A 57,671-nucleotide genomic window follows, 5' to 3' on the forward strand; every position below is an offset into this window, starting at 1 on the left:
TGAAAAAGGGAATTGATTGGGTTTAGTGCATTTCGTCATTGCGAGGTACGAAACAATCTTAAGCTGATTGTCGAGTGGGAATTTAAAGCAATTGCTTGGCACCTCGCAATGACGGCAACATTTATCTTTTGAAAAGGGAATTGATTGGGTTTAATCCATTTCGTCATTGCGAGGTACGAAGCAATCTTAAGCCAATTGTCGAGTGGGAATTTAAAGCAATTGCTTCGTACCTCGCAATGACGGCAACATTTATCTTTTGAAAAAGGGAATTGACTGGGTTTAGTCCATTTCGTCATTGCGAGGTACGAAGCAATCTTAAGCTGATTGTCGAGTGGGAATTTAAAGCGGTTGCTTCGCACCTCGCAATGAAGGCAACATTTATCTTTTGAAAAGGGAATTGATTGGGTTTAGTGCATTTCGTCATTGCGAGGTACGAAGCAATCTTAAGCTGATTGTCGAGTGGAAATTTAAAGCGGTTGCTTGGCACCTCGCAATGACGGCAACATTTATATTCTGAAAAAGGGAATTGATTGGGTTTAGTGCATTTCGTCATTGCGAGGTACGAAACAATCTTAAGCTGATTGTCGAGTGGGAATTTAAAGCAATTGCTTGGCACCTCGCAATGACGGCAACATTTATCTTTTGAAAAGGGAATTGATTGGGTTTAATCCATTTCGTCATTGCGAGGTACGAAGCAATCTTAAGCCAATTGTCGAGTGGGAATTTAAAGCAATTGCTTCGTACCTCGCAATGACGGCAACATTTATCTTTTGAAAAAGGGAATTGACTGGGTTTAGTCCATTTCGTCATTGCGAGGTACGAAGCAATCTTAAGCTGATTGTCGAGTGGGAATTTAAAGCGGTTGCTTCGCACCTCGCAATGAAGGCAACATTTATCTTTTGAAAAGGGAATTGATTGGGTTTAGTGCATTTCGTCATTGCGAGGTACGAAGCAGTCTTAAGCTGATTGTCGAGTGGAAATTTAAAGAGATTGCTTCGTACCTCGCAATGACGGCAACATTTATAAAAACAAAGAAGCCCGAGAATTAATCTAGGGCTTCTTTGTTTTGAACACTTAACGTGATCCGTTCCTTTTAAATACTGGGTCGTCATGCTGAATTTATTTCAGCATCAGCTTAACACTCCACTATTTTATTTACCTCCCGGAGGGCAATTTTCTTTAAGGAATTTGGTAAAAGTTAGCGCCAAATGTTCGCTGGTGCCTTCGCCTTCGCTAATGCTGTGTGTACGATTAGGATAGCTCATCATTTGGAAGTTTTTACGGTATTTTACCAATTCATTGATCAGCATTTCCGCATTCTGATAGTGTACATTGTCATCGCCGGTGCCATGTATCAACAGCAAATTGCCTTTCAAATTTTTGGCATGCGTAACCGGTGAGCCGGCCACATAGGCATCGGTAGTTGGAAAAGGAGTGCCCATGTATCGCTCCTGGTAAATGTTATCGTAAGTAAGCTGGTTGGCCACTGGAGCGATCGAAATTCCCGTTTTATAAATCTCCGGATATTGGAACAACAAATTAAGGGTAGAAGACCCACCGCCGCTCCATCCCCAAACAGCTACCCTATCTTGATCCATAAACGAATTGGTGGCTAATAACTTTTTAGCTGCCATGGCTTGGTCACGGATGTTGATTTGGCCAATGTTTTTGTAAATGGCTTTTCTCCAAGCCTTACCTTTAGGAACTGGCGCTCCTCGGTTGTCCATCGAAACATAGATATAGCCATCTTTGGCCATATCGCCTACATAAAGTCTGTTGCTTCCCGCACTGTAAACGTCTAGGGCTGTTGCCGAAGCAGGCTCTCCATATACATAAAACACTACCGGGTACTTTTTGGTTCTATCAAAGTTGTCAGGTTTCTTCATCCAACCATCAAGCTCCACGCCATCTTCGGTGGTAATTTTAAAAAACTCTACTTTGTTTTTAGCGGTTTGCTGGCTACCCACTTGGCTGGTGATGCTACCCTGCATCGTTAATGGATTGTTGGTTTTAAAGTTCATCCACTCAGATACAGGGCGTACGGTAGAGCTTTGGTAGCTATGGAGCGCAAAAGCACCAGTAGGAGAAATGCTATAGTTATGAGTTCCGGGTAAAACCGATGGCGTAACCATTTCTAATTTTCCCTTGCCATCAAGTTTGGTTTTGTAAAGATATTTTTGAGTGGCGTTGCTTGGCGAAGCGCTGAAATAAACTACACCGTTTGCTTCATCAATCAAATTCACCGCAATCACATCATAATTGCCATTGGTAATAAGTGTTGCTTTTTTATTCTCAATGTTGATTCGGTAAAGGTGTGCCCAGCCATCTTTCTCCGTTTTCAGCACAAATTCCTTGTTATTGTTGATCCAGTCAAAGTTGTCCACGGCATCTATCCAAGCCTTGTCAGATTCTTTGTAAATCTCGGTTAGCTTTTGCGTAGCTGCATTTGCCAGGAAAATGGTGCTCACATTTTGCTCACGGTTAAGTTGCTGCAAAATGATATTGTTTGAGTTAGGTACCCAATCCATTCTAGGGATATAGTGCTGTATTTCGCTACCTGGAACAGGCAGCCACTTGGTTTGCGCCGTTGCAATGTCTACTACGCCAACTTTGCAGGCCGAAGGGTCTTGTCCAACCTTTGGATATTCCACAGGTACATTGTAGGAGTAGATGGAATCAGTATTGTTGATCATCAGGAAATTGCGGATTTTTCGGGCATCTATTTGCCAGTAGGCGATAGATTTTCCATCAGGGCTCCAACGGAAACCGTCTCTACAGTCAAATTCTTCTTCGTAGGCCCAATCAAAAGTGCCATTGATTAATCTGGTAGTTCCATCGGTGGTTAATGCCTTGTTGGTACCGGTAGCAAGGTCTTCTACATAAATATTATGCCCGCTTACGTAAGCCACTTTACTGCCATCAGGCGAAAACTTGGCAAACATAAGTGACGAGGCAGGTTTGTCTTTCCCAATTTGCGTGAGCTTGTTGTTGGTCATATCTGCAACCCAATAATCGCCACGGGTATCATAGCGCCAAACCTTTTTACTATTGGTGTAAATTAAGGCTTTGGTGCCATCGTTACTCAGCTGAAAGCTTCTGATTCTGATAGCCGGTTTACCATTGGTTTGGGAAAGTAAATCGCTGCTGATAACTACCTTGCGTTCGTTTTTAGGAAGGGTAATGCTTACAATTTCTCCGCTAACGTTTTGATAATAACTATTGCCATCCTTGGCCCAGTTTATGTTTTGGGCATTGGTATTGGCCGAAAAGCCAAGCACAATGGCTATCGCCCAAATTACTTTTTTGGTGTTCATATTTGTTTATAGGTTTATAAATTGTTGGTAAACAGTTTGAAGATAGGCCTTTCCATTCTGCAACAGTTTGTTGGTTTGTTGGGCATCTTCTGGTTTGCTATTGTAAAGTACGCTTTTCCCTACGTTGTCAAAGGTTAAGGCATGGCCATTTTCAATAAAGCCGAAGCCGTTATCCCAACTGAAATAGGCAAAATTTCGGCGGTAAGGATTTAAAAGGTTTTTGCTCCATTTAAAATCTGCGGCGTTTATTTTAAGCTGCGCCAGTAAGGTTGCAGCAAGGTCCTGCTGGCTTCCCGTTTTATCAAAGTTTTTGCCCCTAAATTCATCCTTGATGACATCACCATAAAAAATAAGGGGAATATGGTAGCGTTGCGGTTCATAAACTTCATGGGTGGCCTTGGGAAGCGGATGACCATGATCGGCAATGAAAACAAACAGCGTGTTCTTATACCAAGCCTGCTTTTTGGCCTCGCTTAAATAACTGCCAATACACGAATCGGTGTAAAATGCAGTGCTTTTAAATTTCTGGATATTGTCTGTACTACCAAATTTGTACTTTACCGGCAGCTCAAAAGGCTCGTGGTTGGTTAAAGACAATAGGGTAGAAAAGAAGGGCTGTTTGGCAGTATTGGCATCCGTTAACTGTTTGTTGAAAACCAATCCGTCGTAAGCGCCCCATTTCGAATTCATATCTTTTTTGTCGAAACTATTCTTATCAATTAACTTTTTATACTGGTGCCCCAGGATAAAGGCCTTGTAGTTGTCGAATTCAGACTCTCCACCGTAATAAAACGAAGTTTGATATCCTTGTTGGTAGAGTTTTTGACTAATTGCGGGGATTTTCTGCATCTTTTCGGGCCATTTAACAATACTGCCCGTTCCCAACGTTGGAAACCCCGTTAACGAACCAATAAGGCCTTTGTCGGTACGGTTGCCCGTTGCATATATTTGGCTAAAGAAAATGCCTTTTTTAGCTAATGAATCTAAGTTGGGGGTAATGCCGTCTTCATTTCCTAGTACCTTAGTGAGGTCAGCCGTAAAGCTTTCCAAGATAAAGATCACTACATTTGGCCTGGCTGTTTTTAGGACAGATAGGGTAGTGTCTTTAGCTACTTTGTACAGGTTCTCTACTTCAAGCTCGGCTTGTTTTTGATCTTCGTAGATATAAGGGTTTTTCTTTACCTTGCTATTTGCCAAAACACTCGACATTAAGTTCCACTCGGTATTTAACGAAGCATGGTTAAGTATCTGATGATTGGAGAAAAATGCCATGCTCTGCGAATTGGGAGCAGTGCCCGTACCTCCTCTAATCAAGAGGAAATTTACTCCCAGAGTTAAAATGGCAACAATTATCTTGGCCCAAATAGGTGCTTTGGCGAAAGCAATTTCTCGTCTTACGAGCACAAAATTGAGATATAGTCCAATGCCTAGTAAAATGAGCAGTACCGATAAGGTCAAAAATATAGGTGAAGAGGCGCTCGAAGCCAATGATTCATTTGGCGTACGGATGGCAAATTCAATGGCCCTTGAGTTGACTTTGCTTCCCCATTCGCGGTAAATATTAAAATTGATGACAGATATGATACTGAAAAGCACAACCAATACCATATTGTACTTTTTGATCCAGCCAACATTAACATTCTTTCTGTTGGAAAGAAACCAGAAAGTGTAAACCAATAAGGGAATGATGGCAATATAGGCCACCATCGACAAGTCTAGCCTTAAGGCGTGGTAATAGGTAGCAAGCTTTTCTGAAAAAGGTATATTTCTTAATTTAACATGAAAGATAAACATAAAAATAAACCTGTCTATTGCGAAATAGAGCAGCCAGAACAGAAAATATCTGGCAAAAAAAATCAGACTTTTAAACATGGGCCGCTAAATTACTAAAAAACCCATAATTAAAAGTCTGATTTATATCAAGGTGCAAAAACAGAACTATTGTCCACCGCCTTGCATAGCCATAATTTCCTGCATGGTTTTAAGTTCGTAACCTTTAGGCACTTCTAAAGAAAAAGGGCCTACTTTATCTTCAAGGATATTTTTAATGGTTAAGGTTACTTTTAAGCCATTTTGAAAGGTAGTGTATTTTAACAGCGCACCTTTGATGCCTTTGAATTGATCACCGGAAAAACCTGCTGGAAGTTCTATATCATTGCTGGCCCATAACTCGTATGCACCACCTTTATCATCTTTGTAGGTGTATTTTTCGGCATTGTAGTTTCCTATTGTTTGTTTCTCGCCGGTAGCCTTAAAATCACTTAATTTAGGTGCTGCAGCTTCCGATTTTTCGATGTCCTCTTTGCTCATTTTAACTGCATATTGCATTTGCGCCATTGGAACGTCAATCAGCATTAAGCCTTTCTTATCTACAAAATCTTGTAAAATGCCTATAGTAGCTGGGCCTTGCTCCATATCTATGCGAAGCACATTGCCGTTAAATTTCACTTTTTGTTCCTTTGGCAATTGAGCAGCCATAGCTGCTTGCTCCGCTGGTAAAGAATACTCTACACCATAAATTACCGTACCTTGAGAAATTTTCTTTTGAGCGTTAGCAATGATTGCAGAGCCCACCAACAGCGCCGCTAAAAGGCCTGTTTTTACCGATTTGAACATCATATTATTTTTTTAAGTTTAGTTACCAGTTAATTTTTTCCTTTGCCAGAAAAGCCGAAATACCTTTTTTAAAGTCACCACTCTCCCTAGTTTTGGCATTTGTTTTTACCGCTTCGTTCAAGCAACTATCAAGCCAAGTATTGCTGGTATAATTAATAAGTTGCTTGGTAAGCATCAACGAATTCCCTGAAGCGTTATTGCACAAATTTAAGGTAAAATTATTTACCGTTAGAGCAATTTCTTCGGCTTTTGTTACATAGGTAATCAAATTATAGTGGAGCGCTTCTTGTGCACCAAATAACTCGCCGCTGAGCAGCAATTTTTTAGCAATGGTTTCACCAACTTTTTGTACCAAATAACAGCTCACAATAGCCGGTACAAAACCCAGCTTAACTTCTGTATAGCCAAATTTAGCTTCTGGCACTGCAAAAACAATGTCACAAATGGTTGCTAAGCCACAGCCGCCAGCAATGGCATGGCCTTCCACTTGTGCAACAACTACTTTTGGAAGCGTTCTGATCATTTCGAAAAGCTCTTTGAGTGCTGTAGAATCCCGGATGTTTTCCTCATACGAAAAATGTTGCAGCTGTTGCATATAAGCCAGATCGGCGCCTGCACTAAAAACCTCTCCACGAGCTTTAAGTACAACAACTTTGGCATTTTCATCTTCTTGTGCCTTTTTAAAAGCGGTTTTTAGTGCTTCAACCAAATCAGGGTTTAGCGCATTTCTTTTTTCAGGCCTGTTGATGGTGATTTCAGCTACCCTGTTGTTAACTTGGTATAATACCAATGAATTTTCCATAAGATTTATTTTTGGTTCAGCACTATTGCTGTATGTTTTTTAAGGACATGGATGGGCAAATTTAATAGATTAGCTTGATGCTCAAACGTCGAAATCACATAATCTTTGTTGCTGGCATCAACAATTAATGTCTTAAAGTTAATTTCCTTCTGTAAGGTTTCTATTTTTTGTTTGGTATTTTGATGAATCCAAATGAAATCAAAACGGGGTGTTTTCATTATTTTTCGATGGTTAAATGACTTGTCCAAAAGTAAAATACGTATCTGTTTGCTGATGATTTGATGATCTTGTTTGATGAAATTTGGTGCCGTAAAATCTTCATCCCATTTCACAAACTTAATGGCTTGGATATGTTTTTGGTCTAAGGCAGGTTTTACGAAAAACTCAAAATTTCTATCCGCTTTGGTCAAATCGGTAACCAATATGCAATGGTTGCTCGTGATAAAAGCTGCTGCGTAATTTTTCCTTAAACTGAAAAAAATGATTTCCGACTGTTTGGTTGCGTTTATTTTTTGAAAGCTTAACGAACTTTGCAGAACCAGCCAAATGGAAAATCCAAGAAATAAGTAGTTCTTTTTATAAGTAGAAAAACCCAAGCTCAAAAACGCAATTAACATAAATAGCAGGATGAGTTGCCATCGGTTGAGCCAAATTCCGGTAATTCCCGCAAAAGGTAGTTCCGAAATCCATTTTAGGCCACTATTGGTAAAGTTAATGAGCCATTCGAAAGCTGGAGCAATAAAGTAAATCCGTAACAGCAATAAGGCAATGCCGCTATACATTAGCAAAGTGATGGGAACAAGGATGAAAAGGTTACTAATGATAAAATATATTGGAAACTGGTGGAAATAATAGATGCTTAAGGGGAGGGTAGCCAGCTGCGCTGCCAAACTCATAGCCGTGGCTGACCATAAGCTATCGGCCCATTTGGGCTTAAAGTAAAACCAGTTGTAAATTTTGGGCTGGAAATAGATTAAACCAAATACCGCCAAAAATGATAATTGAAACCCAACGTCCCAAACCAAAAATGGATTGAATGCCAAAAGCGCAAACGCCGTAAAAGCCAACACATTGTAGCTGTTATTTCCTCTCTTTAGTTGTTTAGTAAGGATAAAAATGGTGATCATCATGGCCGAACGTAATATCGACGGAGAAAACCCTGTAAGTAGGGAGTAATACCAAATCAACCCGATGATAACCAGGTTTTTAAATATTTGACCCAGCTTTCTACTGTTTAAAAAAGATAGGCACCAGTTGAGCATCAGGTAAATGAGGCCAACGTGCATGCCTGAAACGGAAAGTGCATGTACGGTACCTGTTTTACTGTAGGCGGCCAAGGTTTCTTTGCTCAAATCAGCACGGTAGCCCAAAATTAAAGTTGCTGCCACAGCGAAAGCCTCATCATTGTGGATCAATTTTCGGTAAACATTTACCAGTTTTTTCCTGAGTGTTAGGGCATATTTATGAATGCTATTCCCTTGGTCCTGATTAAGTTTTATAAGCTGCTCCTGATTAATAAAACTTTGATGGTAAATGTTTTTGGCTGCTAGCCATTGCCTAAAATCAAACTCAGCAGGATTGTACGCCGGTTCAACGGGAAGTTGGTTGGCAGGCAACATCAACTCGTGGCCATAACCTAGCTGGATAGGATTTAAACTATCTAATTTGAGTGCAACAAGCAATTTTCCGGTACAATGTGAGGCTTTTTTGTTCAGGTACCCTTCAGTAACCGATAGCTCGAACCTTAAAATTTGATTGTTTTGCTGAGGCTCGTTGCTGATCCAGCCTTTTAAATGGGTATGTTGCTTATTGCCAAAATAACCTGGATCTAAAAAATCGGTGTGGGCTAACGTGAGGTAAAAACCTAGGCAAAAAAATAATAAATAATAAAGGCTGGCAATTGTTTTTTTAAATTGCCAGCCTTTAATTTTCTGATAATAAATGTTAGCGGATATCGAAAAGAAAATGAAAGCTATGAGCACGTAAAAGAGTACTCTAAATAAGAATGGATCTTGGAAGTGGTAGCCTAGTATCATTCCCAGGCTAAAAGGAAATAATAGTTTAACAAATACTATTTCCGATTTAAATATCAACGCATCTTAAAATTGATAACGCAACTGTATTCTCATTTCCGATTTCATTTTGCCATTTATTTCGTCCAATCCAGAGCCAACGGTTTCTACATTGTCGTAGTTGTAAAGGGCGTATCTTCCCCATAGGTCAACACGTTTGGCTAGCCTGTATTTTAAGTTGGCGTAACCCCTTAAACCTTTTCCGTTGTACAAGCCAAAAGTAAAGTTGTAAAGCACATCGTCCTCATAAGCATAAATTCTACTGTCGTAGGAGGCTGTGTTGAAATAAGCTACCCTAATGTTTCCAGATAGCCTGGATGAAAGCGGGGCGTAGCTCACATCCTGATAAGCCAAATAGCCAAATTCAGCTTTGGCGTCACCTTTTTTAAACTGTACCACTTCTACACGGTTTTGAAAACCAAATGATTTGCCTGCGGCCCATTTTACTTCAGCACGGTAGTTTTCTCTTTTAACCTCGTCCAAATAGTTGAAAGGTACGGTTAAGCTCGTATTTTGTTGTTTTACTTCGGTTTTGTACCGCAAAATAGCCCTAAATGTTTTGGTAGGCGAGTAGGTTACCTGACCTAAAAACTCGTAACCATCAGAAGGGGCATCAACCCTGAAACGCAGCCAGGGGAATTTAAAATAATCGCCATAAACCTGGATGCTCCAAATTTTGGATGGGTTGATGTTCAGGCCCGCATAAAAGCCCTTTTCATTGAAAGCTTCGCTGGCCTCGGCCGTAGCCTGATTGAAAAAGTTATGGTAGTTTTTTTGATAGTTTCTGTGCAAAACTACTGCCGAAACCGTTGAGGACAAACTTACTAAAGCGCCATTTACGTAAGCCAATCCTGCATCTAGTGATTTGCCAAATTCACCAAAAAAATAAAAGTTCTTGTAAGTATAGCTATAGTGGGCTCCCAAATTGGTCAATTCTTTTCCAGTAAAATTATGGATGCGATAAAGGCCACTTCCGGGTATAAAAGCTCTGTTGAAAGATGTGTGATAGGCTACTGCTCCAACATTTAAGGCGCTGGTTCTATATTGCAGTACACCGCCATAAACGGTTTGCTCTAAATTGTTTTTGTTGTCGATTTCAGATTGCGTACGGTGTAAGCCTGTTTCATTGATGGTGGATACGACATTTTGGCCATTTACAACAGACATAGAAGCATCTAGTTTGCGGTGCGATACAAACGGCGAAAAATCGATGTTCTTGGCAATATTTACCGTTATTGCGGCACCACGTAGAAAGGCAAACTCATTGGCCGAAGTATAAGGTCGTAAACCTACATCGCGTTTGGCCACCCCTGTGATATCTGGTGATTTGCCAAATGCAAAACCCGACCATAAGGTAAGCGCCTGGCCAAATTGCATGGTATAATCGCCCAATACAATCTTTTTGAACCTGCCCGTGTTAAGGAAGGCAATATGTCCAGACAGAAAATCAAATGGTTTTTGCTTGGGTCCGTTAAAGAAATATTCTCCAGCATCCTTTTCAAATACCAACGAAGCCGAAACTCTGTTGGAATAGGTATAACGATATCTGAATAAATACCGATCTGGCGTGCCCAAATACCTGCTGCCGGGTAGGTCGGTATAACCTTTCGATTTTTCAATAACCCGGCCATACCTCAAAATCAGATCGTTGTTCCCGTACATGAGCAGGTTTTTGCCCGTAATTTTATCTGTCGTGGCCGACTGTTCTAAGGTTACAAAAGGCAACAAGCGCTGAATAGTTTGTATGTCAAACTCAGGGATGCTTTGCAGTTCGAGCAAATCAATAAGCTTTCCGTTTTTTCTGATGTGCTCAAATAAGTTGCTGATTTGTAGCGGAGACAGGAAAACCAGCGTTTTCAGTTCTTCAGCATTAGTGTTGTTAAGGTTTATAGGGTGCTTGCGGAAATAGGTAAGACGGTCCTGCAATTCCGAGAGGTCATAATCCTCTGGAAGGTTTTCGGCAATGCTTTCAATCAAATCCTTGATCAGTTGGTCTTCCTGGGTTTGTGCCTTTGCCGCAAAACCAATCAGTAAAAAGGTAAATAATACCAATAGTTTAAAACGCATACGACAAGCCAATTTGAGGGGTGTAACCAATTTGAGGATGGCTTTGAACCGCCACATCCAATATTAATTTTTGGTAATTTAATCCAATGCCAACATATTGTTTAAACGGTTTGGCACTAATGCCACCACGTAGGCTCAATATTTCATGAAATCGATAGTCTGCGCCCACACTAACATCAAATTTTTGGTCAAAATCCTTAGACACGGTTGTGGCCACAATTACTTTGTTAGAAGGCGTATAGGTAGCCCCAAAATGTAGCGCTGTAGGGATGTGGGCGGCAATATTGCTTGATTTGTAGGTTTGCGACGAGGGGTTGCTTGCATATAGCCCCAACCCAATTTGTTTGCTCAGTACGTAATTTACGCCGGCATCAACCGAGAAAGTAGTGGCATCGCCATAATTGGTAATTTTAAGTTGGTGCAGGTTAACTTTAATCCCTATAGAAAGTTGTTCCCCAAATTTCTTGGCCAGGCCCAAGCCTGCTTTAATCTCATTATACTCGCTAATGCCGTATCGGTTAACGCTCAGTCCAGCAAAATTGCCGTTAAATGGCAGTACAAAAGCAAAATTTTGTTCGCTCAGTTCATCTCCAAATAAATAACGGGCATAATTTGCCGCTGCCGTAGGCGATTGTAGCCCGGTAATACCCGCCGGATTGGCGTTTAAGCTCCAGATATCATACAAGGCAGCACTGGCATTGCCCATGGCCGTTAAACGAGCGCCTTGGTTGTATTGCGACCAAGATTTATTAACGCTCAGAAAAATAATAATAAATAGTAAAAATTTGCGCATAGGCTGTTTGGTGTAGCCAATTTATGGTAAAATATAATATCTACAAAACAAATTGTAACGTTACTTCCTAATTTCTATGGGTGTATCCTGAAACACGAGGTTTCTAAAATTGGCCATGTCTTTATTAGAAAGTGCGATACAGCCGTTTGTCCAGTCTTTTTTCCTTTTTAAGCCTTTAGATGTGCCATGCACCATAATGTTGCTGCCCACTTGCAAGCCTTTGGCTTTGGCCCTTGCCGAGTCAACTTTATTGGGATAAGAGATATGAAAAGAATGGAAAGTGGTACCGTTCCATCTCTGCCAATCAAGAGTGTAATTGCCCTCCGGAGTTTTGCCGTCACCTTCACGTTGTTTCTGCCCGATGGGATTTGGCCCCAACGCAATCGGATAGGTTTTAACAATATTGGAATCTTTAAGCAGGTACATTTTTCGCTCGCTTTTTATCACCAATACCTTGTTTACCATATTTCTTTGGATAAACCTGGCTTCGGCATCAGCAATGACGCTTTCGTAGGTGACAGGCTTTTTATTGAGTCCCCATTTACTGCGAAGCCTAAGCATGGCTGATTTTAAAATCCAAATATAGTCTTTGGTTTTGCCGGTGGTGTCAATAATGTTTCGATAAGTTAAATACTGATCCAAGTCACTTTGCATGACCGAGTACTTTAACACGGTATCCCTAAAAAGCACTTTGTCGTTTTGTGCGTTTGATTGACAGGCGTTAAGAAAAAAGATAGATAGGATAACAAATGACCAAAAATTAGATTTCTTCATTAAGTTTAAGCAAGAAACTTTTCAAACGTTCCAGCGAATCTATAATCTTCTGGTTTTCTTTTACTTCGCCACTGTTACTTTTCATGTGTTCTTTAGCACCTTTAAGCGTAAAGCCCTTATCGTCTACCAAATGGAAAATGACCTTTAGGTTATCGATATCTTCAGGTGTAAATAGCCGGTTTCCCTTTTTGTTTTTTTTAGGTTTAAGTACGTCAAACTCTTTTTCGTAAAACCTAATCTGCGAAGCATTTACGCCAAACATTTCTGTTACTTCGCCCATTGTATAATACATTTTATTGATTTCTCTTTCCTTGTAAGGCATATTTGATGCTGATTATTAAATGATTGTAGCTTTTACTTAAAGTGTTCAAATGTAAACGGATTTTAGCAGAAAACCACAATAAAATTATAATTTTGTGCGCAAGTGGTTTGCGGGATAAGGGTTGAGGTTTAAGGTTGGATATCTTATGGCTCAAGCCTTATGCCTTGCGCCTTTTAAACCTATAAATAAAAATGACAGCGAAAGAAATAAGACAGACTTTTTTAGAGTTTTTTAAAAGCAAAGGACATCATATCGTACCCTCGGCACCTATTGTGGTGAAAAACGATCCTACCTTGATGTTTACTAATGCCGGAATGAACCAATTTAAAGATTTGTTTTTGGGAGAAGCCGCGGTAAAATATCCCCGTGTGGTGGATACCCAACGCTGTTTACGGGTTTCGGGCAAGCATAACGACTTGGAAGAAGTGGGAATTGACACCTATCACCACACCATGTTTGAAATGTTGGGCAACTGGAGTTTTGGCGACTACTTTAAAAAGGAAGCCATTGAATGGAGCTGGGAGTTGCTGACCGAAGTTTATAAAATCCCGAAAGACCAACTGTATGTTTCGGTGTTTGAAGGTGACGAAAAAGAAGGCTTGCCAAAAGATACCGAAGCTTACGAGATTTGGAAACAGTTTGTGCCCGAAGACCGAATTGTATTGGGCAATAAGAAAGATAATTTTTGGGAGATGGGAGATACCGGTCCCTGTGGCCCTTGCTCCGAAATCCATGTGGATTGCCGCAGTGCCGAAGAACGTAAAGACGGTAAAGGCAAATCGTTGGTAAATGCAGATCATCCGCAGGTAATTGAGATTTGGAACAACGTATTTATGCAGTTCAACCGTTTGAAAGACGGCTCGTTAAAACCACTTCCAAACAAACACGTTGATACAGGAATGGGATTTGAGCGTTTGGTACGTGTATTACAGGGCAAAAGCTCCAACTATGATACCGATGTTTTCCAAACCCTGATCAAACATATCTCCGAAAAATCCGGATTTGAGTATGTAGCTGGTGCAGCGCCTGGGCAGCAGGGATGGAACGAAGCAGTTGCCATGCGTGTAATGGCTGATCATATCCGTGCAATTTCTTTTGTGATTGCCGATGGACAGTTGCCTTCAAATAACAAGGCAGGCTACGTCATCCGTCGTATTTTACGTAGGGCTGTTCGTTATGCCTATACTTTTTTAAACTTTAAGGAGCCTTTCCTAAATCAATTGGTGCCAATACTAGCGGATCAGTTTAAAGGTGTTTTTGACGAGTTATACCAGCAAAAGGATTTTGTGCAAAAAGTTGTTTTAGAGGAGGAAGTTTCTTTCCTAAGAACTTTGGCTACAGGGATTCAACGCTTTGAGAAATATGAAGGAGGTAAAATAATCAATGGTGATTTCGCCTTTGAACTGTACGATACTTTTGGCTTTCCAATAGACTTGACCGACTTGATGGCCAGGGAAAAGGGACTTTCTGTGGATATGCAGGGCTTTAACAAAGCCTTGGAGGCACAGAAAAACCGGTCTCGTGCAGCAACTGCCATTGATACCGGTGACTGGATCATGGTTAATGAAGACCGGGAAACCGAATTTGTAGGTTACGATCTTACCGAGAAAGAAACCGAGATCATCAAATACCGTAAAGTAAAGGCTAAAGGCAAAGAACAATACCAGATTGTATTGGCACAAACACCTTTCTATGCCGAAAGTGGTGGTCAGGTAGGCGATACAGGAAGATTGGAAGACCATAGCCGCCAATTTTGGGTGGAAATTACCGATACCAAAAAGGAAAATGGCGTGATTGTTCATTTTGCGGATACTTTACCCGCCGACCTAGAAGGTAAATTCTGGGCGGTAATTGATGAAGATAAACGCAAGGAAACCGAAAATAATCACTCGGCTACACACCTGTTGCATGCCGCATTGAAGCAGGTTTTAGGGCATCATGTCAACCAAAAAGGTAGTTTGGTAAATTCGGATTACTTACGTTTCGACTTTTCTCATTTTGCAAAGGTAACCGATGAGGAATTGAATCAAATTGAAGATATCGTTAATGCGAAGATTCGTGAGAACATTCCTTTGAAGGAGCAAAGAAACGTACCTTATCAAGAAGCCATTGACAGTGGGGTAACCGCTTTATTTGGGGAGAAATATGGCGATTTTGTTCGTGTAATTACCTTTGACGACCATTTCTCTAAAGAACTTTGTGGCGGTACCCACGTAAAAGCTACCGGGCAAATCGGTTTCTTTAAACTTACAGCCGAATCTGCTGTGGCAGCGGGCGTGCGTAGGATAGAAGCCATCACTGGACAACGTTCGGCTTCGGTTATCCGGGAACATTTCGAATTGGTGAAACATTTAGGGGCATTATTGAACAATCCCAAAGACTTTGTTTCGGCTTTGAGTAAGGTGATTGAAGATAATGGAGCACTGAAAAAAGAAATTGAAAAAACTATTTCTGAACGTGCAGTAGCCTTAAGGACCGATTTAGAAAGTCAAATGCAAAATATTGATGGCGTGAATTTTATAGCTACCGTGGTAGATCTTCCAAATGCAGACGCTGTTAAAACTTTAGCCTATGCGGTAAAAGGTGCCGTGCAAAATTTATTCTTGGTGTTAGGGGTGGTAATCGATGGAAAGCCGCAACTTACCGTAGCTATTGACGATGAACTGATCAAAGCAAAAGGTTACAATGCCGGACAAATTGTGAGAGAGCTGGCAAAAGAAATCCAAGGCGGTGGCGGTGGACAGCCGTTTTATGCTACTGCGGGAGGTAAAGATGCTGCTGGAATGACCAGGGCAATTGAAAAAGCAAAATCCTTTTTATAACTAATACACTATTTTTAAATGAAGAAAACTTTGTTGACGCTTTGTTTGGCGGCCGTAACTGCTTTTTCCTTTGCTCAGGAAAACGCTAAAGAGTCAGAAGAAAAAGTAACTGGAAAAAACGAAATCAGGTTTAATCTCCTAAACACCATTATCGGGATACCGGAAATTAGCTATGAACGTATGTTTAATGATAATACGGGAGCCGGTATATCCGTTTTGGCCCGCATTTATGATGATTTGGATTATAATTTTGGCGTAATTCCATATTACAGGATCTACTTTGGAAACGCCAAACGAGCTTCGGGATTTTTTATTGAGGCTAACGCCGCCTTTATGCAGCTTGATGACGATAAATATTATATCTGGACTGACGGCAAGGGTAATTGGAGTTCGGTTCCGAGCGATAAAACCGTAAGCAGTTTTGGTATAGGTGCAGCTGCTGGTGGTAAATTTTTAACCAAAAGCGGTTTTGTAGGCGAAGCGTACTTTGGCTTAGGAAGGTTGTTTAATAAAAATGCAGGTTCCGAAGCTTATCCCCGAATTGGAATTACCATAGGCAAAAGATTTTAAAACCAAAAAGTCCCGCATCAGCGGGACTTTTTGGTTTCCGTTATTTCTACAATAGGTTAATGTCTTCCCTTTCCTCGTCCTTTATGATCTTTATCTTTATGCCATCCTTTATGTTTGCCATTATCATGTCTGTATCTCTCCACATAATGGGTTTGGTAAACATGGTGCCTTAAATAAGGGCGAGGCTCGTTAATCACAATTTTTCTGCCCCTGTGCAAGTCGTAACCCCTGTAAGCTCTAGGTAACGAAGTTCTGTGCACCCATCTGCTACCTTCGTAATACACGTACCTTCTGCTGGGTACATGGTAATAGGTACGGATATCAGGCATGTAGTAATACTCCACGTAATCATAGCCGCGAGGTCCCCAATTAGGCTGTAAGCCTATGTTGATATTTAAACTAACTTGAGCGTTGGCTGTTTGCAATGTTGTTGCTACTATAGCAACGGTTAACATCAGGATTAAACGTTTCATATCATTTAGTTTTTGCGTGTTGCCAAAACCTATACGAATACCGTGCCACAGTAGGCCGGTATTTTTTTACGTTACATATTTGATACATTTCGATGTTTTTTTAACGCTGTTCACATTGCTATCTGAATTTTCATGATTTTTTAGCTTTAATATGCGTATATGTGGCTCAAAATGGTTATTCGTATATAATAATCCCTATATTTGGCACAGCTAAAAAAGCTATATCTAGTAGTAAAACCTATTAATGAGTACAACAACTATCGTAAAACAAGCATCGGATTTTGAGCTGGTTTCGGGTTTAGAGATACATGTTCAGTTAAACACACAATCCAAAATATTTTGTGCTGATAGCGCTGCATTTGGCGCTGAAGCCAATGAACATATTTCGGCAGTTTCGTTGGGATTACCAGGTGCCCTGCCTAAGCTCAATAAAGAAGTGGTCGAAAAAGCCATGCGTATTGGTTTGGCGTTGAATTGCGAAATCAACCCGTATAATTTTTTCGATAGGAAAAATTATTTCTACGCTGATTTGCCCAAGGGATATCAGATTACGCAAGATAACAGCCCCATTTGCAAAAATGGCTATCTCAATGTACAGCTTGCAAACGGAACCGAGAAACGTATCGGAATCAATCGTATTCACCTAGAAGAGGACGCAGGCAAAAGCATGCACGATCAGGACGAAAACTATTCGTTTGTGGATTTAAATCGCGCTGGTGTTCCCTTGATAGAAATTGTTACAGAACCCGATATCCGCAGTGCCGAAGAAGCATCGGCTTTGCTTACTGAAATTAGACAATTAGTGCGCTTCCTAAACGTAAGCGATGGCAATATGGAAGAAGGTTCCCTACGTTGCGACGCCAATATTTCTATACGTGAAAGAGGCACTACTGCTTTTGGTACCCGTTGCGAAGTTAAAAACCTGAACTCTATCCGTAACGTGCGCAGAGCAATTGATTTTGAATTTGGAAGACAAGTGGAAGTGGTAAGTACGGGAGGGAAGATTATTCAAAGCACCTTGAATTTTGATGCCGATAAAGGGACTACATCGCCCATGCGCAGTAAAGAGGAAGCAAACGATTACCGTTATTTCCCAGATCCTGATTTGCCACCAGTAGTGATTTCGGACGAATGGCTGAACCGTATAAAAGAAGCTATGCCAACACTGCCCAAAGAACTTGCCAAGCAACTGGTTGCGGAGCTAGGGATTAATTTCTCTGAAGCAGCAGTATTGGCAGATGATCGGGAATTATACCAGTATTACAACGAAGCCAAAAAAGATATCAAGCAACCCAAAAGCTTGGTGAATTGGCTATTGGGAAGTATCAGGGCAATCCTTAATGAAAAGCAAATTGATATTGCCAACTATGCCGTAAAGCCTATACAGCTGGCTCAAACCATTAATTTGGTGGATGAAAAGAAAATCTCCCAGCAAAATGCCATCCAACAATTATTACCAGCTTTAGAAACCAAGGAGAGTGCTAGCGCAGAACAGCTGGCGCAACAACTTAACCTACTGATTGTGGAAGATACTGATGCCGTTTCAGCACTTGTTGACGAAGTATTGGCCCAATACCAAGCACAGGTAGCGGCATACAAAAAAGGAAAGAAAGGCGTTTTAGGTTTGTTTGTGGGCGAAGTAATGAAACTGGCCAAAGGAAAAGCTGATGCCAAAAAAGTAAACGAGTTGATTTTGGAAAAATTGAAATAAGTTTTAGAGAGTTTTGTTGATACAATACTCTCTAAATACTAATTACTAAAATCTCAATACTAGATTAAATGAAAAGAATAATATTAATTTTAGCGGTAGTAGCTACAACATTCACCGCTTGCAAAGATAAAACCAAATTTACCATTGGTGGAAAGCTAACCAACGCAGATGTGAAAAACAAGGTTTATTTATATGGGATGGCTAGCAATAGCATGGTCTTATTGGATTCAACAAACCTTTCGCAAGATGGCGAGTTTAAGTTTACCAACACTAAGCCAGAGGCTGATTTCTTTAGGGTGAACTACTTAACTAATGAATATATCGTAATCGCTAAAAACGGTGACGCAGTAAAAGTTTCTGCCGATGTAAGCGACAAAAATCAACATTATACCATTGAAGGTGCTGAAGATGCCGCAAAATTGTCGGAATTTAATGATTTGAAAATCAAGTTCCAGCAAAAGATTTTCGAGGTAAGCAAACAATTTGAAGAAAAAGTAGCCGCCGCTCCGGGCAAAAGAGAAGAGCTTTTGCAACAACTATCGCCAGTGTACAACAACGCATTGAACGAGCTTAACCAGGCCATCATTAAATTTGCCATGGACAACAACAAATCGCTAGTGAGCTTTTATGCCATTAGCTTGGTTAATCCGGTAGGGAACGAAAAGGCCATGGTTGATTATGCCGAAAAGGTAGACGCTAGTTTAAGAGGACATTCGGCCGTGAAAAACTTCATCGAAAAAGTCGCTAGGCTAAAAGCGGTACAAATTGGTCAAACTGCTCCAGATTTTACGATCCAGAGCCTGGATGGTAAAACCGTAAAATTGGCTGATTATCGTGGCAAATATGTACTCTTAGACTTTTGGGCTTCGTGGTGTGGGCCATGCAGGGCCGAAAATCCTAACGTGGTAAAAGCTTATCAAACTTATAGAAACAGAAATTTTACCGTATTGGGCATCTCTTTGGATAAAGATAAAAATGCTTGGGCACAGGCTGTTAAACAAGACAATTTAACCTGGGACCAGGTAGGGGAACTAATGGATTTTGAAGGCCCAACTGTTAGGCTTTATCAAGTTGAAGCTATCCCCAGCTCGTTTTTGCTCGACCCCCAAGGTAAAATCATTGCCCGCGACCTAAGAGGCGAAGAATTGGAAGTTTTTTTAAACAAAACCTTACCTAAACTCTAATTCAATGTTAATATATGGAGTAGTCTTAACAATTTGTTAACTTCAACTTAACTAAATATTGCAATTGTCTACTTACTTTCGTAACAAATAAAACTGCAATGAGTACAGCTAAACAGAAGATATTAATTGTTGACGATGAACCGGATATCTTGGAACTGATTGAGTATAATCTCAAAAAAGAAGGTTACCAAGTGTTTTTGGCCAGTAATGGACAAGACGGAATCAACGTTGCTAAGAAGGTTCAGCCAGACTTGATCATCTTGGATATTATGATGCCCAAAATGGACGGTATTGAAGCTTGTCGTTTAATGAGGGCTATTCCAGAGTTTAAAAATACCTTTATGGTGTTTTTAACGGCAAGAAGCGAGGAATATTCTGAGATTGCGGGATTTAACGTAGGCGCTGATGATTACATTGCCAAACCTATTAAACCCAGAGCTTTGGTAAGCCGTATCAACGCTATCTTGCGTCGTAATGCAAGTAACGATGAGGTTTCTGACAACAAATTGGAAATAGGCGACTTGGTGATCGATCGCGAATCGTATTTGGTTTATCAAAATGGTGAAAAAGTGGTTTTAGCGAAGAAAGAATTTGAACTGCTGTATCTGCTGGCTTCAAAACCTGGAAAAGTTTATACCCGCGAAGCGATTTTAAAGAACATCTGGGAAGATTCAGTAGTGGTGACCAACAGAACCATTGATGTGCACATCAGGAAACTGAGAGAGAAACTAGGCGAAAACTATGTTTCTACTGTAAAAGGAGTAGGATACAAGTTTGAATTGTCTTAACAGATAAAGTCCCGCAACTGCGGGACTTTTTTATTTTATACCTGATGCTCTATTGGGTCCCGTCAGTGCGAGTTTACGAAGCAATTTTAATATGTCTTATATAGATTTTTCGTTGCTCCCTGAATGACAGGCAAGCTGCACTTCAACCATACCATGAAACGTTCAAAGATTTTGTCGGATAGCGTCCTAGCATAATGATCGATTTGCAAGGATATTAGTCGATAAGGATCGGGATTGTCCCAATAAAAGTAATCCCAATCTCATTTTATGAATATGTATAATATACCAATTGGTATATTTTGTACGTTTGTTTTGTTAAATGATAAAAAACATGAGCAAAGCCGAGAAAACAAAGCAATTGATTATTGAAAAAACAGCCGATGTTTTCAATAGCAAGGGCTATGCGGCAACCTCTCTATCAGATATTACCAAAGTTACTGGGCTTACCAAAGGAAGTATCTACGGTAATTTTGATGACAAAGAAGAAGTGGTCATAGCAGCATTTAAATTCAATGCCAAACGCTTAAGAGATGAAATGGATCTGGCAATCGCTAAAGAAAAAACTGCCTACGAGCAATTGATGGCTATGCTCAATTTCTACAAAACTACCTGGAAAAAAGCGGCTTCACAAGGCGGTTGCCCGATGTTAAATGCGGCAACCGAAGCAGATGATCATTTGCTATTTTTGCGGGATGCTGTTAAAGAAAATTTCATCGCTTGGCAAACGAAAGTATCAAGCATTATAGCGCAAGGCAAAGCAGAAGGTAGCTTTAAAGCCAGTTTGCATGCAGAAACATACGCCTACACCTTCATCATGCTCATAGAAGGTGGCATATTGCTATCTCGTACCCTTAATCAAATCACACATTTAAATACGGCACTAGATCGTATCCAATTGATCATAGACCAAGAGTTTATCCATTAATTTTTTTTAACCAAAAATATACCGATTGGTATATTTAATTTTAAATATCATGAGAATAGAAAAAAACAAAGTTTTTATTTCGGGAGCAACCTCAGGAATAGGATTAGCCATTGCCCGTAAACTGCACGCTTTAGGCAACCAGATTTTGGTGAACGGCAGGGACGCAAACAAGCTGAATGAAACCATTAATGAACTGAAAGGCAGCATTGCCATACAAGCTGATTTAAGTTTGGAGGAAGAACGTTTAAGGGTCGCAAAACTTATCCAAAAGGAGCATCCGGATTTGAACTGGATCATCAACAATGCAGGTTTAGCCTATACGCATTCGTTACAAAGTGGCGGAAATGCTTTTGAATTGGCAAAAAATGAAATCAACCTTAACTATCTAAGCATTATACACTTTACCGAGTTGTTGTTGCCTCAACTTTTAGCTAACCAAAATAGCGCTATCGTAAATGTAACCAGTATTGCGGCGTTTAGGGGGCATGCTAGTATTCCAACCTATTCGGCCAGTAAAGCAGCTTTGCAGAATTATACCAGCGTGCTTCGCGATAGCTTGGCAGCACAGGAAAATGTTCGCGTTTTTGAGTTGATTCCACCTTTGGTGAATACCCCATTTTCTAAGGAGATAGGCGGCGAGCAGCATGGGATTTCTCCTGAGGAAGTGGCTGATGAACTTTTAAGCGCACTTAGCTTAAACCAGTATCAGGTGCCCGTGGGCTTAACTAAACAGTTTTTTCAATCGTAATTCAAAGAAATAATGGATGCATTAGCAACGATGGGGTCGTTTATTGGGAGAGAATTTGATCGTTCGCCCTCGCCATTTATGAGATGGCTGCGCCCTGTGGTGGTTTCGGTACAAAAGGGCAGCTTAGAGTTTAAGTATATCGTTAGGGCCGAGTGGTTAAATCCAATGGAAAGATTGCATGGCGGCATTACCGCTGCAATAATGGACGATGTGTTGGGCGCAACGATGTTCAGTTTAGACGAACCCTTTCATTATACCACCATTAATAACACCATCGATTACTTTTCTGTAGCCCAGGAAAACGATGAAATTACCGCAAAAACTAAAATAATTAAAAAAGGACGACAATTTATCCACGCCGAATGCGAAATTTGGGGACGGAATGGAGCACGGCTTATTGCTCGTGGGACATCTAATTTATTTAAAACACAGATAAAAAAATGAGACGAGTTGTAGTTACAGGGTTAGGGACCATTAATCCCCTAGGAGATAATGTTGCTGATTTTTGGAAGAATATCGTGGCAGGAAAAAGCGGCTGCGAACGTGTAACGCGTTTTGATGCCTCTCGTTTCCGCTCTCAAGTAGCTTGCGAAGTGAAAGGTTTTGATCCGGCGGCCCACTTGGACAGAAACGAAATTAAACGTACTGACTTATTTACGCAGTATGCTTTATATGCCGCAGACCAGGCCATGAAAGATTGTGGCATTGATTTGAGCACGATAGACCCTTTTGATTTTGGAGTGATTTGGGGAAGTGGACAGGGCGGAATGCAAACTTTTGAAACAGAAGTAGAGCATTATGTTACGGGAGATTACAACCCTCGTTTTAATCCATTCTTTATCCCTAAGCTTTTGGTCAATATGGCATCGGGCTTAATTTCGATGAAGTTTGGCTTGCAGGGAATTAACTATACCCCGGTTTCGGCGTGTGCTACGGGTAACAATGCCATTATGGATGCCTTTAACTATATCAGATTTGGAAAAGCCAAGATGTTTGTAACAGGTGGTTCGGAAGCAGGAATTACGCCAGCTTCGTTTGGTGGTTTTGCCGCGCTAAAGGCAATGTCTACCAGAAATGATGATCCACAAACGGCAAGTAGACCGTTTGATAAGGATAGAGATGGCTTTGTGATGGGTGAGGGTGCGGGAGCTTTGATTTTAGAAGAATATGAACATGCAAAAGCAAGAGGTGCGAAAATTTATGCAGAAGTGGTTGGTGCGGCAATGACCGCCGATGCTTATCATATCACGTCACCGCATCCAGAAGGTATTGGTGCGGCAAAAGCCATGGCCCTAGCGTTAGAGGAAGCAAACTTAAAAGCCGAGGAGCTTGACTATTTAAATTTACATGCTACCTCAACACCTGTTGGAGATTTGGCTGAACTGAACGCCGCAAAGCTGGTTTTCGGTTCATCTGATCAGCTTCATATCAGTTCTACAAAGTCTATGACAGGGCATTTACTGGGTGCAGCGGCGGCTATTGAGGCCATTATTGCGATTAAAAGTATTAACGATAAGGTAGTGCCACCAACCATTAACGTAACTGAGCCTGATCCAGAAATCCCGGCAGGCATGCAATTGGTGTTTAATAAAGCCCTATATAAAGAAGTGAAAACAGCCATGAGTAATGCTTTTGGTTTTGGAGGCCACAATAGTACCGTTGTTTTTAAAGAATTGGTTTAACACCTTAAGTGGGAAAAGGCCTGCGAGGTTTCAAAACCTCGCAGGCCTTTTTTTGCGTCGTCATTGCGAGTTTACGAAGCAATCCTAAAGCGAAATAGTAATTGTTTTTAGCGTGTTGTAAGATTGCTTCGTAAACTCGCAATGACGTGAATGATTAATTTGTAGATTTCAAGGAACTGGTTTAACTACGAAACTAATATTCCCCTCTTGGAGGGGGGCGGGGGTAGGAAGCTTCTATTATCTCCAGCCTGATACGAAAAAGACCTGTAAGGTTTCAAAAACCTTGCTGTCTCCTGTAAAAAAAAGACTTACGAAGTTTTTAAAACTTCGTAAGTCTTTACTAATTAACCATTAATTCCTAGCCACTAATTAATAATTCAATACCTTTATTTCGGTTCTTCTATTGGCTTGATGTTGTTCTTCTGAACAATTTACGCCGTTACCACAGCCATTTAGTAATTTGGTTTCGCCATAACCTTTAGCGGTTAACCTATCTCTGCTAATGCCATTGGCCACTAAGTAGTTTACTGCTGCTTCGGCACGTTGCTGCGATAATTTTCTATTGTAAGCATCATTACCGCGGCTATCGGTATGAGAAGATAGCTCAATTTTTAATGATGGGTTTTGTTTCATGATGGCTACCACATTATCTAAAATGATAGCGGCATCTGTACGGATATTGGATTTGTCGAAATCGTAAAGGATGTTTTTCAATACCCATTGGCTGCCAGTTGCAAGTTCACAAACCCCTAGTTTCAATGTCACATATAATGTTTTGCTCCTATCTAAACCTTTGGTGGTTACCAATTCGGTTTGCGAGTAACGTGCCTGATGGTTAGCTACTACCGTAAAATCTGATTGAGCATCTAACTGATAAATGAATTTGCCTTGTGCATCAGAAACTTGACTGATATTGCTTTTAGTGCCAGTATTGGTTAATACCGTGCTGATACCTGGCAAATTAATGCCTTTCACGCAATCAAAAGTTTCCCCAACCAAGGTAAATCTGGGATCGTCATGGTAAATTTCTTTAAATATGGTAGCTGAACTGCCTTTAAAGTCATCCTCGGTTAAGGTTAACAATGGTGTTTGGATGCCGTTTTTCTCGCCGATAACTTGATAGTTTCCGGGCGATACTTTGGTGATTTTTTGTGCTTGACCATTGGCATCGGTGATTGATTTTTCATTCACCTTGTTGCTGTTAACACTTACAGTAACTCCGCTTAAAGCTAATCCCGTTTGTTTATCTTTAACTACAATTTGTAAATCTTTGGTGGCGATTAATGGTTTTACCACGTCATCGTATTTGGTGATGGTTTCTTGTGGAAGAGCTGGTTTTTTGTTTTCGCCGAAGATGAATTTGATACCGGCACCAGCGTTAAGGCTTTTATGGAGCGTATTTTCCTGAACCCTTACTTCGTTATAGTGGTCTAAGATACCGCTTTTAATGCCAACCGCTGGATCAATAGGAGTGTGCTGTACGCTTTTCTCGATGGTAAATCTGCTGGGTTTGTTGCCAAAGGTGGTGCCGAAAGTTTGTACATAATCCACATGGGCAAAGACTGCTATTTTAGGTGCGATTTTGTAGTTTAAGCGTAGGCCACCAACGCTAGCCCAGCTGTTTGCTTTGTTGCTTGCATCGTTTACGGTGTATTGGGTGTTGTAGTTGGTAGTGCCTAATACATTGGTAAAAGTTAAAGTGGTGGTATATTCAGGAAAGTGCTGCATCATTACACCGCCGCGTAAATACAATTCGGCCTGGAAGTTGTTTTGGGTAAACTTATAACTGGGACCGAAAGTGAATAAGTAGTCCTGAAACCGGGGGCTGTTCTTGTAATCGGTAACGATATAGCCATTGGCGAAAAGTACGCTATCAGCTACTTTAATTCCATTTCTGATAAAGCGGGCATCTATACCCAGCCCCAATTTATTTCCTTTGAAATATTTATCGACGAAAATGCCAGCGTGGTAACCTAGTTTGGTATCCGCAGTTTTTTTATAAGTACTTAATGGTTGGGTAATTCCGCCTTGTAAGCCTATTTGAAAATCTCCTCTCGGTTTCTGTTGAGCGGCTGCAAAAAATGTAAATCCTAGTAACATCAGTGCAAGTGAAAATTTCTTCATGATCTTGATATTTAACATTCAACATTCTGTTCTTTAAAATTTGGCCCTCGTAAGGACTCGTTATTGGTTAATCAACCGAAGAAGAAAAATGTTACCTCATGGAGCAATTGTTCTCATATTTTTGCCGTTCCTGTCATCATACCACATCTGAGATCCATTGCTTCGCTCTGAATGACAAAATGTTTACTTCGTAGCTGCCTGCCGGTGTTTGCTATCGATTAAATTGGTATGGTTTAGGCTCTAAAGGACAGGTTTGTGAGGGGCAAGAGTGCCTTGGTTTGATGAACAGGCTTTTGTATTTTAAACCCGATTGGAACGGGCATTCCAGTGTCATCCTGAGCTTGTGGAAGGATGCTGGAATAAAGTGTAAAGCGGGACTGCCGAGAATAGTAATCCTGATTTGCTTTTCAAAAAAAACAGAGAAATCTTTTGAATTTCTCTGCAAATTGAAATGGTTTTAAACTAATTTTTTGCTTGTTGGAGAAGTTCCTTTAGCTCGGCCAAATCTCTTGCTACAATATCAGGTTTTACTGTCGATTGCTGTACGTCTACGGTAGTTGCTTCTCCGGAAAGCACCAACACACCGAGTGCTCCAGCATTTTTTGCCATTTTTACATCGGTGTAAATTCTATCGCCTACCATGGCAATTTCACTGGGTTTTAAACCGTATTGATGGAGAATGCCATCGAGCATTTGCGGATCGGGCTTGCCAATTACTGTATCAGGTTTCCTGTTGGTAGCGCCTTCAATACAGGCACAAATGGAACCACAGTCGACCAAAATATTAGGCTGATCGGTAGGGCAAACCCAATCAGGATTGGTGGCAAAATAGGGAAGTTGTTGGCTTGCCCAGTAGGCGGCTCGGCATAATCTGGAATATACCAATGAGGTGTCGAAACCTACTACCAGCGCATCTGGCTTATCTTCGGCACTATCTGCTGTAGAAATAAAGCCAGCCTCCTCGAATTCCTTAACCATACTTGGCGTACCTAAAATAAATAGCCGTTTGATGATAGGGTGATGGTTTTTAATGTAGTTGATGGTTGCCACTGCAGAGGTGTACATTTCATCTGCGGTGGCCGGAATGCCCATTTTTTCTAGATGTTTAAGGTAGTCGGCAGTGCTTTTGGACGGGTTGTTGGTTAAAAAGGAGTAACCCATGCCATTTTGTTTTAAATAGCTTAAAAATTCGTTGGTAAAGGGAAATAAGGTGCTGCCATTGTAAATGGTGCCGTCCATATCCAAGGCAAAATGCTTAATATGTTTTAATCGTTGTGTAATATCTGAAGAAAGTTTCATCTGTAATTAATCTGCTTTAGTTTCTAACTCGTCATATCCGTGTGCTTTGGCTTTCCACATTAGGGCAAAAATGAACACACAAAGTACCGCCATGCCTATCATCATCATAAATACATAGTCCCAAGCTTTTCCTGGGCTTACTTTGTTGATGGAATCTACCATAAATCCAACGCCAACACCCGATACCAAACCGCTGGCATAGCCAAATAAACCGGTAAGGCCATTGGCCGTAGCGGCAGCGCGGTTGGTTGCCTGGTTTGCCGCGGCAATACCAATGAGTGCCTGCGGGCCGTAAATGAAAAACCCGCACATAGCCAATACCAATATCATTACCCAAGAGGGGGTGCTATCTGGTAAGTAAAGGAAAATGGTCATAAATATGGCCACGCCAACCATACAATACAATGAGGTACGATGGGCTTTTCCCGCCAAATATTTATCGGTAGCCCAACCCGCGACAAGCATGCCCAAAATACCAAAGATTTCGAAAACGGCAACCGTCCAGCCGGCATTGGTTAAGGTCATACCATGGGCTTCTTTGAGAAAGGTTGGGCCCCAGTCCAATACCGCAAAACGAACCACGTACACGAAGAAATTGGCTATTCCCAATATCCAGATCCATTTGTTGCGATAAACCGATTTGCGGATAAATGCTTTAAATTCGGTAGAGGAATCTTTTCCCTTTTTGTGTGTTTTATGAAGCTCGGGTAGTCCAACGGATGATGGGGTATCTCTTAAACCGATAAATAGCCCCAGCGAACCTACCATTGCAATGGCCGCAGGAACCCAAAAACACCACCTCCAAGCACCGTAATGAGAAGCAGATTCGATAACGCTTTTCATCTTTTCGGCATCGGTTACATCTATTTTCAAATTGGCGGCAATGGAGGCAACTATCTCAGGATTATTGCTCATATTAGTGCCCATTGAACCCATAATGTAGCCTGCTAAAATGGCTACTAAAGCTGCGCCAATAGAGTGTGAAGTGTTCCAGATAGACATTTTGGTGGCCAGCTCGTTTTGAGGAATCCAGTGGGTAAGTAGCCGGGCTACCGGTGGAAAGCCGCTTCCCTGGATGAGGTTGTTGACGATCAGGATAATTCCAAAAATGAGAACCATGGTATTGGTGAACATTGGTCCGCCGGTTTGCCCTGTGAAAATGGTGCTAAGGTCTGCACCCCAACCAAAGGCGAAATTGGCAATAGCACATAGCAGCAAGCCAATGGACATGTGGTAGCGGGCATTCATCCTATCGGCTAGTACGCCATTTAGAAACCTTGATATCCCATAAACAATGGTTACCAAGGTCATGATGATTCCGAAACTTGTTTTGGTAATTCCGTATTCGGCGGTTAGCCCGGGAATGGCAAAAGAAAAGTTTTTGCGTACAAAGTAAAATACGGCATAACCTATCATGGTGACAATAATGGTACGGGTTTGCCAATATTTAAACAGTGTTTGTGTAGCTTCTTTGCTGTTTGTTTGCTCTTGGTTGATCATTTTGGTTAACTGTTAATTAATCAAATTCCTATTTTTAGTTCGTATTTATTTCCCAAATACCATTATTGCCAAAAAGCTGGTTAAGCCATTGGTTTAAATAACCTGTCCTTACGGCAAGGTCAAGAATGGTGAATCTTCTTCTGATGTATTGCGCTCTTACGAAGGTTTCTTTGAGTTTCGCTCTACTAATGCCGATATGTTCAGGCTCGGTAGGGGCGCCAACCGTAGCCAAGCGGGCCCTGGCTTCTTCAAAGGGCACAATTTGTTGCTTTAACCGAGTTTTAATGTCGCTCCAATTATCTTTCAGGGTTTGTAATTGTTTTTTTAATAATTGATGGTCGATATATTTGGCACTGGTTTCTTGCCAGCCAATTTCAGGGAAATCCGTGTTTTTGAAAATGTCTAGAGATTGTGTTTTTAATTGATCCAAAGTTGGCCATTGTTTCAAGGCTTTTGGGATGTCCAGATTTTCAAAGTCGGTTTTTAATACCAGGTCGTAAAGTGCGGTGATGGCCAAAGTGCCAATACTCACTTGGAAACCGTGCGAAACATGCTGCCCGTTGTTAAGGTGGTGTTCCATGTTCCAAAGATGGCTGAACTGATGTTCGGCACCGGAGGCTGGCCTGCTTGATTTGGCCCACTGCATGGCGAAACCTCCTAGCATTAATCCTTCGGTAAGTTGTGAAACCGCTTTGGTTTCTCCATTTTTGGTTCCCAATGGATTTGAAAGGGCTTCGTGAAGGCCGTCCTGTACCATTGACCACGCTTTTGGATCAATAGCCTCAACGCCAAGCGCATCGGCCAAAATCCAATCGGCACCTGCGGTAATTTTAGCGAATAAATCTGCATAGCCCGAGGCGGTCAGTTCAGTAGGTGCGGCACTTAAAAGATCAATGTCTGCCAGGCAAGCTTGCGGTGCGGGGCAATTGAAAGTTTGCTTGGCGCCGTTGACGGTAATAGAAGCACCAAAGGCGGTATAGCCATCCATGGAAGCTGCGGTAGCCACGCACAGGTAGGGTCTGTTGGTTAAATGTGCGGCCAGTTTGGTAAGGTCGTTAATGGTGCCTGAACCTACAGCCACAGGAATGGCCTGATGTTCTTTTAGCACATTCGTCAATTCTTCTACATAATGGTAAGCGGCATAAATCTCAGGATCGGTATATACATAGGCAGGTTCCTGGCCAATTCCATTGCTTTCAAATTGTTTCGATAATTGTTTGCCAGCCACTTCAAAGGTAATGGTGTCGGCAACGATAATGGCCTTGGCCCCTGGAAATTGCGCTTTAAATAATTGAGAAGTTTGTTTTAGCTTGTCTTGGCCTATCACTAAGGCTTTGGTTTCGCTAGCAGATTTTAATGCTGTGGCTACTTTAGACATTTAAGAAACTTAGTTTTTGGTTTTGGCTTGATTCGCTTATTTGGTTTTAGCTACTCTCAAATAAACGATTTTTAAAGAAATAAAACAAATATAAATTTTTAAATAACATTTTGAAAGTTTAATAAAAAACGAACAAAATGTTTAAGTGCAAAAAAAAGCCCCGGGTGTACGGGGCTTCAATACTTGTTATAACTTTATGTTTATTTACAGTAATTAGCTTTAAATTCTTCCGACATAATTTCGGTAATGCGGATAATTTCATCTGCTTCGTTTGAATTGTTATAGATTATTTGGTTACAGGTTTCCCTGTAAGGAAGCAGGTATTCTTTGTAGGCAGGCACAACGTGGTTATGCCACTTATATAAAACATCTTCTTCGGGATAGCCTCTTTCAATACCGTCTCGTTGTATCCTTCTTTCTAGGGCAATGTTTTCATCGGCCTCAATAAAGATTCTATAATCTATCAACGAATTGATTTCTTTGAAATGTAAGATGAACAGTCCTTCGACAATGATAATTGGCGCAGGGTGTATTTCGAGGATTTTGGTTACGGCCAAGGGATTGTTAAAGTTATATTCCTTTTTGTATACCGTTTCACCATGGATTAGTTTTTTGATGTCCATCAGGAATTGCTGGTCATCAATAGTAGTAGGCAAATCAAAGTTATAGAGTTTGTTTTCCTCTTGGGTCATTTCGCCAGCGGGAATGTAGTAATCATCCTGTGATACGAGTGTAACCTCGTCGTGCTTGAAATGGTGTAAAAAGCTGTGCAGGAAAAAAGTTTTACCAGAGCCGCTACCACCGGCAATCCCGATAATTACAGGCTTTTTAGTTTTCATTCTCTTTAGGGCCGTAAGTTAAGGTACAGAAAAAACGTTTATCTAGTGCGCCAACTGCATCGGCAACTGCCTTGGTCATTACAATAATAACATCCTTGGTGGTCTCATTTTCAGTGAATTTGCCCACTACCTTCGCAAAGGTTGAACGGTTGGTCATTGGATTTGTAATTTGGATAATAGTGCCTATGGGGGCAGTTCTGTGCAAAATTAACATTTTATTTGGATCTAAATCCGTATCGGTAATCCAAACACCCGTGCCTTTTTCCTCAATCCTGTTTAAACCATAGGTTGCGGCAGGGCGTTTTAGGTTTGGATTTTTAAGTGTACTGGGGCTTTCTGAAGGCTCATCTTCTGTATGGTCATTGCTGGTTGTTGCGGTGGCTGGTTTTTCGCCCTTGATGATCAGTTTTTGCCCTACGGTTAAATCGTTTGAGGTGAGGTTATTGTATGTTTTTAACTGATAGGTAGTAAGTTGATATTTTTGGGCGATAGAATATATCGTTTCGTTTGCCGCTACAATGTGCTCAAAAGTAGGTTCTGTTTTGCTGGGCGCCGGATTGCTGGCAACCGATACAGGTTTGCTTTCGGTAGGTTTGTTTTCAACCGGTTTACTGGCTACTATTGGTGTTTCATTTTGTACCGCCGTACCCTTGGCAGGGATTTTTAACACTTGCCCAATTCGGAGATTATTAGAAGTTAAGCCGTTTAATTCCTTGATTTCTTCTACGGTAACCTCGTACTGTTTTGCAATAACGCCCAGATATTCCTTAGGTTTTACGGTATGTTCGGTAATTGTAGTGGTAGTGTTGCCTGCTGTTTTGATTTCCGTTGCGGGGGGTGTTAATTGTGTTGCCGGAGCATTGGTAGCAGTAGCATTGGTTTTCGTGAACGGAACCTTTAAAACTTGTCCAACTTGCAGGTTGTTGCCATTTAAATTGTTCAGTTTTTTAATATCGGCTACCGTGGTGGCAAATTTTTCGGCAATTAAATTCAAATTGTCCTTGGCAACAACGGTATAGTCAAAAAAACTATTTGCCGTTATGAGGGGGCTGTTTTTTGCGTTTTTTTCGTTGAAGGGAATTTCAGTAGGTACTTTTATAATGGAGCCAATTTGTAGAGAAGCATTGTTGTTGTACGCTTGGATATCCTTTACATTGACGTTGTATCTTCTTGAAATAGAGTAGTAACTTTCTTTTGGATCTACCTTGTGGATGATCAGTTTTTTGCCGTTGTTGTTCTCTACGCCTATAGAATCTAGCGGTTTGCTGGCAAAAGCAGTGGCTGAACTCAGTAGTGCGCAGATTAAAATATATCTCTTAAACATCTATATTTTTAATTTTTGGAGGTACAATTATACGAATAATATACAGTATCGCTAACAATGTAACTAAACGGTAACATTTCATATTCTATTGTACAAAAATGTACGCTGGCTAAAACTTATTCCGTCAAGTTTTGTTAATTTGGTACTATCAAAAACAACAGATCTTATGTCAGCAAAAGAAATAAATTTAACTGAAAAACAAGTTAAGCCGGTAGTTGATATGCTCAACGACTATTTAGCCAATTACCACATCCATTACCAAAAACTAAGAGGTTGCCATTGGAATATCAAGGGGCAAAACTTTTTTACGCTCCACCTTAAATTTGAAGAATTGTACACTAACGCTCAGCTTACCATAGATGAAATTGCTGAACGTGTACTGACTTTAGGCAAAGCGCCACATAGCCGTTTTGCAGATTATATCAAGGAATCAGGTATCAAAGAAATTGACACTATTGGCTTGGCAGACACTGCTATGGTGGAGGCTATTTTAGACGATATGACCAAGCTTATTGAGCTAGAGCGTGAATTATTGGAAGCAACCGATAAGGCGGGCGATGACGGATCAAACGACATGGTGAACCGTTTTATGCAGTTTAAAGAAAAAACCATTTGGATGTTACGTTCATTTTTAGGGAAGAAATAGATTTTAATTAGCCAATTGGTTAATGTGATAATTAACTAATTGGTAATGAGCCACAGATGCACAGATAATTTTCTAAATCTGTGCATCTGTGGCTTTTTCATTATCCCATCGTCATATTACCCATTATCACATTATCATATTATCCCATTATCACATTATAATATCCTCCCATAATCAAATTTTTTATCTTTGAGCCATGGGATATAAAAGTTTGGCTGCATGTGTTGCCGATTTGGAAAAGCATGGCCATCTGATCAGAATTAAGGAAGAAGTAGATCCGTATTTAGAAATGGCTGATATACACCTTAGGGTGTATGAAAAGCAAGGTCCAGCCTTGTTATTCGAAAAAGTTAAAGGCAGCCCATTTAAGGCGGTTTCAAATCTTTTTGGCACCTTGGAACGCTCTAAATTTATGTTTAGAGATTCGCTCTCGAAAGTGCAGCAATTGGTTGAATTGCGTTCGGATCCCATGAAGGCCCTTAAAAATCCTCTTAAATATGCAGGGTCTGGCTTAACGGCTTTATCGGCTTTGCCCCTAAAACAATCCCTGTTTAAGCAAACTTTCCAAAAAACAAGCATTTCGGCCCTGCCGCAAATTGTAAACTGGCCAATGGACGGCGGGCCTTTTATTACCATGCCACAAGTGTTTACCGAAGATATTGATCAACCAGGGGTGATGAACGGCAACCTTGGCATGTATCGTATCCAATTGGCTGGTAATGATTATATCCAAGACAAAGAAATTGGCCTGCACTACCAAATCCACAGAGGGATTGGCGTGCACCAAACCAAGGCAAATGCAAAAGGACAACCGCTTAAGGTAAGTATTTTTGTGGGCGGACCACCTTCGCATCCCTTAGCAGCTGTAATGCCATTGCCCGAAGGGCTTTCGGAGATGACCTTTGCGGGGGCGTTAGGCAACAGGCGGTTCAGGTATTTTAGAGATGAGGAGGGGTTTGTGATTTCTGCTGATGCTGATTTTGTGATCACAGGAACGGTTTACCCCCACGAAAACAAGCCGGAGGGGCCATTTGGGGATCATTTGGGCTATTACAGTTTGGTACATCCATTTCCTTTGATGAAAGTGCACAACGTGTATCACAAAAAAGATGCGCTGTGGTCGTTTACCGTAGTGGGCAGGCCTCCGCAGGAAGACACCAGCTTTGGCGCATTGATCCATGAAATATCAGGGTCGGCTATTCCACAAGAAATACATGGTTTAAAAGAGGTAAACGCTGTAGATGCTGCAGGGGTGCATCCACTTTTATTTGCCATCGGAAGTGAGCGTTACACGCCCTATCTCACTGAAAGAAAGCCGCAGGAAATCTTGACCATCAGTAACCATATCCTGGGTAAAAACCAATTGAGTTTGGCTAAATACTTATTGATTGCGGCAAGAGAAGATAATGAAGCGCTAACCACGCATCACATTGATGAGTTTTTACGGCATATGCTGGAAAGGGTTGACCTGACAAGAGATCTCCATTTCCATACCAATACCACCATTGATACCTTAGACTATTCGGGTGACGGACTTAACTCGGGCTCTAAAGTGGTTTTTGCGGCAGCAGGAGAAAAGAAACGTGAGCTTTTAAGTAGTTTGCCGGCTGACTTCAACTTGGCTGAAAATCACCGTTTGGCAATTCCGGGGGTATTGGCAGTTCAATTGCCAGCTTATGTAGACCAACAGCAAGCTAAAAAGGAGATTGCTTCGCTTAAAGAGAGACTAAAAGCAAATGAGCTTTCGCAATTGCCATTGATCGTAGTATGTGATGATGCAAGCTTTACTGCCGAGAACATTAACAATTTAGTTTGGATAACTTTCACCAGAAGTAATCCAACAGCAGATATAGATGGTGTGGATGATTTTACGGAGAATAAGCACTGGGGCTGCCGAGGGCCATTGATTATAGATGCCCGCAAAAAGCCTCATCATGCGCCAGAGCTGATTAAAGATAAGGCCGTGGCAGAAAGAGTGGATAGGATGGGGGAACGGGGTGGTTCTTTGCACGGTATCATATAAAACAAAAAAAAACCGACGAGCAATTAATTCGTCGGTTTTTTTGCTTAAAGCCTTTTGAAGTTTAAAATCTTACCCCAAAAGTTAAGAACACGTTGTTTTTGTTATTTTTTGCTTGTGCAACGGGTTCATTAAAATCTTGTAATAAATAAGGACTAAAAGTGGAGTTTGTTTCTACACGTTGGTAAGCAAGGTCGATAGAATAGTTTCTATTTCTATAACCAATACCGCCAGAGTAAAACTTGCTTTGGAATTGGTTTTTACTGTCGTCTTTATAAGCGGTTCCATTAACGCCATATCCACCTCTAAGGCTTACTAAGTCGGTTACTTTTACCTCTGCACCTACACGATAGTTCACTGCGCTTTTGTAATTCGCTTTGACATCGTTATTGGCATTATTGATTTCGCCAATACCTACACCATCTACGCTTGAAAAACGCATGCTCGAGTAATCGATAAAATCAACATCAGCAGAAATTAAAGCTCTATTGGCAATCACATAACTTGCACCGAGGGAGCCTTTAAATGGCGTACGTAAATCATAGCTAAAGTCGTAAATTTCTTCATCTAGAACTGCTTTGTCTGAACTACTTCCCGCACTACGGTCATCGATATTGAACCAGGTTGGGGTTTGTAGGTTCATCCCGATTCTAAACTCGCTCACTGGTCTGAAAATAACCCCAATTCGACCATTAACCCCCGAGCCTTTAACTTCCTGGTTTTGGTAGTAATCAACCGCATAGTTCTCTACGTTTCCTTTTTCATAAATATGTGAATCATTATTCATGTTAACACTCACTAAGCCTAAATTAGCTCCAATGTAGATTTGGTTGGAGATATTAATCGCTCCAGCAATGCTAAATTCAGAAACCGAACCAGAACGTAATACATTTACTTGTTGCGTATTGCCTAAGGTGCCTGCATTTTCTTCGTAAAACATGTTATAAACAGAACTGGTATTGTTCGTTCCCGAAAAATTGGATTCTAATCCGTAATCGTTATTACGGTTGTAGCCTAAGCCAATGGAAGCGCTAATTACCCCAGTTTGGGTATCTTGTCCTTTTGCCCGATAAGTAGGCATGTGGAATATCACACCAATTTGGTTCAAATTAACCTGACTTTTATTGGTAGAAGTATTGTTGTTCAGGTAATCTGCTTTGATGGTGGTGCCGTTAAACTCAGGGGTGAGTACAAACTCAGACCGTGTAAATAAACCTAAACCTGCAGGGTTGCCTCCTAAAGAGCTGATGTCGCCACCTACGCCAATTTGCGCATTTCCCATGCCTTTAAAACGAGCTGAACTGCCATAATTTGTTTGTGAAAATCTTAGTCCATCGCCCGCATAGGTAGGCCATATGATAGGTTGCGGTGTTTGCGCATACGCATAGCCAGTGGTAGCTGCCGCTACCACTAACATTGATAATATCTTTTTCATTTGAATTGCGATAAATAATCTAGAAAATAAACCTAACCTCTACCTCCGCCACGTGTTGGGCGACTGCCACCACCGCTGCTACCACTACCACTACTTGCAGGAGGAGGGGTTGGTCTTGAAGGCGGTGTATAGTTTTCTCTTTGAGGAGGAGAGGATGGTCTGCCACTTTCGCTGGTTCTAGATGGTCTTCCGTAGCTTCCACCCGAGTTAGAAGTTCTATCTGGTCTGGATACGGTTCCATTGTTAGCAGGGTTGTAGCTTTGCGGTCTAGGTCTTGATACACCATCGCCGATATTTCCTCTGTCAGCACCTGCGTATCTTCCTGAAGGTCTTGCGTTACTGCTACCCATTCTAGATGGTCTCGGCCTATAGTTTTCATTTCTCACGATAGTGGAGCCACCCCAGCCGCCGCCCCAGTAGCCACCGCCCCAATATCCGCCACCCCAGTAGCCTCCGCCCCAGCCACCAAACCAAGGGTTGTAGTAGGAGTAAGGGCCCCAGGTATTCCAATAATATGGGCTGCCGTAATATCCCCAGTAGGCGTAAGGATTATGCCAGCGGTTAAAACCCCAACTATAATTAAATCCTAGTGACCAGTCGTAAGGATTATACCATGAGTTATAGCCATAAAAGTTATAGTAATCATCGAAATAAAACCTGTTAGGGCTGCCATAGTAAAACCGATCAATCCTTGAGGCGTAGTCCATGTCGTAGCTGGGGTCACTTGCCCTATAATCAGGATCAATACGTGAAGTATCTATTTGAGCCGTTTGTACCGGAGGCGAGTACTTGTAAACCCGAGCCTGCGCAGTAGTATTGTACACATCATCGGCACTGTTGTTTTGTGCCATTTTTGGTGTAGCGCATGACGCAACCAACAAGGCAGTTGCGGCAAGTGTACTGGTGAAAAAATGATTGACTCTCATTGTATTTAGTTTTATTTGTGTGCTAAATTAAATTGTGACTATAAATTTATAGCTTTGTAGCCATCAATACAAGATATTTAACACAAAAAACGTTCCAAATAAGTTATGAGCAAAGGTATTACGAGTAAAAGTGAAGATTATTCCCAGTGGTATAACGAAATTGTTATAAAGGCTGATCTGGCAGAACATTCGTCAGTAAAAGGCTGTATGGTAATTAAGCCATACGGTTACTCTATCTGGGAGAAAATGCAGGCAGTTTTAGACCACAAATTTAAAGAAACAGGTCACACCAATGCTTATTTTCCCTTGTTCATCCCCAAGTCTTATTTTTCTAAAGAAGCTGCCCACGTAGATGGCTTTGCTACCGAATGTGCCGTTGTGACACATTACCGTTTAAAAAACGATGGTCAGGGTAACATCATTGTTGATGAAGAAGCGAAACTGGAAGAGGAACTGATTGTTCGCCCAACTTCGGAAACCATTATCTGGAATACCTATAAAGGCTGGATCCAATCGTACCGTGATTTGCCTTTGTTGATTAACCAATGGGCCAATGTGGTGCGTTGGGAAATGAGAACCCGTTTGTTTTTGCGTACCACCGAGTTTTTGTGGCAAGAGGGACACACCGCACACGCTACTTCCGAAGAAGCGATTGAAGAAACGGAGAAAATGTTGGATGTATATGCCGATTTTGCTGAAAATTGGATGGCTGTGCCCGTAGTAAAAGGCAGGAAAACAGAAACAGAACGCTTTGCCGGTGCTCTGGATACTTACTGTATCGAAGCTTTGATGCAGGACGGAAAGGCTTTACAAGCAGGAACTTCGCACTTTTTGGGCCAAAATTTTGCCAAGGCATTTGATGTGAAATTTACCAATAAAGAAGGTAAGCAAGATTACGTTTGGGCAAGTTCATGGGGCGTTTCAACCCGTTTAATGGGTGCCTTAATCATGGCGCACAGTGATGACAGCGGTTTGGTACTTCCGCCAAAATTGGCACCAATTCAAGTGGTTATTGTACCAATCTATAAAGGCGATGAAGAACTTCAAAAAATATCCTCATTTGTAGATGAACTGCTTCCAAGGTTGAAAGGCTTCGGTATTTCGGTGAAATATGATGATAGAGATAGCCAACGACCTGGATTTAAGTTTGCTGAATACGAACTGAAAGGTGTGCCTATTCGTTTGGCAATTGGTGCTAGAGACATGGAAAATGGTACCGTTGAGCTTGCCCGCAGAGATACCAAAGAAAAATTCACAGTACCGCAAGAAGGCCTGGCCGAGTATGTTTTTCAAATGTTGGCGCAAATCCAACAAAATATCTTCGACAAAGCATTGAAATTTAGGGACGAGCATATTACCGAAGCAAATTCATACGAAGAATTTAAAGCACTGTTAGAAACGAAAACAGGCTTTATCGCGGCCCATTGGGATGGTACCGCCGAAACCGAGAAACGCATTAAAGAGGAAACTAAAGCAACCATCAGATGTATTCCTTTAAACAATAAGTTGGAAGATGGCGTTTGTATCTTAACAGGAAAACCATCTAAACAACGCGTATTGTTTGCGAAGGCTTATTAGCACGCGATTCGTCGTTGCGAGGTACGAAGCAATCTTAAAGCATTAGATTTGTTTTTCGAGATTTTTTCGTACCTCGATGACAGAAATACATCACAACCAAAAATCCACAATGGAAACTAACAATTACCAGCTGATTCTTGAAAAGCTAGAGAACAAAGCGTCTTTAAAACAGGCTATTTACAGAAATACGGTTGATGTTTTTGCCGTGGCTAAAAAGGCACTTTCTAAATTGGCCTCCAGACTACACCAGGATTATACCCTTAAAGATCCTTCGGTAGAAGTAAACTATAAGGATGCCCATCAGTTTGAGGCAGAACTCAAGTTCTCTGGTGATATGCTGTTGTTATCCATGCATAGTAACGTTTTTAATTTCGAAGAAGGGCACCGGATTTATTCTACCAGTTACGTCAAAGACAACCCAAGCTTAAGTTATTGTGGAGTTATCTACATCCATAACTTTTTGGCCGATTCGATTAAATACAATCGATTGGCTGATGAAGGTACGCTGGTTGCTCGTATCCTGATCAATAAGGAAAAGCATTTTATTGTAGAAGGCGAAGGCCAGTTGGGATTTTTATACGAAGCTTTTAGCGAGTATGAGATTACCGAGGAGGTTTTAACGCACATTTTGGAGTTGGCAATACTGGATTGTATAGAAACTGATTTGCAGTTACCGCCTTATGCTACCGTTAAAGATATTACCCTGCACCAAAAGCAAACAACTTTAGCAGCAAGTGGTTATCCAACAGGAAAACGCTTGGGATATTTGTTTAAATCTGAAGTACAACAAAATAATAATTTATAATTAAACTGAACTACATAGAAACATAGGCTTTGTGACTAGCTATGTATCTGTGTGTTATAAAAAATACCGAAATGAAATTTGCAACCAAAGCTATACACGCTGGTCAGCATCCTGACCCAACTACTGGTGCGGTAATGACCCCCATTTATCAAACTTCAACTTATTGGCAGGCATCACCGGGAGAGCACAAGGGATACGAGTACTCCAGGGGTACCAACCCAACCCGTAAGGCGCTTGAAGATTGTTTGGCAGCATTGGAAAACTGTAAGTTTGGTTTAGCCTTTAGCAGCGGAATGGGCGCTACCGATACCTTGTTAAGATTATTGAAACCTGGCGACGAAGTGATTACCGGTAACGATTTGTACGGTGGCTCTTATCGTATTTTTACCAAGGTTTATCAAAACTATGGCATTAAGTTCCATTTCTTGGATTTATCGAAACCAGAAAATATGACCCCATACATTAATGATAAAACCAAATTGGTTTGGATAGAAACGCCCACCAACCCAACCATGCGTATCATTGATATTGAAGGGGTGGCTAAAATTACCAAAGCGCACAACATCCTTTTAACCGTTGACAATACTTTTGCTTCGCCTTATTTGCAAAACCCAATTGATTTGGGTGCCGATGTGGTCATGCATTCGGTAACCAAATACATTGGCGGCCACTCTGATGTGGTAATGGGTGCCTTGTTAACCAACAACGAGCAGCTCTACAAAGATTTGTTCTTCATTTACAATGCTTGTGGTGCTACGCCAGGACCTCAGGATGCTTTCTTGGTATTAAGAGGGATTAAAACCTTGCACTTACGTATGAAAGCACATTGTGAAAACGGAGAGAAAGTAGCCCATTTCTTGAAAAACCATCCTAAAATTGATAAAATTTACTGGCCAGGTTTCGAAGAACATCCTAATCACGATATCGCCAAAAAACAAATGCGTGGTTTCGGTGGCATGGTTTCGGTAACCTTAAAAGATGCCGACTTGCAAGAAACTTTCCGCATTGCTTCACGTTTTAAAGTGTTTTCATTAGCGGAATCGTTAGGGGGCGTAGAAAGTTTGGTGAACCATCCAGTAAGTATGACCCACGGTTCAATTCCAAAAGAAGAACGTGAGAAAGTAGGAGTAACCGATAATTTATTACGTTTCAGCGTAGGTGTTGAAGATATTGATGATTTATTGGCTGATTTGGAACAAGCTTTATCAAATTAGCTTATTTGCTAATTAGCCAATTAGATGATGGAATTTCACAATCTTAAAGATTTTCTCGATGCTAAAGTAGCACAGTATAACCAACCAAATTTCATTGAGAACGATCCAATCAGTATTCCGCACCAATACACCTTAAAACAAGATATTGAAATTGCCGCTTTTTTTGCGGCAATTTTAGCTTGGGGGCAACGCAAAACCATCATCAACAAGTGTAATGAATTGTTGGCCCGAATGGATAATGCCCCTTATCAATTCATGCTCCATCATTCTGATGAAGATTTGAAAAGTCTGCTTGGTTTTAAGCACCGTACCTTTAACGATACCGATTTACTTTATTTTGTGGCTTTCTTTCAGCAGCACTACCAGCAGTCTAACTCCTTGGAAACGGCTTTTATTCCCCAATCTTTAATTTATAGAACAGATTATTTGAGTGTTGAGGAAATTGCTTCGGGGTACGAATTGACTTCTTCTACCTGTTATACTTCCGATTTGGTCATCGCCGATTTTACCATAGAGAAAGCCTTAAATCATTTTCGCTCTTATTTCTTTAGCTTGCCAGATTTCCCTCGTAGAACGATTAAGCATGTGTCTTCACCAATGCAAAAATCAACCTGTAAGCGCTTGAATATGTTTTTGCGTTGGATGGTAAGGAAAGACAATTGTGGGGTTGATTTTGGCATTTGGAATACCTTGCGTTCCGCAGATTTGATATGCCCGTGTGATGTACATGTAGACCGAGTAGCAAGATATTTTGGCTTAATTGAACGCAAGCAAACCGATTGGTTAACAGGGGTTGAACTGACTGGGCAACTAAAGAAATTTGATGCAAATGACCCTGTGAAATACGATTTTGCGTTGTTTGGATTAGGAGTAGAGGGAGAGTTTTAATAAATTTATACCACCGACAATTCAAATAAAAATATGGCTACTTCTCTTTCTTCGTGGCAAATGACCTATCCCGAAAAATTCATTGCAGCAGCAAGTACTATCCCAACGGTTTTGCACGATGATAAAAGGCAAGTTTTAATAGCCGATAGCCCCCAATTGAAAACTACTTTCCAATATGAAAAGATAGAGGAAGGCTGTTATTTGTTTGTGGTGGATATGACCGCACAAGAGAATACAGAAATTGAACTGTTTGGGGATAGAAGCATTGAATATTATTGTTTATCCTATCAATTAATTAGAGGTGGGGTAAACAAAGTACCGGCAAAAGACAATGACCCTTTGCAAGCCAAAGCCATGTCGTTGCCACGTATCTGTAGCTTTTACAATAACGAATTTGATTATAAAACGCTTTTTGAGCAAGGTGCTGGTGTAAGGGCCTTTATTTTTTGCTTCACTAAAGAATGGCTGGGCAAAGGCATTGATTTTTCAGGGGTGGATCCAGAGGCTGATTTCCTAAAAGTGATCGATAAAAAAATGGAAGGTTTAGCCTACTTCAGTGATAGTTTCTATAAAGATACCTTCGATGAATTGGACAGTTTACTTACACAAGCTCAACGATCGCCAGTATATCCATTGGTTGTTCGCAAGCTTTCTCTTACGCTCATTGCCGATTTTTTTAGCATAGTAGCTGATCCAAATTCGGTACTGAATGCCCCACCAGTAAGCCAGGAGTTTGATGGGATTGAAAAAATAAAGGCCCATCTCAATCAACATTTCAAAAATGGCTTCCCAGGACTTGCTGCGCTGGCCTATACGGGAAATATGAGTATTGCCTCTATGAGAAGGCATTTTGTAAGACAAATGGGCCATTCAGCTTTTGAATATTTTAGAGAGATACAAATGCGTTACGCTTTTGAGCAATTACAAAACGGTGCGCAAGTGAAACATGTAGCCGCCGAATTAAACTTTAAAAGTTCTGCAAATTTTGGTAGAGCATTTAAAAAAGCCTATAAAATACTACCTGCTGATGTAAAAACATTGAAAAAGCAATCCTGACCACTGCACATATATGAGTGTTTTTTGAGCATATCGACTATCCTTAACTAGGTAGTTTTGCTGAAAAACTGGTGTATGAGGCATTTCTACAATTACTTTAAAATTCATTTTTTATTTTTAATCTGGCTAGCCAACATCGGTACCGCATTTGCGCAAGGTAGGCCAGCTATTTTATGGGAAAAAACTTATGGAGCCATAAATACCGAGCGTTTGTTTGATGCCATTCCAACTGCTGATGGCGGTTTTCTTTTAGTGGGCACTAGCAACAGCCCAATTCATATGGATAAAACGGCGCAGAGCAATGGCAAAGTTGATGCTTGGATTGTTAAACTTAACGCTTCGGGAGAGAAACTTTGGGACAAAAGTATTGGCGGCGCCGATGATGACTATATCGTAGACGTTAAGGCAACGCCCGATGGCGGTTTTGTATTTGCAGGCTGGAGTAGCTCACCCATTTCTGGTAATAAAAATTCCACTAAAATGGGATTGGAGGATGCCTGGGCTTTTAAATTGGACGCCAACGGTAATCTAATATGGGATAAAACTTTTAATGGTGGTGGCCCTGATATCTCACAAACTCAAACTAGATTTAATAGTGTAGCAATCACAAATGATGGACAATTGATCTTTGCAGCAAGTTCTTCGGCAGGTATTGGCAATCAAAAAACGGAGCCATCCAGAGGTGCCGACGACATTTGGCTTGTCAGGACAGATGCCGATGGAAATGTCATTTGGGATAAAACCTTTGGTTCTACAAATGTAGAAGAAATGCCAGTAGTCATTAGCACAGCCGATGGCGGATTTTTAGTAGGCTGTACTAGCCAAGGAAATCTAGGTGGCGACAGAACAGAAGCTTCAAGAGGTGCCGCCGATTACTGGATGGTTAAAACCGATTCACAGGGAAACAAACAGTGGGACAAGTGTTTCGGAGGTACGGGGTTTGATGCCTTTTCCGACTTATTGCAAGCACCAGATGGAGGCTATGTGCTAGCGGGTTACAGTTCATCAGGCGTGAGTGGCGATAGGACCGCATTGAAAAAGAATAGTTTTGATTATTGGATCGTAAAGATTGCCGCCGATGGAAGCCAACAATGGGATAAGTCCTATGGCCCTTTTACGAATACTTTAAGTCAATTGATGAAAATAAGTGCTGCCAATGGCGGTTTTTTACTGGCCGGCAATTTAAACAGCGTGGGCATCAGTGGTGATAAGAGTGAAAAAGGTTGGAGAGCCGATGATATATGGATTGTGAAGATAGATTTTAATGGGAACAAGATTTGGGATAAAACTTTGGGCTCTTATGGGACTGATTATGCAAATGCCGTCGTTGAATTGGAAAATCAGGAAATATTGGTAGCGGGATATAGCGATTCGTCTGGAGGTGACAAAGCTGCTTATAAATCGGGGATTGATTATTGGGCGATTAAACTGATCGGAAACACTTTAGCTATCGACCAAAATTCGGTAGCAACAAATTACGAAAGAGGCAAGGCATATACCATTGCTTATCAATCCAATCAAATTTTCGACAGCAATAACGAAATCAAGGTTTACTTGTCAGATGCTGAGGGTAATTTTGCCAATGAACGTGAAATAGGCTGGATGTATACTACCCGTTCTTCAGGCGAAATTAACTTTCATTTGCCTTATCAATTGCCCGATGGTGTTCACTATAAATTGCGAGTTAAATCTTCCGCTCCGCAAGAGACAACGACCGAAATGGCCATACAAATTAGCGGAACCATAAACAACGTTACCCCAGCATCTTGTAATCCTACACTTACTGACCCTAATTTATCGCTAAATAAGGGCATCGTGAGTGTGAAATTGAATACATTATCACATTACTCAGCAATTAATAACGCCACTTCTTCAAATGCTTACATCAACTATGCAAATGATTTAGGAACTTATCTTAACTACCAAAAGACCTATAATTTAGCGGTAGAAGCTTTTATGCTGGATAAAGTGACCGTTTTTATCGATGTAAATAACAATGGCATTTTTGATGCGAACGAACTGATTTATTCTTCTAGACGGGGATTTGGAACTGACGACATATCATTGCATTCCATTAATTTTTCAATCAACCAGTCGGGAGTGGCATTTGATACACCCCTGAGGCTTCGTGTGATAGCCGACCAACCAAATGCCCCAGCCAATAGTTGCGTAATCAGAGGTGGGCAAATAAAAGACTATTATGTAGTCATCAAGCCACCATTTCATCCAAGCCCCCAAGGAATTTTGTTTGTAGATAAAAGCAAGATAGAAGCAGGCATGTCTGGCGATAACTGGGCAACGGCAATAAATGACTTAAGCTTAGCAATTAATCATGCCCAAACTGATAACCAAGTGAAGCAAATTTGGGTAGCTAAGGGAACCTATGTACCATCATTATCTGGAAATAGGACTTCCTTTTTTGCACTTCCTTCAGGGGTTAAATTGATTGGTGGATTTGCTGGTACTGAAAACGCTCCAACCGAAAGAAACTTAGCGGCCAATATAACCAAGTTATCTGGCGACCTAAATCAAAATGATCAAGAAAATTACTTCAGATATGATGATAATAGTTACCATATCCTTCAGCTGAAAGACGTTGATGCCCAAACTTTGGTAGATGGTTTTACCTTTGTTTCCGGATGTTCAAACGGCACTGGCTTTAGTGGTTTGATTGATAACAAAAAAGGGCCTGCTATTTATAACTACAACAGTTTGGCCGAGATACAGAACTGCATCTTTACCAATAATTATGCGGAGTATGATGGCGCAGGTGTTTTTAATACCGCTAACAGCCATGTAAAAATTACCAATAGTTTATTTTATAAGAACTGGGCAAATTATGGTGGTGCTATTTTAAATACCGCAAATAGTTCTTCAGATATTCTTCATTGTACGTTTGCCAATAACGTGGTGGCAGGTGTAGGTAATGGGGCAGCGATTTATAATCAAAACTCTCCTGCTGGATTTTTACGAAATAGTATTGTTTGGAACAATAGACCAAATGGACAGATTATCAATGAGAACAGCGCAAATTTTGTAGTAAGAGATAATATCATTTCCGGCGGATATGGTAGCGAGGATGAAACCGATAAGATTTATAATTTAAATCCAACCTTCATTTCGGAAACTACCGGCGATTATCGCATTGCAAACGGTAGCCCCGCACAAGGCAAGGGGGAGTTGAGTATTGTTCCTGCTTCATTGAAAACAGATTTAATCGGTAATCAAAGGGTTTTGGGACCAAAGCCAGATTTAGGCGCATACGAGTTTGAGGGCGTAAAGCCAATTTACCAATCTTATCCATTAGTTCGTAAAACTTATGGAGACCAAGATTTCCAACTGGTGAATCCTGTTAGCTCCAGTTCAGGTTCCTTTACCTTTAAAATAATTAATGATCAGGAAGTGGTTGGCCTAAGCGGCAATACGGTAAGCATAAAAAAGCCCGGTTTTGCATTTGTGATGGCCGTGCAAGCCGCTACAGAGGCTTTTAAAGCCGATAGTTTGGTTTTTAGGGTGGATGTAGATAAGCGTACGCCCCAAATAACCGGTTATGCGCATCTTCAAAAAACGTATGGAGATCTTGATTTTCAAATTAATACACCAGTTTCAACCAGTAGCGGGACATTTACTTACAGCAGTAGCAATAACGATATTGCCTCTATTTCAGGTAATAATGTAACCATTCATGCGGCAGGAGCCATTACCATCACGGCCACTCAGGCCGAAACAGACTACGATAAAGGAGCAAGTGTAAGTTTTACGTTAACCGTAGCCAAAGCGCAAGCAAATTTAGTGCTTAAAATAGATGGAACCGCTTATACTGCAAGCGATGTGGTGAATGCAAAATATGGCGATACACGTCTCTTTACCTTAGAAACCAATTCGGATATCGACTTTCAAAATATTCAATTTGATTTGTTAGACGACTATTTGGATCCTTACATTGATTTTTCGAACATCCCCTGGATCAAAGCTATTAAAGTGGGAAATACTGAACTGGAAGTGCGTATTCCAGAAACGGATAACTATTTGGCCGTATCACAGCGTCTTGCGCTTCAAATTTCAAAAGCTACCCCAACCATTAATTTTGCAACCATTCCAGCGTTAAAGGTAGGCGATGCCGATTACGCTTTGCAAGCCACTTCATCTGCAGGTTTGCCAGTTACATTCACCAGTAGCAATCCAAATATCGCCAGTGTTTATCAGGACTTAAACGGGCAATGGAAGTTGAAAGTTATGGCCATGGGATCAGTAACCATTACAGCTAATCAAAATGCGAATGTCAATTATGAGGCAGCAGTAAATACACAGCAAATTCAGATTACTGAAAATCCGCTACCCGTCAATTTGATCAGCTTTAATGCTAAGGCTACCGCTAATGGCGCTTTGTTGGAATGGAAAACTGCTACAGAACGCAACAATGCAGCTTATCATATTTATCGAGCTACCAATGGAGGTTCATTTATGAAAATTGGAGAGGTTAAAGGGAACGGGAACAGCAACAAGGTGAACGTTTATCAATATATCGACTATAAGCCAATGATTGGGGTAAACTACTATCAGCTTTATCAAATTGATGATCATGGGGATCAACACGATTTGGGCATCAGAGATTTAAATTTTTCTGTAGATGGAGCCCAAGTCATTGCTTACCCAAATCCAACCTCTGATGTGTTGACAGTTACGCTTCCGCTCAATAGTTACCAACACCTTGAGGTGATAGACATGAATGGAAAAAGACTGCAAAAACTGCCAATTAAACCCAGTGAAACGTCAATTAAGCTTAATTTAAGCGACTATCCAACGGGAATGTATTTTATCAGATTAATAGGTAATGCAATGGTAAACACCCATAAAATCATCAAAAAATAAATATTAATTTATCTGAAGTGCTCTTTAACTAAGCCTGCCATTTTTGGCAGGCTTTTTTTGTGAGGTTTAAGTTAAAAACTGCTAACCAAATGAAAATATTCAATAGCCTATATTTTACTCACTTCCAAAATCTGGAGCATTTCCGTTCCCTCAGGAAATTCCCATTGTACAATTGCACCTGTAGCGTAACCTAGCGTGGCTATGCCAATGGGCGAAAGAATAGATGTTGTAAAATGCTTTTTACGGGCTTTCTGTGGCGATACAAATTTCTGTTCTACTTCCTCGCCAGTTCTCAAATTCTTTAGTTTTACCAAAGTATTAATGGCAACTACATTTTCAGGAAGTTCTTTGCGAAGTACTTGTTTGGCATTTTTTAACTCCACAGCAAGCTTTTCAGCATTACTTTTATTAAAGGTGTGTTTTTTGATTTGCTCTTTGAGTAAGTCGTAAATGCCTGTGGTTAATATAATAGGAGTATTGGTGATTTCAATATTCATGATGAAAGAAATTAATGATTAATAAAAAGTTGGTTTTTTCCCAACGGACGGGTTTTGTATAGCTTTCGCTTATTAAATTGATTATATAGGCCTTTTAACACAGCACTAACTGCAATAAAAATTAGAATCAGTAATGGGTGTAAAAAAATAAGTGCTAATAAAATGATCAAGGCATCAACCATAATAATAAGCATGAAAGCAGCTTTTAGTAAGCGCATAACATGTTTAAATTAAGTGTAAATGATTTCCTTTTTCCGGATTTGTCCCTGTTTCGCTGTGGAGCCAGGGATTAATGTATAAAGTCTTTGGAACTTTTTAACATGACATTTCCTAAGCGGTGAAAAATAGAAAGGAAAATATGATGCATGCGAAAACTGATGCCCAATTGTTGCTTTAGGCAATTTTCAAAATTGATATGATATAGATTGTTTTGCATGTGTATTAAAAGTAGGCTTATTTATATCCAAAGGCGAATTTTAGTTGAATAATGACAGGATTATGCCAAATCAGCTAATTTTAAAAATAACTCAGATGGATAAATCAAATTTTGGGCAACATCATTTTCAAATCTGTATTTTTAGTTTTTACTTTAGATGATGGTAAATTTCAAGGCAGAAATAGAAAAATTTGACACTAATGGCGAAAAAACTGGCTGGAGCTATGTTTTTATTCCAGAGGAAATTGCACAACAGATTAAGCCCAATGACCGAAGGGCGATGCGGGTTCGTGGCCAGATAGATCATCTGCAAATTAGTGGAAAAAGTATCATCCCAATGGGTGGCGGCGACTTTATTTTGCCTTTAGATGGAAAAATCCGAAGACAACTGCGAAAAGAAGCAGGGCACCCTGTGTCGCTTTCATTAGAGCACGATGTCGATTTTAAGATTGAAATGCCCGAAGATTTGGAAGTTTGTTTAGCTCAAGAAGATGGTTTATTGGAAAATTTTCTTTCGTACACCAAAGCACATCAAAACTATTTTATCAATTGGTTAAATACCGCCAAAACAGAAGCAACCAGAACTAAACGCTTGGTGATGATTGTGGATGCCATGGCCAAAAAGCAGGATTTTGGGTTGATGCTAAGGAGTAATAGGAGAGAGAAGTGATTTGACGAGGTGATAATGAGATAATTGGATAATTAGCAAATGTAACAATGCCTAAACAATCAAATATTGTAATGCCGAAAAGTAATAAGAGGGAGAAGTAAAATGCATAAAACCAATAGCGCAATTCAAGGATTAAAAATTGGAGTGGTCTTACTTTTCCTGTCTATGTTAACGATAAGGATCTACGTTAATCTTTCTTTGGATAATCGTTTCCGGGAACATGAAATCCTATGGCCTTTATCTTTCATTTTGGTAGCGATTTATCATTCAAAGGCTTCTTGGATGTATGGAATATGCCTTTTTCTTTATGGCTTACGTTATTATTTCTTCGAATTGCCAATTACATCTAATTTAAACGATTATGACTTTACGCAACCGCTAAGCGACCTTCTTTATCTTGATGAAAAAGGCTACCATACTGGATACACTTTTCAGCGTTATATCCCTGCTTTTCCGTTTCTATTTTATATCGCTGGATTAATTGCTTTTCTAACAAAGCCGATGAGAAGGAGATATTGGGTAAGGAATATTTAGCTCACAAATGGAAAGCTAAAAAAGCTGTTGTTAATAATGCCCAACCAACCAAAAAACTAATTAACCAAAGAACCAGCTATCGATTATAATTTCTGAACCAGCTATTTACCTTCATCTGGATCACCCCTAAAAAGGCTTCGCGGAAAATACGGGTACTCATTTTCGAAGTTCCTTCGGTTCTGTCGGTGAAAATAATGGGCACTTCCACTACATTAAAGCCGTATTTAATGGCCGTAAATTTCATCTCAATTTGAAAAGCATAACCTACAAATTTAATTTTCTCCATCGGAATGGTTTCCAAAACCCTTCTTCGGTAGCATTTAAATCCTGCCGTTGCATCCTGTATCTTGATCCCGGTAATGATACGTACGTACATCGAAGCGAAGTATGACATCAATACCCTGCCCATTGGCCAGTTCACCACATTTACGCCTTTCACATATCTGGAGCCAATGGCTAAATCGGCGCCGTTTACGCAAGCTTCACGTAACCTCACCAAGTCATCAGGGTTGTGGGAGAAATCGGCGTCCATCTCGAAAATGTACTCGTAATTCCTTTCCAAAGCCCATTTAAAACCATGGATGTAGGCCGTGCCCAAGCCCAATTTTCCCTTGCGCTCTTCGATATGAAGCATTGGAAATTCTCCCTGCAAAGCCTTTACAATTTGTGCAGTGCCATCAGGAGAACCATCATCAATAATGAGGATTTCAAATTGATAGGGCAAAGAGAAAACCTTGCGAATAATCTTTTCGATATTCTCTTTTTCGTTATAAGTGGGGATAATGACTAGGCTGTCGGACACAGGTGGTTGCAATTTTAAATTTTACGAATTACGATTTGCGAAAATAACAAAATTAAGCTGATGTTTTTGCCAAGCTAATCCGTTAAATTGTGTTAAACTACCTGATGTTGCCCATCCATTTTTTCAATACTGGAACCAACAAGAAAATAAACAAACCGATACCCGCAGAATAAATGGAAATTTGAAGCAGCACGTTAGCATAATAAGGCAATGACAGCACTGGATTATTTGCTTCAATTACGTTTTTAGGGATGGCCATTAAAGCGCCAATTTTACCCGCCAAAAATTCGCCAATGGCTGTAAAAAAGAAGAAAATCCCCATCATTAAACCAACAATGTTTACCGGGGATAGCTTGGTGATCATAGATAAACCCACAGGAGAAATGCACATTTCACCACAAATGATAAAGAAATATCCACCCGCAAAAGCAAGTAACGGAATTAACCCATTACCTAAACTAGCTTGGCAGGCTAAATAGAAGGTGAAAAAGCCCAATGCTACAAAAATGAAAGAAAGTGCAAATTTAGCCGGGGTAGAGGGTTCTAATCCTCGTTTGTTTAGCCAAGGCCATAAAGCAGCAAAAATCAAACTCATGACAATTACCCATGCCGGTGGCAAAAAGTTGTTTACAGAAAGTGCGGGCAGTTCAACACCAAAAACATGCATGTCTACATTCCGCATGGCGAATAAGTTTAATGAACCTGCATTTTGCTCGTAAAAAGCCCAAAATAAAGTTGAAACCACTACTAAAGTTAAAGCAGACAACAACTTGAATTTTGCTTCTTTCTCTAATTTCGACGATAAATATAGAATGTAAGCTACAGAAACTACTGCGAGTACCAGCATGATGCTGTCCAGCGCTTCGTAGTAGTTAAAAAGCGTAACAATTAAAGGTAAGGCAAGTAAAGTAAGTAGGTAAATAGTATGCTCCACTTTAATTACACCCGCTATTTTTTTGTTTAAATCGTTAGTGATGGGCAGACCTTTTTCTTTCAGAGAAGCTTTTCCTATGATGAAAATAACCAAACCCAATACCATGAAAATACCAGCCAAACCAAAACCAAAATGCCAGTTTATTTTTTGACCAACGTAGCCACAAAGTAAACCACCTAAAGCTGCGCCAATGTTGATACCCATGTAGAACAAAGAAAATGCACTGTCTTTCTTAGGGTCGTTATTGTCGTACAACGTTCCAACCAAGCTAGAAACGTTAGGTTTAAAGAAACCATTTCCGCAAATAATGAAAGCCATGCCGTAAAAGAAGCTCCAATCCTGCGGGATGGCCAGTACAATGTGTCCAATGGCCATCATTACACCACCAAAAATTATCGCCCGCCGATAGCCCAAAAATTTGTCGGCAAGCATACCGCCAAACATAGGCATAGTATAAACCAAAGCTGAGTAGGCACCTAAAATGGCATAACCTTTTGGTTCATCAAACTTTAATTGCGTTACCATGTAGGCCAAAAGCAAAGCTTTCATGCCATAGAAAGAGAAACGCTCCCACATTTCGGTGAAAAATAGCAAATAGAGCTGTTTAGGATGTTTGGTACTTACAGTTGTACTCATGGTGGTTGGTTAGTTGTTTTGTTTTTAGTTGCTGATATGCAAACCTATTACTTAATACTTAAAACTTATAACTTATAACATCAAGGTGCTAAACGCTCAATTTTCCAGCTTCCGTTGCTAAAAGTGTACTTAATCCGATCATGTAAACGACTTGAGCGTCCTTGCCAAAATTCAATTGCGGTTGGTTTTACGAGGTAACCGCCCCAGTGTGCTGGTTTTGGAATGGTTTTTCCTTCGTACTGTTGGGTCAATTCTTCAACCCTTTGTTCTAAAACATCTCTGTTAGGAATTACTTGGCTTTGAGGCGAGGCGATAGCCCCAATTTGACTTCCCTGTGGACGGGAATTGAAATATTGCTCGGAAGTTTCCTTGTCCAACTTTTTAATTCTGCCTTCAATTCTCACTTGACGTTCCAGTTCGGCCCAAAAAAATACTAAACAAGCATAGGGATTTTTCTTTATTTCTTTACCTTTTTGGCTAAGGTAGTTGGTGTAAAAGCTAAAGCCATTTTCGTCAAAGCCCTTTAACAATACAATTCTGGCATTCGGTCGTGCACTTTTATCTACGGTAGCCAGTGTCATCACGTTAGGTTCAAAAATTTCGGCGTTCACCGCATCTTCAAACCATTTTTCAAACTGCGCTATCGGATTTTTAACCACATCTTTTTCACTTAACTCGGCAGCTTTATAGTCTTGCCTTAAGTTTTGTATCATTTCTTTACTGACCTTCATGAAGCAAAAATAGCTTTTGTTAATGATAAAGTTTTTAATATTTAAGTAGAAATATGTGACCTGTGCGCACAATCATTTTTGCATACTTGCGAATATTTTTTGTTATTTTACCAATATGTTAAGTTTGTTGGAACCATCGGTAGGAAAATTGTTGATTTCGGAACCTTTTTTGGCCGATCCCAACTTTAAGCGCTCGGTGGTTTTATTGACCGAACATAATGAAGAGGGCTCTGTAGGTTTTATTTTGAACCAACCTAGCAACCTAGTGGTAAAAGACTTAATTCCAGACTTATGGATGGCCGATTTTCAGGTGTTTATTGGCGGGCCAGTGGAGGTAGATACCGTTCATTTCATCCATCGTTGTTTTGATAAAATGGATAGCGGCGAGGAAATTATGCCAGGCTTGTACTGGGGCGGTGATTTTGAAACCCTAAAATTATTGGTGAACAATAATAGCGTACGGGAAGATGAAGTTAAGTTTTTTCTTGGCTATTCAGGTTGGAGCAACCGCCAGTTAGAAGAGGAGATAGCTACTAATACTTGGATTGTTTCAGACCAATACCATCAGGACACCATTTTTTCCAATAATGAAGAAGAACTGTGGAAAGAGGTGATCATTAACTTAGGACCCAAATATGCTCATGTGAGCAATTTTCCAGTAGATCCTAATTTGAATTAGAAAAGTCATTAGTTATCAGTCCGAAAGTTAGAAAGTTAGAAAGTCAGAAAGTCAGAAAGATTATCTTTCCAACTTACGAACTATTAACTTTCCGACTTGCGGACTATTGACTTTCCGACTTGCGAACTAACCTTCCATCTCAGCGGCAGTTTCCTCCACTTTTTGCCTCAAATCATCTTTATAGGCTTGCATTTTCTCCGCCAATGCTGGCTGTGCAGTGGACAAGATTTGTACGGCCAATAAACCAGCATTTTTTGCCGCATTTAAAGCCACGGTGGCTACAGGGATGCCATTTGGCATTTGCAGAATAGACAGAATGCTGTCCCAACCGTCGATAGAGTTGGACGATTTTACCGGAACCCCAATTACTGGAACGGTAGTAATAGAAGCCACCATGCCAGGCAAATGTGCCGCACCGCCAGCACCCGCAATAATGACCTTAATGCCGCGGCTTGCCGCTTCTTTAGCATAATTGAACATTCTATCAGGCGTTCTGTGCGCAGAAACTACCGTAATTTCAAAATCAACACCAAAGGCTTTGCAAATATCTGCTGCATCTTGCATAACTGGCAGGTCAGACTTGCTGCCCATGATAATACCAACTTTCATCTTTTTATATAGTTTTTTGCTTATTTGGCTGTTTGTGTTTAGCACCACTTGCCAAATCCTTGTTCTTTGCTCCTTGTTCCTTATTCCTTATTCCTTATTCCTTGCTCTTTGCTCTTTGCTCTTTGCTCTTTGCTCCTTGTTCCTTATTCCTTGCTCCTAAGAAATCACTTTCAACGTTTGCTGTACAAACCTTGCTTTTTCGATCGCTTTTTCGCGGTTTTGGTCAATAATAGTTAAGTGGCCCATTTTGCGGAAAGGCTTGGTGTATTTTTTGCCGTATAAATGCACGTACACACCTTCAATGGATAAAATTTTCTCCAATCCATCATACTTGGCCACACCGTCATGACCTTTTTCGCCCAAAACGTTTACCATAATCGCATTCGAAATAGAGCGGGTATCGCCCAAGGGCAAATTGAAAATAGCCCTTAAATGTTGGCCAAATTGCGAAACGTAGTTGCCCTCAATGGTTTGGTGGCCACTGTTATGCGGACGAGGAGCCAATTCATTGACTAAAATATCACCATGTTTGGTGATAAACATTTCTACCGCTAAAATACCCGTAATGTTTAGCGCTGCAGCGATATCTTTGGCAATTTTTTCGGCTCTTTCCTGTATACTTTCAGGATAGGTAGACGGCGAAATCAAGAACTCCACCAAATTAGCTTCGGGGTTAAACTCCATTTCTACCATTGGAAAGGTTTTTACATCTCCATTGGCATTTCGAGCTACAATAACAGCAATTTCCTTTTCAAAGTGTACCAGTTCTTCAATTAAAGTAGGAGCTTCAAAAGCATTCTGTACATCGGCAGCACTATTTATTCTCATTACACCCTTGCCATCATAGCCATCTTTACGAAGCTTTAAGATGTAGGGGAACTGGAACTTGCCATTGGCCAAATCCTCCTTAGCGTTTACCAGCATAAAAGGAGCAGTAGGAATATCGTTTTCCTTAAAGAACTGCTTTTGGATACCTTTATCCTGAATCAACCGGATTACACGAGGCTGAGGAAAAACCTTTTTACCTTCTTTTTCCAATTGCTCCAAAGCCTCAACATTCACCTTTTCAATTTCAATGGTAATAATATCGGCCTTTCTGCCAAAATTGTAAACCGTATCGTAGTCGGTAATGGAGCCGTTTTCGAAATAATTAGCGATGTGTTTACATGGCGCATCAGCATCAGGATCAAGCACCAAAGTGGTCAAATTGTAGTTAACTGCTTCCTGAATTAACATTCTACCTAATTGTCCGCCACCTAAAATACCCAGTTTTAACTCGCTAATCTGTTTTGCCATTATTTATCACTTGAATTTGCACAAAAATAGCAAAAATAAGTATACGCTTGGGGCAAATTGCATATTCAATCGGATTAGAAGCGCAACATTGGTGCTACTATTTCCCGAAAGTCCTGCTTTCCGTTTCAATCTTTTTGTGGCTATCCCAAAACCTCATAGGTTTACTAGCATGATGCAAATTAAACCTATGAGGTTTTCCCACAGGCAAAAAGTATTTCCACTTCAATCAGGGCTATTTTAAAATGGTGCACCATATAAAAGGATAACCCGCAAAGACAAAAATGGATCACTCTTTGCGTCCCTTTGCGAAAACTTATACAACCTTTGCGGTTAAAATCCAATAATCCCCTTTCATTTTTTACTTTTGCCTTTTAACTTGATACTTCATAAATGGCTTACGATGCAATAATTATTGGTGCCGGTGCTTGTGGATTGATGTGTGCGGTGCAAGCGGGCTTTTTGGGAAAGAAAGTAATAGTGCTCGAAAAGAACGACAAGCCAGGGGCTAAAATTCTAATTTCAGGCGGTGGCCGCTGCAATTATACCAACATTGGCGCTACCCATGAGCAATTCATCTCTGCCAATGAACATTTCGTGAAATCGGCCTTTAAGCAATGGACTGTAGAAGATTCCATCAGTTTCTTTGAAACCTACGGGATTTACGGTGCCGAGAAAACTTTGGGACAGCTCTTTCCAGAAGGCAAAAACGCCAAAGATGTAGTGAATGTGTTTGCCTCGCTTTGCGAAGAAATGGAACAACAGATTTTATGCAATACAGCCGTGATTTCTATTGACAACAATGGGGGAGCATACCAAGTTGCCTATCGTTCGAATAATAAAGAAAAAACCATAACAGCACCCAAATTAGTGATTGCTACGGGCGGTTTACCTATCCCGAAAATGGGCGCCACAGATTTCGCTTTGAAATTTGCCAGAAAGCATGCTTTAAATATTGTAGAAACGGCCCCAGCTTTGGTGCCTTTAACCATTACGGGTAAAGATGAAGCTTGGTTTGCCCAACTATCAGGGAACTCGGTATTTTGTAGGGTAAGCAATGATGAAGCCAGTTTTGAGGAAAACATCTTGTTTACACATTGGGGCTTAAGTGGTCCAGCCATCTTGCAAATTTCAAGCTATTGGCGTAGGGGACAGGAAATAAATATTGACCTGCTACCGAACCAAAATATCTTAAACATTTTAAGTGCTGAACGTCAACATCACGGACGTATCCAATTATCTACTTTGTTAAATAGGTTTTATACCAAGAAATTTACGGATGCGCTGGGCAAATTTATGCCCTTAAATAAAACCATTGCCGATTTAAGCAAGGCAGAAATGGAAGATTTGGAGCAAACCATTCATTATTTTAAGGTAAAACCTGCTGGCGATAAAGGCTACGACAAAGCGGAAGTAATGCGTGGCGGCATTGATACCAACGAACTATCCTCAAAAACCTTAGAAAGCAAAAAACTTGCTGGCTGCTATTTTGGTGGCGAATGTGTAGACGTTACGGGCTGGCTAGGTGGCTATAATTTTCAATGGGCTTGGGCTAGTGGTTATGTGATAGCGCAAAATATTTAAACTAAAAAAAGATCCCCTTTCATCATTCGTCATTGCGAGGTGCGAAGCAATCTTAAGGCAATTTGAGAGATTGCTTCGTGCCTCGCAACGACGTTTTTAGTAGCTGTTTGCGCTAGGTTTTTATTTGAGCACCTTTATCAGAATTGGAAGTGTTTTTTAATAAGTAACCTCCTTCATTAAGCAGCTACATTTAATCTTTAATAAAAGTTTTACTAGATATAGGTTTGTTATTCTTGTCGAAGGCGCGTACTACATAGCTTCCAGAAGTTAATTCTTTCAGGTCTAAGATTAAAGCTTCATTTTTTTGGAATTTTTTAGTTAATCGTTCTATGCCATTTATGGTATATACAAAAACACTAATGTCATCACTTGAGTACGTTTCAGGTAGCAGAATTTGAACCATGTTTTTAACAGGGTTAGGCGTAAGTACCATTTCATTGGTTTGGATACCTGTGTTTATTTTTATAATACTGCTGTAGCCAATATCTCCATCGCTGTTTAATATCTTTAATCGATAGTACTTAATTTTATTACCTTGTAAATCGTTGTCATTAACACTGTAGCTACTCGGTGTAGAATTGCCAACGGTAGCCATTACTTTGTTAATCTCTTTAAAATTAATGCCATTTTCACTCTTTTCAACAATATAGTAATCGTTCTTTTTTTCATCAGCAGCGGTCCATGTGAGTTGAGCGTGGT

The 57,671-nt window shown here is 40.5% G+C and carries 45 protein-coding genes (1 of these 45 running past the window's edge); 20 read left to right on the forward strand and 25 right to left on the reverse strand.

What is annotated here, in order from left to right:
- Positions 1 to 1,151: 1,151 nt before the first annotated feature.
- From DUT71_RS03685 to DUT71_RS03725, 9 genes are all read right to left on the reverse strand, one after another.
- Complete coding sequence (locus DUT71_RS03685; protein WP_113661192.1) at positions 1,152 to 3,314, reverse strand: S9 family peptidase; 2,163 nt, start codon at positions 3,312 to 3,314, stop codon at positions 1,152 to 1,154.
- Between the two features lie 6 nt (positions 3,315 to 3,320).
- Entirely contained in the window at positions 3,321 to 5,108 is a 1,788-nt protein-coding gene (locus tag DUT71_RS03690; RefSeq protein ID WP_240186843.1) for an LTA synthase family protein, read from the reverse strand.
- Positions 5,109 to 5,252: 144 nt separating this feature from the next.
- Positions 5,253 to 5,933 (reverse strand): hypothetical protein, encoded by a 681-nt coding sequence (locus tag DUT71_RS03695; protein ID WP_240186844.1) that lies wholly within the window; start codon positions 5,931 to 5,933, stop codon positions 5,253 to 5,255.
- Positions 5,934 to 5,952: 19 nt separating this feature from the next.
- Positions 5,953 to 6,732, reverse strand: a complete 780-nt coding sequence (locus tag DUT71_RS03700; RefSeq protein WP_113661194.1) for an enoyl-CoA hydratase/isomerase family protein — start codon at positions 6,730 to 6,732, stop codon at positions 5,953 to 5,955.
- Positions 6,733 to 6,737: 5 nt separating this feature from the next.
- Positions 6,738 to 8,768, reverse strand: a complete 2,031-nt coding sequence (locus DUT71_RS03705; RefSeq protein ID WP_113661195.1) for a ComEC/Rec2 family competence protein — start codon at positions 8,766 to 8,768, stop codon at positions 6,738 to 6,740.
- Between the two features lie 63 nt (positions 8,769 to 8,831).
- The gene (locus tag DUT71_RS03710) at positions 8,832 to 10,871 is read right to left on the reverse strand and encodes a helix-hairpin-helix domain-containing protein (protein ID WP_113661196.1); all 2,040 of its coding nucleotides are present in this window, start codon (positions 10,869 to 10,871) and stop codon (positions 8,832 to 8,834) included.
- Complete coding sequence (locus DUT71_RS03715) at positions 10,861 to 11,664, reverse strand: PorV/PorQ family protein (RefSeq protein ID WP_113661197.1); 804 nt, start codon at positions 11,662 to 11,664, stop codon at positions 10,861 to 10,863. Before DUT71_RS03715 ends, DUT71_RS03710 begins: the two co-directional genes overlap by 11 nt.
- 60 nt (positions 11,665 to 11,724) lie before the next feature.
- Positions 11,725 to 12,438, reverse strand: a complete 714-nt coding sequence (locus tag DUT71_RS03720; RefSeq protein WP_113661198.1) for a L,D-transpeptidase family protein — start codon at positions 12,436 to 12,438, stop codon at positions 11,725 to 11,727.
- On the reverse strand, positions 12,425 to 12,760 hold the full coding sequence (locus DUT71_RS03725) for a MerR family transcriptional regulator (protein ID WP_113661199.1): 336 nt from the start codon (positions 12,758 to 12,760) through the stop codon (positions 12,425 to 12,427). The genes DUT71_RS03720 and DUT71_RS03725 overlap by 14 nt, the downstream gene beginning before the upstream one ends.
- 191 nt (positions 12,761 to 12,951) lie before the next feature.
- On the opposite strand from DUT71_RS03725, the gene alaS reads away from it, so the two are divergent.
- Both alaS and DUT71_RS03735 read left to right on the forward strand, forming a co-directional pair.
- Complete coding sequence (alaS, locus tag DUT71_RS03730) at positions 12,952 to 15,582, forward strand: alanine--tRNA ligase (RefSeq protein WP_113661200.1); 2,631 nt, start codon at positions 12,952 to 12,954, stop codon at positions 15,580 to 15,582.
- 18 nt (positions 15,583 to 15,600) lie between these two features.
- Entirely contained in the window at positions 15,601 to 16,152 is a 552-nt protein-coding gene (locus DUT71_RS03735; RefSeq protein WP_113661201.1) for a hypothetical protein, read from the forward strand.
- Positions 16,153 to 16,208: 56 nt separating this feature from the next.
- On the opposite strand, the gene DUT71_RS03740 is transcribed toward DUT71_RS03735, so the two are convergent.
- The gene (locus DUT71_RS03740; protein ID WP_113661202.1) at positions 16,209 to 16,625 is read right to left on the reverse strand and encodes a hypothetical protein; all 417 of its coding nucleotides are present in this window, start codon (positions 16,623 to 16,625) and stop codon (positions 16,209 to 16,211) included.
- A 244-nt stretch (positions 16,626 to 16,869) separates the two neighbouring features.
- Between DUT71_RS03740 and gatB the strand changes: the two genes are divergently transcribed.
- From gatB to fabF, 7 genes are all read left to right on the forward strand, one after another.
- Entirely contained in the window at positions 16,870 to 18,336 is a 1,467-nt protein-coding gene (gene gatB / locus DUT71_RS03745) for an Asp-tRNA(Asn)/Glu-tRNA(Gln) amidotransferase subunit GatB (protein ID WP_113661203.1), read from the forward strand.
- Positions 18,337 to 18,404: 68 nt separating this feature from the next.
- Positions 18,405 to 19,520 (forward strand): TlpA disulfide reductase family protein, encoded by a 1,116-nt coding sequence (locus DUT71_RS03750; protein WP_113661204.1) that lies wholly within the window; start codon positions 18,405 to 18,407, stop codon positions 19,518 to 19,520.
- Between the two features lie 98 nt (positions 19,521 to 19,618).
- Positions 19,619 to 20,308, forward strand: coding sequence for a response regulator transcription factor (locus DUT71_RS03755; protein WP_113661205.1), 690 nt, complete (start codon positions 19,619 to 19,621; stop codon positions 20,306 to 20,308).
- Positions 20,309 to 20,639: 331 nt separating this feature from the next.
- Positions 20,640 to 21,233 (forward strand): TetR/AcrR family transcriptional regulator, encoded by a 594-nt coding sequence (locus tag DUT71_RS03760; protein ID WP_113661604.1) that lies wholly within the window; start codon positions 20,640 to 20,642, stop codon positions 21,231 to 21,233.
- Positions 21,234 to 21,282: 49 nt separating this feature from the next.
- Positions 21,283 to 21,981: an SDR family oxidoreductase gene (locus tag DUT71_RS03765; RefSeq protein WP_113661206.1), complete on the forward strand. Its 699-nt coding sequence runs from the start codon at positions 21,283 to 21,285 to the stop codon at positions 21,979 to 21,981.
- Positions 21,982 to 21,993: 12 nt separating this feature from the next.
- Positions 21,994 to 22,425, forward strand: coding sequence for a PaaI family thioesterase (locus DUT71_RS03770; RefSeq protein WP_113661207.1), 432 nt, complete (start codon positions 21,994 to 21,996; stop codon positions 22,423 to 22,425).
- Positions 22,422 to 23,663 carry a beta-ketoacyl-ACP synthase II gene (gene fabF / locus DUT71_RS03775; protein WP_113661208.1) on the forward strand — a complete coding sequence of 414 codons (1,242 nt, stop codon included), beginning with the start codon at positions 22,422 to 22,424 and terminating at the stop codon, positions 23,661 to 23,663. Before DUT71_RS03770 ends, fabF begins: the two co-directional genes overlap by 4 nt.
- A 369-nt stretch (positions 23,664 to 24,032) precedes the next feature.
- Here fabF and DUT71_RS03780 read toward each other — a convergent pair whose 3' ends face one another.
- The 6 genes from DUT71_RS03780 to DUT71_RS03810 form a co-directional block, all read right to left on the reverse strand.
- Positions 24,033 to 25,787 (reverse strand): OmpA family protein, encoded by a 1,755-nt coding sequence (locus DUT71_RS03780; protein ID WP_113661605.1) that lies wholly within the window; start codon positions 25,785 to 25,787, stop codon positions 24,033 to 24,035.
- 462 nt (positions 25,788 to 26,249) lie between these two features.
- Positions 26,250 to 27,086, reverse strand: a complete 837-nt coding sequence (locus tag DUT71_RS03790) for an HAD-IIA family hydrolase (RefSeq protein ID WP_113661210.1) — start codon at positions 27,084 to 27,086, stop codon at positions 26,250 to 26,252.
- Positions 27,087 to 27,092: 6 nt separating this feature from the next.
- Complete coding sequence (locus DUT71_RS03795) at positions 27,093 to 28,586, reverse strand: MFS transporter (RefSeq protein WP_113661211.1); 1,494 nt, start codon at positions 28,584 to 28,586, stop codon at positions 27,093 to 27,095.
- Between the two features lie 34 nt (positions 28,587 to 28,620).
- Positions 28,621 to 29,964: a sn-glycerol-1-phosphate dehydrogenase gene (locus DUT71_RS03800; RefSeq protein ID WP_113661212.1), complete on the reverse strand. Its 1,344-nt coding sequence runs from the start codon at positions 29,962 to 29,964 to the stop codon at positions 28,621 to 28,623.
- 200 nt (positions 29,965 to 30,164) lie between these two features.
- Complete coding sequence (locus tag DUT71_RS03805; RefSeq protein ID WP_113661213.1) at positions 30,165 to 30,803, reverse strand: uridine kinase family protein; 639 nt, start codon at positions 30,801 to 30,803, stop codon at positions 30,165 to 30,167.
- Positions 30,793 to 32,127 (reverse strand): LysM peptidoglycan-binding domain-containing protein, encoded by a 1,335-nt coding sequence (locus DUT71_RS03810; protein WP_113661214.1) that lies wholly within the window; start codon positions 32,125 to 32,127, stop codon positions 30,793 to 30,795. Before DUT71_RS03810 ends, DUT71_RS03805 begins: the two co-directional genes overlap by 11 nt.
- A 166-nt stretch (positions 32,128 to 32,293) precedes the next feature.
- Here DUT71_RS03810 and DUT71_RS03815 point away from each other — a divergent pair, with 166 nt between their 5' ends.
- Positions 32,294 to 32,773, forward strand: a complete 480-nt coding sequence (locus DUT71_RS03815) for a Dps family protein (RefSeq protein WP_113661215.1) — start codon at positions 32,294 to 32,296, stop codon at positions 32,771 to 32,773.
- Positions 32,774 to 32,969: 196 nt separating this feature from the next.
- A complete protein-coding gene (locus DUT71_RS03820) occupies positions 32,970 to 34,796 on the forward strand; it encodes a UbiD family decarboxylase (protein WP_113661216.1) in 1,827 nt (608 codons plus the stop codon).
- Between the two features lie 61 nt (positions 34,797 to 34,857).
- Here DUT71_RS03820 and DUT71_RS03825 read toward each other — a convergent pair whose 3' ends face one another.
- On the reverse strand, positions 34,858 to 36,228 hold the full coding sequence (locus tag DUT71_RS03825) for an OmpP1/FadL family transporter (RefSeq protein WP_113661217.1): 1,371 nt from the start codon (positions 36,226 to 36,228) through the stop codon (positions 34,858 to 34,860).
- A gap of 32 nt (positions 36,229 to 36,260) precedes the next feature.
- Entirely contained in the window at positions 36,261 to 37,154 is an 894-nt protein-coding gene (locus DUT71_RS03830) for a hypothetical protein (RefSeq protein ID WP_113661218.1), read from the reverse strand.
- Positions 37,155 to 37,259: 105 nt separating this feature from the next.
- Here DUT71_RS03830 and proS point away from each other — a divergent pair, with 105 nt between their 5' ends.
- From proS to DUT71_RS03860, 6 genes are all read left to right on the forward strand, one after another.
- Positions 37,260 to 38,732, forward strand: coding sequence for a proline--tRNA ligase (gene proS, locus DUT71_RS03835; RefSeq protein WP_113661219.1), 1,473 nt, complete (start codon positions 37,260 to 37,262; stop codon positions 38,730 to 38,732).
- A 109-nt stretch (positions 38,733 to 38,841) separates the two neighbouring features.
- Positions 38,842 to 39,537: a hypothetical protein gene (locus DUT71_RS03840; protein WP_113661606.1), complete on the forward strand. Its 696-nt coding sequence runs from the start codon at positions 38,842 to 38,844 to the stop codon at positions 39,535 to 39,537.
- A gap of 71 nt (positions 39,538 to 39,608) precedes the next feature.
- Complete coding sequence (locus DUT71_RS03845) at positions 39,609 to 40,751, forward strand: cystathionine gamma-synthase (RefSeq protein WP_113661607.1); 1,143 nt, start codon at positions 39,609 to 39,611, stop codon at positions 40,749 to 40,751.
- 27 nt (positions 40,752 to 40,778) lie between these two features.
- Positions 40,779 to 41,639 (forward strand): TIGR02757 family protein, encoded by an 861-nt coding sequence (locus DUT71_RS03850; RefSeq protein WP_113661220.1) that lies wholly within the window; start codon positions 40,779 to 40,781, stop codon positions 41,637 to 41,639.
- A 33-nt stretch (positions 41,640 to 41,672) separates the two neighbouring features.
- The gene (locus DUT71_RS03855) at positions 41,673 to 42,695 is read left to right on the forward strand and encodes a helix-turn-helix domain-containing protein (RefSeq protein WP_113661221.1); all 1,023 of its coding nucleotides are present in this window, start codon (positions 41,673 to 41,675) and stop codon (positions 42,693 to 42,695) included.
- A 75-nt stretch (positions 42,696 to 42,770) separates the two neighbouring features.
- Entirely contained in the window at positions 42,771 to 47,567 is a 4,797-nt protein-coding gene (locus tag DUT71_RS03860; RefSeq protein ID WP_113661222.1) for a T9SS type A sorting domain-containing protein, read from the forward strand.
- Positions 47,568 to 47,674: 107 nt separating this feature from the next.
- Here DUT71_RS03860 and DUT71_RS03865 read toward each other — a convergent pair whose 3' ends face one another.
- A complete protein-coding gene (locus tag DUT71_RS03865) occupies positions 47,675 to 48,064 on the reverse strand; it encodes a GreA/GreB family elongation factor (protein ID WP_113661223.1) in 390 nt (129 codons plus the stop codon).
- A 593-nt stretch (positions 48,065 to 48,657) separates the two neighbouring features.
- Here DUT71_RS03865 and DUT71_RS03875 point away from each other — a divergent pair.
- Positions 48,658 to 49,170 (forward strand): YdeI/OmpD-associated family protein, encoded by a 513-nt coding sequence (locus DUT71_RS03875; RefSeq protein ID WP_240186845.1) that lies wholly within the window; start codon positions 48,658 to 48,660, stop codon positions 49,168 to 49,170.
- Positions 49,171 to 49,780: 610 nt separating this feature from the next.
- On the opposite strand, the gene DUT71_RS03885 is transcribed toward DUT71_RS03875, so the two are convergent.
- From DUT71_RS03885 to pdxH, 3 genes are all read right to left on the reverse strand, one after another.
- On the reverse strand, positions 49,781 to 50,506 hold the full coding sequence (locus tag DUT71_RS03885) for a polyprenol monophosphomannose synthase (RefSeq protein WP_113661609.1): 726 nt from the start codon (positions 50,504 to 50,506) through the stop codon (positions 49,781 to 49,783).
- A gap of 97 nt (positions 50,507 to 50,603) precedes the next feature.
- Positions 50,604 to 52,076 (reverse strand): peptide MFS transporter, encoded by a 1,473-nt coding sequence (locus tag DUT71_RS03890; RefSeq protein ID WP_113661226.1) that lies wholly within the window; start codon positions 52,074 to 52,076, stop codon positions 50,604 to 50,606.
- Between the two features lie 80 nt (positions 52,077 to 52,156).
- Complete coding sequence (pdxH, locus tag DUT71_RS03895; RefSeq protein WP_113661227.1) at positions 52,157 to 52,807, reverse strand: pyridoxamine 5'-phosphate oxidase; 651 nt, start codon at positions 52,805 to 52,807, stop codon at positions 52,157 to 52,159.
- Between the two features lie 115 nt (positions 52,808 to 52,922).
- Between pdxH and DUT71_RS03900 the strand changes: the two genes are divergently transcribed.
- Positions 52,923 to 53,486 carry a YqgE/AlgH family protein gene (locus DUT71_RS03900; RefSeq protein ID WP_113661228.1) on the forward strand — a complete coding sequence of 188 codons (564 nt, stop codon included), beginning with the start codon at positions 52,923 to 52,925 and terminating at the stop codon, positions 53,484 to 53,486.
- Between the two features lie 126 nt (positions 53,487 to 53,612).
- Here the strand turns inward: DUT71_RS03900 and purE are convergent, their stop codons facing one another.
- Positions 53,613 to 54,095, reverse strand: a complete 483-nt coding sequence (purE, locus tag DUT71_RS03905; protein WP_113661610.1) for a 5-(carboxyamino)imidazole ribonucleotide mutase — start codon at positions 54,093 to 54,095, stop codon at positions 53,613 to 53,615.
- A 156-nt stretch (positions 54,096 to 54,251) separates the two neighbouring features.
- Positions 54,252 to 55,391 (reverse strand): 5-(carboxyamino)imidazole ribonucleotide synthase, encoded by a 1,140-nt coding sequence (locus DUT71_RS03915; RefSeq protein WP_113661230.1) that lies wholly within the window; start codon positions 55,389 to 55,391, stop codon positions 54,252 to 54,254.
- 390 nt (positions 55,392 to 55,781) lie between these two features.
- Here DUT71_RS03915 and DUT71_RS03920 point away from each other — a divergent pair, with 390 nt between their 5' ends.
- Complete coding sequence (locus DUT71_RS03920; protein ID WP_113661231.1) at positions 55,782 to 56,972, forward strand: BaiN/RdsA family NAD(P)/FAD-dependent oxidoreductase; 1,191 nt, start codon at positions 55,782 to 55,784, stop codon at positions 56,970 to 56,972.
- Between the two features lie 190 nt (positions 56,973 to 57,162).
- Here the strand turns inward: DUT71_RS03920 and DUT71_RS03925 are convergent, their stop codons facing one another.
- Positions 57,163 to 57,671, reverse strand: partial view of a T9SS type A sorting domain-containing protein gene (locus DUT71_RS03925; protein ID WP_113661232.1) — the end only. The gene runs 1,729 nt beyond the window's last position; only the last 509 of its 2,238 coding nucleotides appear in the window; its start codon lies beyond the right edge, outside the window; the stop codon is at positions 57,163 to 57,165.

The sequence above is a fragment of the Pedobacter nanyangensis genome, from assembly GCF_003313505.1.
Classification (GTDB): domain Bacteria; phylum Bacteroidota; class Bacteroidia; order Sphingobacteriales; family Sphingobacteriaceae; genus Pedobacter; species Pedobacter nanyangensis.

Bases quoted from the DNA above. Each gene is read 5' to 3' on its own strand.
- DUT71_RS03685 (WP_113661192.1), bottom strand. From the start codon at position 3,314: ATGAACACCAAAAAAGTAATTTGGGCGATAGCCATTGTGCTTGGCTTT.
- DUT71_RS03690 (WP_240186843.1), bottom strand. From the start codon at position 5,108: ATGTTTATCTTTCATGTTAAATTAAGAAATATACCTTTTTCAGAAAAG.
- DUT71_RS03695 (WP_240186844.1), bottom strand. From the start codon at position 5,933: ATGATGTTCAAATCGGTAAAAACAGGCCTTTTAGCGGCGCTGTTGGTG.
- DUT71_RS03700 (WP_113661194.1), bottom strand. From the start codon at position 6,732: ATGGAAAATTCATTGGTATTATACCAAGTTAACAACAGGGTAGCTGAA.
- DUT71_RS03705 (WP_113661195.1), bottom strand. From the start codon at position 8,768: ATGATACTAGGCTACCACTTCCAAGATCCATTCTTATTTAGAGTACTC.
- DUT71_RS03710 (WP_113661196.1), bottom strand. From the start codon at position 10,871: ATGCGTTTTAAACTATTGGTATTATTTACCTTTTTACTGATTGGTTTT.
- DUT71_RS03715 (WP_113661197.1), bottom strand. From the start codon at position 11,664: ATGCGCAAATTTTTACTATTTATTATTATTTTTCTGAGCGTTAATAAA.
- DUT71_RS03720 (WP_113661198.1), bottom strand. From the start codon at position 12,438: ATGAAGAAATCTAATTTTTGGTCATTTGTTATCCTATCTATCTTTTTT.
- DUT71_RS03725 (WP_113661199.1), bottom strand. From the start codon at position 12,760: ATGCCTTACAAGGAAAGAGAAATCAATAAAATGTATTATACAATGGGC.
- alaS (WP_113661200.1), top strand. From the start codon at position 12,952: ATGACAGCGAAAGAAATAAGACAGACTTTTTTAGAGTTTTTTAAAAGC.
- DUT71_RS03735 (WP_113661201.1), top strand. From the start codon at position 15,601: ATGAAGAAAACTTTGTTGACGCTTTGTTTGGCGGCCGTAACTGCTTTT.
- DUT71_RS03740 (WP_113661202.1), bottom strand. From the start codon at position 16,625: ATGAAACGTTTAATCCTGATGTTAACCGTTGCTATAGTAGCAACAACA.
- gatB (WP_113661203.1), top strand. From the start codon at position 16,870: ATGAGTACAACAACTATCGTAAAACAAGCATCGGATTTTGAGCTGGTT.
- DUT71_RS03750 (WP_113661204.1), top strand. From the start codon at position 18,405: ATGAAAAGAATAATATTAATTTTAGCGGTAGTAGCTACAACATTCACC.
- DUT71_RS03755 (WP_113661205.1), top strand. From the start codon at position 19,619: ATGAGTACAGCTAAACAGAAGATATTAATTGTTGACGATGAACCGGAT.
- DUT71_RS03760 (WP_113661604.1), top strand. From the start codon at position 20,640: ATGAGCAAAGCCGAGAAAACAAAGCAATTGATTATTGAAAAAACAGCC.
- DUT71_RS03765 (WP_113661206.1), top strand. From the start codon at position 21,283: ATGAGAATAGAAAAAAACAAAGTTTTTATTTCGGGAGCAACCTCAGGA.
- DUT71_RS03770 (WP_113661207.1), top strand. From the start codon at position 21,994: ATGGATGCATTAGCAACGATGGGGTCGTTTATTGGGAGAGAATTTGAT.
- fabF (WP_113661208.1), top strand. From the start codon at position 22,422: ATGAGACGAGTTGTAGTTACAGGGTTAGGGACCATTAATCCCCTAGGA.
- DUT71_RS03780 (WP_113661605.1), bottom strand. From the start codon at position 25,787: ATGAAGAAATTTTCACTTGCACTGATGTTACTAGGATTTACATTTTTT.
- DUT71_RS03790 (WP_113661210.1), bottom strand. From the start codon at position 27,086: ATGAAACTTTCTTCAGATATTACACAACGATTAAAACATATTAAGCAT.
- DUT71_RS03795 (WP_113661211.1), bottom strand. From the start codon at position 28,586: ATGATCAACCAAGAGCAAACAAACAGCAAAGAAGCTACACAAACACTG.
- DUT71_RS03800 (WP_113661212.1), bottom strand. From the start codon at position 29,964: ATGTCTAAAGTAGCCACAGCATTAAAATCTGCTAGCGAAACCAAAGCC.
- DUT71_RS03805 (WP_113661213.1), bottom strand. From the start codon at position 30,803: ATGAAAACTAAAAAGCCTGTAATTATCGGGATTGCCGGTGGTAGCGGC.
- DUT71_RS03810 (WP_113661214.1), bottom strand. From the start codon at position 32,127: ATGTTTAAGAGATATATTTTAATCTGCGCACTACTGAGTTCAGCCACT.
- DUT71_RS03815 (WP_113661215.1), top strand. From the start codon at position 32,294: ATGTCAGCAAAAGAAATAAATTTAACTGAAAAACAAGTTAAGCCGGTA.
- DUT71_RS03820 (WP_113661216.1), top strand. From the start codon at position 32,970: ATGGGATATAAAAGTTTGGCTGCATGTGTTGCCGATTTGGAAAAGCAT.
- DUT71_RS03825 (WP_113661217.1), bottom strand. From the start codon at position 36,228: ATGAAAAAGATATTATCAATGTTAGTGGTAGCGGCAGCTACCACTGGC.
- DUT71_RS03830 (WP_113661218.1), bottom strand. From the start codon at position 37,154: ATGAGAGTCAATCATTTTTTCACCAGTACACTTGCCGCAACTGCCTTG.
- proS (WP_113661219.1), top strand. From the start codon at position 37,260: ATGAGCAAAGGTATTACGAGTAAAAGTGAAGATTATTCCCAGTGGTAT.
- DUT71_RS03840 (WP_113661606.1), top strand. From the start codon at position 38,842: ATGGAAACTAACAATTACCAGCTGATTCTTGAAAAGCTAGAGAACAAA.
- DUT71_RS03845 (WP_113661607.1), top strand. From the start codon at position 39,609: ATGAAATTTGCAACCAAAGCTATACACGCTGGTCAGCATCCTGACCCA.
- DUT71_RS03850 (WP_113661220.1), top strand. From the start codon at position 40,779: ATGGAATTTCACAATCTTAAAGATTTTCTCGATGCTAAAGTAGCACAG.
- DUT71_RS03855 (WP_113661221.1), top strand. From the start codon at position 41,673: ATGGCTACTTCTCTTTCTTCGTGGCAAATGACCTATCCCGAAAAATTC.
- DUT71_RS03860 (WP_113661222.1), top strand. From the start codon at position 42,771: ATGAGGCATTTCTACAATTACTTTAAAATTCATTTTTTATTTTTAATC.
- DUT71_RS03865 (WP_113661223.1), bottom strand. From the start codon at position 48,064: ATGAATATTGAAATCACCAATACTCCTATTATATTAACCACAGGCATT.
- DUT71_RS03875 (WP_240186845.1), top strand. From the start codon at position 48,658: ATGATGGTAAATTTCAAGGCAGAAATAGAAAAATTTGACACTAATGGC.
- DUT71_RS03890 (WP_113661226.1), bottom strand. From the start codon at position 52,076: ATGAGTACAACTGTAAGTACCAAACATCCTAAACAGCTCTATTTGCTA.
- pdxH (WP_113661227.1), bottom strand. From the start codon at position 52,807: ATGAAGGTCAGTAAAGAAATGATACAAAACTTAAGGCAAGACTATAAA.
- DUT71_RS03900 (WP_113661228.1), top strand. From the start codon at position 52,923: ATGTTAAGTTTGTTGGAACCATCGGTAGGAAAATTGTTGATTTCGGAA.
- purE (WP_113661610.1), bottom strand. From the start codon at position 54,095: ATGAAAGTTGGTATTATCATGGGCAGCAAGTCTGACCTGCCAGTTATG.
- DUT71_RS03915 (WP_113661230.1), bottom strand. From the start codon at position 55,391: ATGGCAAAACAGATTAGCGAGTTAAAACTGGGTATTTTAGGTGGCGGA.
- DUT71_RS03920 (WP_113661231.1), top strand. From the start codon at position 55,782: ATGGCTTACGATGCAATAATTATTGGTGCCGGTGCTTGTGGATTGATG.